Below are 55,503 nucleotides of genomic sequence, written 5' to 3' on the forward strand. Positions count from 1 at the left end.
GTTGTGGGAAGGCGGCAAGAAAGTGAATCCCGATGAGCATACATAAGTATGTGATTCGGGTGAGCGCACGCAGCCAACGCATCCACAGCGCGAAATAGGAAGGAAAAAAAAAGCCAGCACCCGGCTGGCTAAGTAATACTGGAAGCAATGTGAGCAATGTCGTGCATTCATGGGGACCCGTTTGACCTTGGTGTGAGGCCATCCCCGGAACGCATGGCAATAATAATCATTATCATTCGCACTTGTAAAGCATTTTTTTTCACCAAACATTCGATTGACAGTTTTCCTATTCCTGATAAATGTAGAGGATATTCAAACAGTAACCATAAAAAGAGGAGTGTCGCCATGAGCGAAATAGTCATACGTCACGCTGAAGCCGCAGATGCAGAGGCGCTTCAGCACCTATACGCTCAGGTTCCTGTTTACAGCGACACTCTCCAGCTCCCTTATCCGCCCGCCTCGCTATGGGAAGACCGTCTGGCAAACTCTGCGCCGGGAAGATTCGCGCTGGTGGCCTGCATTGACGGCAAACTCGTCGGTAATCTCACGCTGATGGTCGAGCAACCGTGGCGGCGACGTCATGTGGCGACCTTCGGGATTGGCGTGGATACCGGCTTTCAGGGGCGTGGTGTGGGCAGCAAGTTGCTTGAAGCGGCGCTGGAACTCTGCGACAAATGGTTGCAGGTGAAACGCGTCGAACTGACGGTGTATGCCGATAACGAGGCAGCCATCGGGCTGTACAAGAAGTATGGTTTTAGCATTGAAGGCCGCAGCCCGTACTACGCCCTGCGCGACGGCGAACTGGTGGATACGCTGCATATGGGGCGCATCCGCGGCGTTTAATCTGTCCTGACAGAGGCGCTGGTTTCGCGCGGTAAACGCCGCAGAACCAGCGCCATTGCAATAAACACCAGCAACGCAGAACCGAGGTAAATCGAATCAATTCCGGCCTGCGCCATCAGCATTCCCGCCAGCGGGCCGGTAATTCCCAGTGACAAATCAAGAAACGCAGAATAGGTCGCCAGCGCGCTGCCCTGATTGTCCTGCGGCAATTTCTTAACCGCCACCACGCCGAGCGCCGGAAAGACCAGCGAGAAGCCTGCGCCCGTCAGGAATGCGCCCCCCATGGCGACCAGCGCCGTCGGTGCGAAAAAGACCAGGATCAGCCCCATGATTTCAACAACGAAGCACGCCAGTGCAACGCGTAAGCCGCCAAAGCGGTTGATACAATTCGGGAACAGCAACCGCATGCCGACAAACGCTGCACTGAAAAATGTCAGCGAGAACGCTGCGCCGGACCAGTTTTTAGCATCGTAAAACAAGGTGATAAACGTGGCGATCACCCCAAAGCCGGTGGAAGCCAGCGCGAGCATCATGCCGTAGGGCAAAATTTTCCCCAGCACCTGGCTGAACGGAATTTGCGTGACGGGTTTCCCCGCGACCGGCGGTTTACGCCACGCCACCAGTAACGCCGTCAGCGCTACCAGAATAATGCACACCGACAACAGCGTCAGGCCGCCTAGGCTGAAAATCCCCACACCGAGCGGCGCGCCAATTGCCATCGCGCCATACGTCACCACCCCGCTCCACGAAATCACCTTGCCGATATGCAGCGAGCCGACCACGCCGATGCCCCAGAGCGTCGAACCGGTTCCGGCAAAACTTTGTCCCGCGCCCAGCAGTAAACGCCCGACGCACAACAGCGTCAGGCTGGCCGCCGGTGACGCGTCCATCCATAACGCCAGCAAATAGAACACGCCGCTAAGCAGGCAGCCGCTGAGCCCGAGCATCACCACGCGCTTTGGCCCGACTTTATCGGCGTAACGCCCGGCGTGCGGACGGCTCAGCAGCGTCGCGAAGTATTGCAAGCTGATCACCAGCCCCGCCCAGAACGCGCTGTAACCGAGATGATCGTGGACATACCCAGGCAGAATCGCCAGCGGCAGGCCGATCGTCAGGTAGTTAGCAAAGTTGAAAACCAGAATGGAGAGGATCCGTAATGTGGTTTTTGAAGACGAACTTTCGGGCAAAGCGGGAGCAGGCATGGAAATCGACGTCTCACGAAGAAGGTTCTGGCATGTTGCAAAGCCGTAAATGAGTCTTGGACTTTATTAGCAATAGGTTGTTTTAGCAACAAATTGAAACACCGATTTAAGAGCCCCGGAACCGCTACCTTTCTGGATAATGGAGAACCCGGCCATTTAGGTTCTGAAGTGTGCACGAATTTCTTAAAACTTAGCGGAAACTATTCTATTCCTTTGTCTGCGTGGAAAGCGTCAGCGGACTTCGATAATGACGAAGAACGTCCGGCTCCCGATCTATTTACCTTGTTATCCGCAATCAGGTTGCGCTTTTTGGCACCGACAGTTTTGAGGAAGACCCGACCTCTGTGACGCTGGGCATGGATTACACGCCGGTGCCTTTGGTGACGATCGGTGCGGGATATAAACAAGGTAATTCTGACCAGAATGAAGTCACGGCGAATATCAGTTTTGATTACCCCATCGGTACGCCGCTTTCGAAACAGCGGGATGCCTCTGCGGTTGCCGATATGTGCACGCTGGCGGGCAGCCGGATGGATTTTGTCGACCGAAACAACGATATCGTGCTGGAATACCGGCACTATCACCGTCATCGAACATCAATGCCGGTAACAATAACCAGCCAGACACCGATTAATTATCTAAGGATAATTTAGAAGGCGTCGCCTGTCTGGAAAATTAAACAACACCGTTGCATGTATTAATATTCCCGAGGGAATTTTTTGAGGATCGCAATAAGCTTGCCGTTCTCAATATTAATATATTCACCCTGCCGTAAATCGGACAAAATTTTCATCACACCGCTACGGGCCAGGTGAGTATGCTCATGAATATAATTAAAAACGCTGGTGCGTAACCGTTGCTCAGGCGGCATCAATTCCAGTTCAAACAGGAAAGCGCAGACGATCTGATACGTTGATTTGCTGATCAGCAAATTGGTCCGGTAGGCCTGAAAGTCACTGAGGTACGTCTGGAAATGCAGGACTTCTTTGAACAACTGATGTTCGCTGACAAGTTCCATCGCGCGGGAAAAAGGTAACGTTTCGAGTACCGCCCCTTTTTCACTTCTGAACTGATAAAGGTTATAGCGGAACGGTGAACCCTGCATGCCAAATAGATTTGGCGCAGCGGCTCTGACAAAACGTAAGTTATCGGCAGTACGGTAAATATTCAGCGCGCCGTCTAATACTAAAACTACTTTTGCCTGTTCCTTTACCGGGTTCAGTTCAATAACAGACTCTTTTCCCTTTATCTCAAGAGGGGCGGACGCCGTGCGGAAAGCCGCAATGAGTTTATTAATGGCTTTAGTCGGTTTTGACATAGGGAGCAATAAATCAGGAACAGGTTTTTTGTCCATTTCGAATTCCCTCCCCTGAGTTGTTGATTTTACCTACACACTATAGTCCGGCGCGGGCACTATACGGAAATAATTCAGCGCCGGAAAGGTTCGTTATTCTGTCATTTTACTGACACATCACTGTCACACCGGCTGACTATGGTCAGATGACTTCAACCGGAGGACATCCTATGTTCAGCATGGATACCCTGTTTCAGGATCTCGACCCGCAGCACAAGACCCCTTCCTGGCAACGCCGTCTCCTAAAAGCCCTGTTCCGCGAAAAAGAATTCCACCGCTTTGCCGAACAACATCAGCATCTGAAAGGCATTGATATGGCCGAACAGGTGCTGGAGCATTTTAATATTCGCTGTGAACTGACGGAACGCGACCGGGAACAAATCCCAAGCTACGGGCCGGTAGTTATCGTCGCCAACCATCCGATCGGAACGCTCGACGGGCTGGCATTATTGCACGCAGTGGCGTCTGTACGCCCTGACGTCAAAGTGGTCGCGAACCAGATACTGTCGCTGGTGACGTCGCTCGGCAGCCTGATGATCCCGGTTGATAATATGGGCAATCGCACCCGACGCAATCAGGTCACGCTGATGCAGGAGCATCTGGTGAATCAGGGCGTGCTGATTGTGTTTCCGGCCGGTGAAGTGTCACGCATGAGTTCGAAAGGCGTGCGCGACGGCAAATGGCATACCGGTTTTATCCGCCTTGCTGCCAAAGCCCGTGCGCCGGTAGTTCCGGTGCATATCGGCGGCAGCAACAGCGCGCTGTTTTATCTCAGCTCAATGATTTACCGCCCGCTCAGCACGTTATTGCTGGTTCATGAAATGTTCGGGCAACGCGGTAACAGCCTGACGCTGAAAATCGGCGCGCGCATTCCTTATTCCAGCTGGCACGACGGACAAATGACGGCGGGCGATCTGGCCGCGCGTTTCCGAAAACACGTGTATCGCCTTGGCAGCGGAAAGCCTGAGCTGTTTCATACCGAAACGTCGATTGCCCGCGCAGAAGACCGCGCCGTGCTGAAACATGCGCTGGAAGCCAGTGAAGTGCTGGGCAAAACACCCGACGGCAAAATGATTTATCTCTATCGCCGCCACGGCGAAGATTACGTGCCGATACTGCGCGAATTGGGGCGGTTGCGCGAAATTGCGTTCCGCGCCGTAGGCGAAGGCAGCGGCCGTCGTCGCGATCTCGACGGTTACGATGACGATTATTATCACCTGGTGTTGTGGGATCCGCAGGCGCTGGAAATCGTCGGCGCTTACCGGTTTATCCCGACCGCCGAACAGGTCGCCAGCAAAGGCCTGAACGGCATTTACAGCCAGAGCCTGTTCCAGTACGGCCATCAGATGGACCCGATTCTCGCGCAGGGCATTGAACTCGGACGCAGCTTTATTCAGCCAGCGTACTGGGGCAAACGCGGGCTGGATTATTTGTGGCTCGGCATCGGCGCGTATCTGGCGAAATATCCGCAAACGCGTTACCTGTTTGGCCCGGTGTCGATTTCCGGCGGCTTACCGCTGGCCGCACGCGATTTACTGGTCACCTTTTATCGCCTGTATTTCGCGCCCGCGCTGCCGCTGGCGACGTCACGCCGCCCTTATCCGGCATCTTTGCCCGACGTGCTCGCACAGTTTTGCGGTGATGACTATCAGGAAGATTTGCAGCGTCTGAAACGTCTGCTGGCAAACCTCGGTTGCAGTATTCCGGCGCTGTATAAGCAGTATTCAGAACTTTGCGAAACCGGCGGCGTGCAGTTTATTGATTTCGGCAGCGACCCGGAATTCAACCACTGCATCGACGGGCTGGTTCTGGTGGATCTCAGTCAGCTGAAACCGTCTAAGTTTGAACGCTATATTGCGGTGCACCAGGGCTAATGCCTTGTTCTGAAAAAATTCTGACACAAAAAAGGGCGCCCTCTGTATAAACAAGGGCGCCCTTTCTTATTCATCCGGATTACTGTGCTTTATTTACGTCCACCACGGTAATGGTGTAGATCACCACTACGTCCGGCCGATTTGCGTCACTGGCGTTTTCAACGGCAACAGGCGGAATGACCACCTGAATCTCACCGCCTTTGCGAATCAGTTTTACGCTGTCGCGCAGAACCGGCGGCATATTCGCCACGCGGAAGACTTGATTGGCATTCTCAACCTGCGGGCCGTCTACAATGGTGCCGTCCACCAGTTTGCCCTGATAGCCAACTTCAACCGTATCGGTATCTTTGAGTACGTTGCCCTCGCCTTTGTTTTTAACCAAGTACAGCAAACCTTGTTTGGTCTTTTTCACGCCATCTTGTTTGGCGAAATCAGTGAGGAAGGCTTTATCCGCGGCACTCTTTTTATCCATTTCCGCTTTCGTCAGGACTTTGACCTGTTCATCAAACGCCGTCAGCGTCGTGTGAATATCCTGATCGCTCATTTTCACCTGATTATTAAAGGTGTCTGCGATCCCGGCCAGCATGATGTCTTTGCTCATGGTGATGTGCAGCGCTTTCTGCTGCTCAATCTGTTCTTCGATATAACGCGCCATCGCGACACCGCTGGCGTAAGCCCGTTTCTGCTCTTCGCTGTCGAGGCTGAACACAGGTTTTACCGGCGCTTTCGATTCTTCTTTCGCCGCAGGAACGGTGGCTGCCGATGTCGGTAAAACGGTCAGCGGAGCCGGAATTTCGGTAACAGCGGGGGCGGATTTTTCAGATGCTACCGGAACAGGTTCAGTGGCAATAACAGGTGCCGGTTTTTCAGGCGCTGCCGGAGCAGGTTCAGTGGCAACAAACGGTGCCGGTTTCTCAGGCGCTGCCGGAGCAGCTTCGGCGGCAGCAACAGCAGCCGGTTTTTCAGGTGCCGACGTCACGGCAGGTTCCGTAGTGACAACCGGTGCGGGATCAGCGGCAACGGCTGCGCCGGACAACATCAGTAAGCCGGCAAGGCATGCGTTTTTTTTACGAGTCAGGGAGAACATAACAGTCCTTTGCGAAAAGAGAGTCCCCGCAGGGCGTGATAATTTTCAGGCAGGTTATATTATTTTCGGAAAAGAAATATCTGATTCGGCGCAAGACTGTCGGAAAGAAACTATAAAACTGTTATGAAACAATCCCCCCTTCTGAATTCTAATGTGTAAAAATTTTTATTTACATAAATCAGTCAGATTATTCAGCACGCGCACATTCACGAAAACAATATCAATGGCATTACCCGCGATAATCATCGGCCATCGCCATTCTCAGCAAAAGATCATGACCAATATAATTGCTCCAGTTAAAGGTGTTTTGTAATACCACCACGGCATTCTGATGTTTTTTATCAAAACCAATATAACTGGAATAACCGCCGATATAGCCGACCTGATACGTAATCGTCTGATGGCTGATGTGATCCGTCACCCACGCGATATTGGCCGCCTCGATAGCTCGCTGGAAATATACTTTTTCCGTGTCGCTGATCGCCATGTTGAGATCACCATTTTTTGAGCCATCTATGTGAGCACGCAGGTACTTAAGCAGGTCGTCCACATTGCTGTACAGGCTGGCGGCGGCCACCATGTTATTGGAGAAATGCCAGTCAGGCACCACTTCGCCGCGCGGGATAAATTTCGGCTGATCGCCCGCATGCCCGATGGCGCGGTAAGGATAGTCTTTCAGGCGCGTCGCATAAAAACTGGTGTTATCCATCTTCAGCGAGCGGAAAATAAAATCATAAGACAGTTGCTGGATGTCTTCGCCGGTTTTCAGTTTGAGAATATACCCCAACAGCGCGTAGCCTAAATTGGAATACTGCGGCTCGCGCTTCTCCGGCTTTGTAAACCCTGACAGATCGTTGACGACGGAATCGCTGTCCAGCTCGTGATAGAAATTGTCGCCGGTGTAGAGATAGCGGAGAAAACTCTCCAGCATGTCTTTATTCATGTTTTGTCGCGGCAGACCGGACGTGTGTGTCGCCAGCTGCAACAGCGTGATGTTTTTCGCATCCTCGCTCAGCGGGATATTTTTCGGCAGCAAATCGGAAAGTTTATCGTCCCAGCGCAACTGGCCTTTATTGACCAGCCCGGCCACCACTTCGCCGGTCACGCCTTTACTCACAGAACCCAGCGCGAACAGGGTTTCCCCGTCGATTCTGTAGCTGTGGGTGGAATTAGTGTAGCCGTAGCCCCAGGTTCTGGCCTCGCCGTTGTTTCTGATAATGCCTATCGCAAGGCCAGCCGCTTTCTCTTTTTTCTGATACTGGCGGACAACGCCATTAACCATCTCATCGAGATCGCCCGAACAGGCCAGCGCCCGCACGGCATCGGGATGCTCTTTCACCTGCATGTCAGATAACGTCCCGCAGGATGTCAGAAACAGGGGGGACAAAATGAAGAAACGGTGAAATCCCCCTGTCATGTGGCTATTTCGCGCCCTTCGGTCGGGAAATCAGGTCCTGCGCGCACGCCCAGGCGGAGCTCCACGCCCACTGGAAATTGTATCCGCCCAGCCAGCCGGTCACATCCACGACTTCGCCGATAAAATACAGACCCGGCACTTTTGCCGCGGCCATGGTTTTGGAGGAAAGTTCGCGCGTATCGACGCCGCCTAGCGTAACTTCCGCCGTGCGGTAACCTTCGGTGCCGTTCGGCTGAACCTGCCAGTTTTGCAATTGCTCAACCAGTTCGGCCTGTTGCGGCACGTTCAGCTGTTTCAGCGTGACGTCCGGCAGTTGCCCGAGCGTTTGCAGACATTCCACCAGACGTTTAGGCAGTTGCATCGCCAGCGTATTTTTCAGGCTCTGGTTCGGGTGTTCCTGCCGCTGTGCATTGAGAAACGCCGCCAGATCGACATCAGGCAGTAAGTTAACGCTCACAAACTCGCCAGGCTGCCAGAAGCTGGAAAGTTGCAGAACCGCCGGGCCGGACATCCCGCGATGCGTAAACAGAATGCTTTCGCGGAACACTGTGCCATCCTCCGCGGTCAGCACAGCGGGCACGGAGACGCCGGAAAGCGTCTGTAAATGCTCGAGCAGCGGCTTGTGCAGCGTAAACGGCACCAGACCGGCGCGGGTCGGTAACACTTTCAGGCCAAACTGTTCGGCCAGACGATAACCGAAAGGCGACGCGCCCAGCCCCAGCATGGAAAGTCCGCCGCTGGCAACCACAAGTGAGTGAGTACTTACAGTTGAGCCATTCACTTTGATAATAAAGCCATCTTCGGTTTTCTGAACGTCTGAAATCTCGCTGCGCAGACGCACATCGACATTCCCCCGTTCACATTCTTTATCCAGCAACGCCACAATTTGTGTCGCTGAATCATCGCAAAAAAGCTGGCCGAGCGTTTTCTCGTGCCAGGCGATGTTGTAGCGGTTGACCAGATCGATGAAATCCCACTGGGTGTAACGCGCCAGCGCGGATTTACAGAAATGCGGGTTTTCTGAAAGATAGGCAGCCGGTTCGGCATACAGATTGGTGAAGTTGCAGCGACCGCCGCCCGACATCAGAATTTTTCGTCCGGTTTTTTTGCCATTATCCAGCAGCAGAACCCGGCAGCCACCCTGTCCGGCCTGCGCTGCACAGAACATGCCTGCCGCACCCGCACCAATGACTACCACATCAACCTGTTCCACTTTTGGCCTCTCTTACCGGAAATTTCAGCTACGTTTTAGACAGGGCTTCCCCCTGTGCCAATGGGCTTTAGCCGCATTGCGACGCGGATTGTAAGGGACAGACGCCCCTTAAACCAGCCGGAGAGGTGGTTTTCTGAACGTCGTAAGTAAATGTTTCAGCGCCTAAACGAGGAATAAGATTTTGATATATAAAAAATAAATTGAAACAAAGCCAAATATTGAACTGTTTTTAGTCAAAAAAATGTCATATTTTCCTTTTCCCGTCCCCCTGTTCTCGCAGATAATGCGCGGCGTTCATGACCACTAACTGGCGTAACAATTATGCTGCATCTATTTGCCGGGTTGGATATTCATACCGGTTCGTTATTGATTCTCGCGTTACTGTTTGTTCTGTTCTATGAAGCCATTAACGGTTTCCATGATACGGCCAACGCAGTAGCAACCGTCATATACACCCGGGCAATGCGTTCGCAATTAGCGGTCGTGATGGCAGGGGTATTTAACTTCTTTGGCGTCCTGCTCGGTGGTTTGAGCGTGGCCTATGCCATCGTCCATTTACTTCCAACCGATTTGTTGCTGAATGTAGGTTCCGCGCATGGCCTTGCCATGGTGTTCTCTATGTTACTGGCGGCGATCATCTGGAACCTCGGCACCTGGTATTTTGGTCTGCCGGCGTCCAGCTCCCATACCCTCATTGGCGCTATTATCGGCGTGGGTTTGACTAACGCGCTGATGACCCACACGTCAGTGGTTGATGCGTTAAACATCCCGAAAATGATTGGCATTTTCGCCTCACTGATCGTCTCACCGCTGGTCGGGATGATTATGGCGGGAACCATGATTTTCCTGCTGCGTCGCTACTGGAGCGGGAATAAAAAACACGCCCGTATCCACCTGACGCCAGCAGAACGTGAAAAGAAAGACGGCAAGAAGAAGCCGCCATTCTGGACCCGTATTGGCCTTATTCTGTCCGCAATCGGCGTGAGTTTCTCTCACGGTGCGAACGATGGTCAGAAAGGTATCGGCCTGATCATGCTGGTGTTGATTGGCGTGGCTCCGGCAGGTTTCGTGGTGAACATGAGCGCGACCGGTTACGACATTGCCCGTACCCGCGACGCCGTGACGCACCTCGGCCAGTATTATTCGCAGCATGTTGATGCGGTGCCACACGTTGTGGCGCAGACGCCTCTGGTGCCTGCACCGGACGTCAATATCGCACCAGCCGATGAGACAAAAGTGTTCCATTGCGACAGCAGCCACGCACTTGATGCGATTGGCCGTGCGCAGACACTGCTGACTAATCTTCAGTCTTACAGCGATCTGGCACCGGAAGAACGCAGCCACATGCGCCGCCTGCTAATGTGTGTTTCTGATACTGCCGATAAAGTCGCTAAACTGCCGGAAACTTCCGCGGCGGATAAACGCTTCCTCGGCGAGCTGAAAACCGACATTCTGCAAACTGTCGAATATGCCCCGATTTGGATCATCATCGCGGTCGCGCTGGCGCTGGCGCTGGGTACCATGATTGGCTGGAAGCGCGTTGCGACCACCATCGGTGAGAAGATTGGTAAGAAAGGCATGACCTACGCTCAGGGCCTGTCTGCGCAGATGACGGCAGCGGTGTCTATCGGTGTGGCCAGTTACACCGGTATGCCGGTTTCCACCACGCACGTGTTGTCCTCTGCGGTTGCAGGTACCATGATTGTGGATGGCGGCGGTGTTCAGTCTAAAACCGTGAAAAACATCGCTATGGCGTGGATTTTAACCCTGCCCGTGTCGATTGTTCTTTCCGGCGTGTTGTACTGGATTGCGCTGAAGCTTATCTGATAAACCTGCGTGCTCAGGCACGGATGTAAAAAAGGCGGCCTTGTTCTCAGAACCGGTCGCCTTTTTTTATTCCCTTTTTCACACTTTCCTCGCAACGATTTTAGACGTGTCAGTACCAGATCAACATGGCCATCATACTGATAAGAATCAGTCCAACCAGACATGTCGTCAGGACAAACTGGCCGCGTACTCTTTCACACCGGCGGATAAACTCAGGGTCGTGATGTTCAACATAGCGCTGAGCATAAATATAGCGAACCAGTCTTATCTGCTTGCCGGGCTGGCCGTGGGAAGTAAAGAATCCCCCGCCGTCCACGTACTGATACAGCAACGGATCACAGCCCCGCAGCACCACCAGCAACGCGCGCAAAGACGAGTAATAACGCAGCATATTCACCACACACACAAAACATAAAGCCCAAAACAGCGCAACGGGACTGATCATGATTCCCCCTCAAGGCGAACTGACACCGCGCAATGCCGCTCAAAATCTGCCGCACACCCGACGTTTCGCCCTGCCTTTCCGCGATTTCACACCCCCGGGCAACGTTCGCCCGCCCTCTTTTCTTATCACAGAAGAATGCTAAAGCAGGAGAAGCCTGCATTATTGAGTGTAGGAAACGAATCTGTAAGTGTTCATATTATTTGTATCTATAGATTGTCAGATTAGGAAATGGGATCTGTATGCTTGATTTGTCTCACCATTTTGGCGCTATACTGACGTCATGACATTCGCATGATGCTGATATAGCTTTTAACTGACTTATGGAAGGAGTTTTCTTATGGCTTACAAACACATATTGATTGCTGTTGACCTCTCACCTGAGAGCAAAGTTTTAGTCGAGAAAGCGGTTTCCATGGCGCGTCCGTATAACGCCAAGGTGTCCCTGATCCACGTTGATGTGAACTATTCAGACCTCTACACCGGCCTGATTGACGTGAACCTGGGCGACATGCAGAAACGTATTTCCGAAGAAACGCACCACGCGCTGAACGAGCTTTCGCAAAACGCCGGTTACCCGATTTCAGAAACCCTGAGCGGCAGCGGTGATTTAGCCCAGGTGCTGGTCGATGCCATCAACAAATACGGCGTGGATTTAGTGCTGTGCGGCCACCACCAGGATTTCTGGAGCAAGCTGATGTCCTCCGCACGCCAGCTGATCAACACCGTCCATATCGACATGCTGATCGTGCCATTGCGTGACGAGGAAGAAGAAGCGTAAGACGCGACGTCTGCGCGTTGATGAGAAAGAGGTGCCAGTGGCACCTCTTTTTTTATGGGAATTTACAGCGGCGTATAAATATCAAACCGGTGGCTTTTCGTGACAACCGCAGCCTGCGCGGCGATGTCCGCCATCGGTGGCGCATAGTCAGGGCGTTTCACTACAATCCTTTTGGTCGCTAACCTGCGCGCAGGTTCCAGCAGGCCATCGGCATCTTCGTCCGGGCCAACCAGCCCCTGAAACACGCGCATCTCTTTCTTCACCAGCGCACTTTTCTGTTTGTGCGGATACATCGGGTCGAGATACACCACTTCCGGTTTTGGCGAAAGCTCAGAGAGCGCAGTCAGGCTTGAAGCATGCAGCAACGTCATGCGTTCACGCAGCCACGGGCCGATTTCCGCATCACGATAGCCACGCGCCAGCCCGTCGTCGAGCAAAGCCGCCACCACCGGATTGCGTTCCAGCATCCGCACTTTGCAGCCCAGAGAGGCCAGCACAAACGCGTCGCGGCCCAGACCTGCGGTGGCATCGACGACATCCGGCAGATAACTGCCTTTGATGCCGACCGCTTTTGCCACCGCCTCACCGCGTCCGCCGCCAAATTTACGACGATGCGCCATCGTGCCGCCGGCGAAATCGACAAAAATGGCACCGAGTTTTGGCTCGTCGCGTTTGCGTAATTCCAGACGCTCAGGCGTCAGCACCAGCGCCATCACGGCATCCGGGTCGGACGTCAGATTCCAGCGCTGCGCCAGAACAGATAAGGCGCCTTCATCGGCGCCTTCTTCACAGAGTAAACACACACTCACAGGCAGAAATTATCCTTTGATACCGTAATGGCGCAGCATAGCATCCAGTTGCGGCTCACGCCCGCGGAAGCGTTTGAACAACTCCATCGGCTCTTCGGAACCGCCGCGCGACAGAATATTATCCAGGAACGACTGCCCGGTTTCGCGGTTGAAAATCCCTTCTTCTTCGAAGCGGGAATAGGCATCAGCAGACAGCACTTCTGCCCACAGATAGCTGTAGTAACCCGCCGCATAACCGCCTGCAAAGATATGGCTGAAGGCGTGCGGGAAGCGTCCCCAGCTTGGTGACGGCACAACCGCAACCTGCTTCTTGATTTCTGCCAGGGTTTGCAGGATTTGCGCGCCTTTTGCCGGGTCATATTCCGCGTGCATGCGGAAATCGAACAGACCGAATTCCAGCTGACGCAGAATAAACAGCGCCGCCTGATAGTTTTTCGCGGCCAGCATTTTATCCAGCATCTCTTTCGGCAGCGGTTCGCCGGTTTCGAAATGCCCGGAGATGAACGCCAGCGCGTCCGGCTCCCAGCACCAGTTTTCCATAAACTGGCTTGGCAGTTCGACGGCATCCCACGGCACACCGGCAATCCCGGCAACGCCTGGCGTGTCGATGCGGGTCAGCATATGATGCAAACCGTGGCCGAATTCGTGGAACAGCGTGGTAACTTCGTTGTGCGTAAACAGCGCCGGTTTATTGCCGACCGGGCCGTTGAAGTTACAGGTCAGATACGCGACCGGCTTTTGCAGTTTGCCGTCGGCTTTACGCATACTGCCGACGTAATCGTTCATCCAGGCTCCGCCACGCTTGTGTTCGCGGGCATACAGGTCGAGATAGAAACTGCCGCGCAGATTGCCGGATTCATCGAACAAATCGAAGAAGCGCACGTCTTTGTGCCAGGTTTCCACGTCTTTGCGTTCTTTGGCGGTGATGCCGTAAATGCGTTTCACCACTTCGAACAGCCCTTCCAGCGCGCGTTGTTCAGGGAAATACGGACGCAGTTGCTCGTCATTGATGGAGAACAGATGCTGTTTCTGTTTTTCGCCGTAGAACGGCAAATCCCAGGCTTCCATTTCGTCCACGCCAAAATGTTCTTTCGCAAAAGCACGAAGCTGCGCCAGTTCACGTTCGCCTTGCGGGCGGGCACGCGTCGCCAGACCGCTCAGGAAATCAATCACCTGTTTCGGGCTTTCGGCCATTTTGGTGGCCAGCGACATATCCGCGAAGGAATCAAAACCTAACAGCTGAGCCAGCTCGTGACGCAGCGACAAAATCTCTGCCATCACTTCGCTGTTGTCCCATTTACCGGCATTCGGGCCCTGATCGGACGCACGGGTGCCGAACGCGCGGTACATTTCTTCACGCAGCGCACGGTTTTCGCCATAGGTAATCACCGGCAGATAGCTCGGGATATCCAGCGTCAGCAGCCAGCCTTCCTGTTCTTTCGATTCGGCCAGCGCTTTCGCCGCCGCCAGTGCGCTTTCCGGCAGGCCTTTCAGTTCGGCCTCATCGGTAATCAGCTTGCTCCAGCCCATCGTGGCATCGAGCACGTTGTTGCTGTACGTCGAACCCAGCTCAGACAGACGCGCCGAAATTTCGCCGTAGCGTTTCTGTTTTTCGACCGGCAAACCAATGCCGGATAACTCGAAATCACGCAGCGCGTTATCAATCGCTTTTTTCTGCGCAACGGACAGCGTAGTGAAATGCTCGCTGTCTTTTAAATCGCGATAAGCCTGATACAAACCGGCGTGCTGCCCGGTCCAGGTGCTGAATTCAGATAAAATTGGCAGACATTGCTCGTACGCTTCACGCAGTTCCGGGCTGTTTTTGACTGCGTTCAGATGCCCGACCGGCGACCAGATACGGCTCAGACGGTCGTCGCTTTCCGCCAGCGGCTGGCACAGATTTTCCCAGGTATAAGGCGCGCCCTGAGCGACCACGCGTTCAATCGTCTGGCGGCTTTCTTCGATCGCAGATTGCATCACAGGGACGATATGTTCGGGTTTGATCGCAGAGAAAGGCGGCAGGGAGAACGGTGTTAAGAGCGGATTGTTCGACGCGTTTTGCTGTTCAGTCATAGGGCCAGTCCTTCGTTAATTCGGGTGGGTTTGATGCGCCTGAGGCGCACCACGCCGTGAATTCGGGTCGTCTTAAAGATGACGTAACTTCTAACATGCGGTCAAGTTGCGGCGAAATCAATGGGCCGGGCAAATTCGTCGGCTCAGAAGAAGTTATTAACCGCATCAATAACTCACATCTCAAACATCACTCTCAATTTGGATCCGCCTCGCATTTTTCATCATGAGTTCTGCCCGTCAGATAAACCTTATTTACAGCAGGGTTAATCGTGTTATTTTTCATCTGGCATATGCCAGTTAAGCTCTCTCGAAAAATCACATCATGGACAGAAACGAAAATGAAAAAACTCAAGATTGTCACGCTGGGCGGCGGATCGAGTTACACGCCGGAACTGATTGAAGGTTTTATCCGCCGGTACGATGAATTACCGGTCACCGATTACTATCTGGTGGATATCGACGCGGGCGCGGAGAAGCTGAAAATTGTCGGGGAACTGGCAAAGCGCATGGTGAAGAAATCAGGATTACCGATGACGGTTCACCTCACTACCAACCGCAACGAAGCATTGTTTGACGCGGATTTCGTCACCACACAGTTACGCGTCGGCCAGCAGGAAGCACGCATTCACGATGAAGCCATTCCACTGAAATACGGCGTTCTCGGGCAGGAGACCACCGGCGCGGGCGGCTTTATGAAAGCGCAGCGCACCATTCCGGTCCTGCTGGATTTATGCCGTGATATGGAAAGGCTTTGCCCGGAGGCGTGGCTGATCAACTTCACCAATCCCGCCGGAATTGTCACGGAAGCCATCGAAAAATATTCCCCAATAAAAACGCTGGGTATCTGCAGCGGCGCAAACAACATGATGATGGAGGTTGCAGGCGTTTACGGCGTTGAGCGCCGCGACGTTTACGCCAGAGTAATGGGGCTGAACCACCTGATTTTTGCCGATCAGATTGCGGTAAAAGGTCAGGACGTCACCGCCGGATTTATTGAAATGCTGGCGAAAAGCGCGGGCGGCAGCTCGTTAAAAAATGTCCCGGACATTGGCTTACCGCCTGATTTTATCCGTGCGCTCGGCTTGTTTCCGCTCTCGTACCTGAAATACTTTTATCTCAGCCGGGAAATGGTCGAACACAGCCTTCAGGACTGTAAAGCGCACGGTACACGCGGCGAGCAAACCCGAGAAATAGAACGAAAACTCTTTGAAATTTATAAAAATCCTCAGCTTGAGTCCAAACCGAAAGAGCTGGAAAGCCGCGGCGGCGCGTATTACTCGGAAACGGCCTGTTCCATCATCAGCTCAATTTATAACGATAAAAAAGAAATCCACGTCGTGAATACGCCAAACCGGGGCGCAACGCGCGATCTGGACGATGAAAGCGTGGTGGAAACCAACGCCATGATTGACCGTCAGGGCGCGCATCCGCTGGCTTATGGCCGCCTGCCGGTGAAAGTTCGCGGGCTGATCCAGAGCGTTAAAGCGTTTGAAGAACTCACCGTTGAAGCCGCTGTCACCGGCGATTACTCCACCGCATTAATGGCGCTGTCGGTGCATCCGCTGATCCCGTCCGTGGATATTGCCGGGAAAATTCTCGATGAATATCTGGCCGTAAACCGGCCTTTCCTGCCTCAGTACAAATTCGGCAAGGGGGGGAAAATATCATGATGAAGTTTTTAGAATCCCGCGTGGTGCCCTGTCTGGTGAAAGTCGGGGAAAACGTGATTCTGGTCGCCGTCAGAAACGGCATCACGCTGACATTGCCGTTTATTATTTCCGGTAGCGTGTTTTTAATTATCGCCAACCTGCCTATTCCCGGCTGGACGGAATATCTCGGCACTTTTGGTACGGCGCTGAATGTACCGGTTATCGTCACATTTGGCATTATTGGTTTGATCTCCGCAATCGGCATCAGTTACAACCTGGCAAAACATTACAAACTCGACGGGCTGACGTGCAGCGGTATTACCGTCGCCGTTTTTCTGATGGCGCAGCTCGATGATAATTACCTGCTGAACGTCGATAACCTCGGCGCGTCGGGGTTATTTTCCGCCATTATTTTGTCGGTACTGACGGTATATATCATCCGCTTTTTCATTGAGCATAAAATCTATATCCGGCTACCGGAAAGTGTGCCGCCTGCGGTGTTGCAGTCTTTCGTCAGCGTGATCCCGGCGTTTGTCTGCCTGGCACTGGTCTGGTTCGTCAGGGTGATTTTGCACTTTGATATCAACGCGTTCTTCACGATGATCCTCAGCCCGCTGGTGATTGGCCTGGGGACATTGCCGGGGATGTTAATTCTGGTGTTTCTGATTTCACTGCTTTGGTGTTGCGGAATACACGGCACCAACGTGTTATCGGGTATTACCGCGCCAATCTTCCTGAAATTCATTGTCGAAAATACGCAGGCATATCTGAGCCATCAGCCGATCCCGCATATCTTTGCCGAAGGATTTTATAACTTCTTCATTTGTACCGGCGGCTCCGGCGCGACCATGGGTTTGGTGCTGGCGATGATGATGTCGAAAAGTCGTTATTATAAATCGCTGGGCCGCATGTCTTTTGCGCCGTCCCTGTTTTGTATTAATGAGCCGGTGATATTCGGCGTGCCGATGGTTTTCAATCCGCTGATGATGTTGCCGTTAATTGTCACGCCGATGCTGCTGTGTACGATGTCTTATTTCCTGATGGAATTTAATATTATTGGCCGCCCGGTATTACAGATCCCCTGGACCATGCCGCCGTTTCTGAATGCCTATTTCGCCACTGGCGGAAATATTCCCGCGGCAATCTGGTCAGGCGTCATGATTATTATTTCGACAATCATTTATTATCCCTTCTTCCGTTTGCTGGAAAAGAAACAACTGGCGGCTGAAACAGCCGAAATCCCGGCAAAAGTGGCACAGGTCAGTGCATAAACCTTCATACAGGGAGTCTATTATCATGACGATAAACAGTGCATTTATAGGATTCGGCAAAAGCGCTACGCGTTATCACTTGCCCTACGTTTTTCAGCGCCGCGACACGTTTCGCGTAAAAACGATTTTCGATGTGACCCGCCGCCCGGCGCTGGAAGCCGAAAGCGAATATCAGGGCATTCATTTCACCGACAGCCTGAACGACATTCTGCTCGATGAAAGCATCCGGCTGGTGACGCTGTGTACGCCGCCGGAAACGCACTACAATTTCGCCCGTCAGTGTCTGGAGCACGGGAAAAACGTCATCGTCGAAAAACCGTTTACCCGCACGCTGGCTGAAGCGCAGGCGTTGTTTGCCCTGGCCGCAGAAAAGGGTCTCACAGTCACGCCATTCCAGAATCGCCGTTTTGACAGCTGTTTTTTAGCCGCTAAAAAAGTGATCGACAGCGGCGTGCTTGGGAAAATTGTCGAGTTCGAAAGCCACTTCGACTATTTCCGTCCCGATGCGCCTGACGCACCCGGTGATTTCACCGATGGCGCATTTTACGGGTTGGGCGTGCATCTTATCGATCAGGTCGTCAGCCTGTTCGGCCGACCGGAATTCGTGCATTACGATATCCGCTCTGTCAGGAATAAAAATAACCCTGACGATACGTTTGAATTGCAACTTTATTACGGCGATATCAAAGCGATCGTGAAATGCAGCCATCTGGTCATGCAGCCTTATCCGAAATTCATTGTTAACGGTGAAAACGGGTCATTTATCAAACTGAATATCGACCAGCAGGAAACCTGTCTTAAAGCCGGAATAATGCCGGGCAGCCCTCATTTCGGGCAGGAGTCAGAATTCGGCTTGCTGAAATATCAGAATCAGCGCGGTGAAATTATCACTGAAAAAGTCAATGCCGGTACCGGCGATTATGGCCGCGTTTACGACGCGGTTTACGCCACGCTGGTGCATAGAAAACCGCCTTATATTTCGCAGCAGGACGTCATGACCACCATGGAAATTCTGCATCGCGCCTTTGAGCAACCGGCTCCGGCGCTGATAAAACTCCGTTAGCCCCTCAGCGCGCCGCGCATTTTTCACGGCGGCGCGCCCGGATGACACCTCTGCGTGTTCTGTTTATACTGCCCGAAAATAAACCGCTGCAAGAAGGCGTTACGCCATGGCCGCCCGTTACATTGATATTAAAAACAGCCTGAAACAGGCGATCCTCAATAAAGAATATCGTGTCGGGGACAAAATCCCTTCTGAGCGGGAATTAGCGGCGCACTACGACGTCACGCGCGTCACCCTGCAAAAAGCGATGCATATGCTTGAACAGGAAGGCTTCATCGAGCGCATCCACGGCAAAGGCATGTACGTCACCAAAGTGATTGAAGATAACGTTTATTTGCTCAATAACGGCACCAGCGATTCTATTCTGGGTTTTTCGCGTGAATTTAAAAATCAGGTTAAAGTCTCCAGCAAGCTGATTACGTTGAACAAAATCGCTGCGGGAGAATATATCGCCGCTCAGCTGGATATTCATCCGGATGAAGACGTTCATTATATCCGCCGTATCCGGCTGGTTGATAATATCCCGGTGCTGATTGAAGACTCGTATATTCCCTGCGCTGTCATAACGTCAATTCCAGAAGCCGTTTTACAAGAAGCGTCTTTATATGAATATATTGAAAACAAAACGGGCCGGAAAATTAAATTCTATAATTCGGTGATCGAGGCCGCGCTGTTCGACGAAACGCTCTGCGCATTGCTGAACATTGAAACCGGTAGCCCGATGCTGAAAGTCTCCGGCGTCACCAAGCTGGAGGACGGCAAAGCCTTCAATTACTCCATCAGTTTTAACCGCGCAGACATGTTCAAAATTAAGAACAGCTGGGTCGGGAAGTAAGATGGCGGCGTTTTACGGGCAACTTGAAGGCCGAATGTTTATACTGTCCGCAATACGCCACTCCGGAATGATAAAGTTATGTTGAGTTACCGCCACAGTTTTCACGCCGGCAACCATGCCGACGTCCTTAAACACACCGTTCAGAGCCTGATCATTGAATCTCTGAAAGAAAAAGAAAAACCCTTCCTTTATCTCGACACCCACGCGGGTGCCGGGCGCTATCAGCTGAGTGGCGAACACGCCGAACGTACCGGCGAATATCTGGAAGGTATCGCGCGCATCTGGCAACGTGATGATATTCCTGAAGAACTGGCGGCGTATATGTCTGTCGTCAATCACTTCAACCGCAATGAAAACCTGCGTTATTACCCGGGTTCGCCGCTGATTGCCCGTCAGCTATTGCGTGAAGACGACAAACTGCACCTGACCGAACTGCACCCGAGCGATTTCCCGCTGCTGCGCAGTGAATTCCAGAAAGATGACCGTACCCGCGTTGCGCGTGCCGACGGTTATCAGCAGCTGAAAGCTCAGTTACCGCCGCCGTCACGCCGCGGGCTGATCCTGATGGACCCGCCGTACGAAATGAAAACCGATTATCAGGACGTGGTAAAAGGCATTCAGGAAGGCTACAAGCGTTTTGCCACCGGCACTTACGCGCTGTGGTATCCGGTCGTGATGCGCCAGCAAATCAAAAAAATGCTGCGTGACCTCGAAGCAACGGGTATCCGCCGTATCCTGCAAATCGAACTGGGCGTGCGTCCGGACAGCGATCAGCGCGGCATGACGGCTTCCGGCATGATCGTGATTAATCCGCCGTGGAAACTCGAGCAGCAGATGAATAACGTGCTGCCGTGGCTGCTGAAAGTGCTGGTGCCTTCCGGCACCGGTCACACCACGGTTAACTGGGTTGTCCCTGAGTAAGTAAAGATTTCCCCCTCGCTGAGACCTTTTTCTAAGGTCTCAGCTATCAAACCTATTGCAGCCATCGATCCAAACTTTGCGACAAAACGCATTCACGCGCTAAACTCACAAGCAATTTTTAAGATTAGCGACGCCGGTATGGCGTTCTTCATTTTTGACAACTCATGGAAAATCCGATGACCAAACATTATGACTATCTGGCAATTGGCGGCGGCAGCGGCGGTATCGCATCAATCAACCGTGCAGCCATGTATGGGAAAAAATGTGCGCTGATCGAAGCTAAAGAGCTGGGCGGCACGTGCGTCAACGTGGGTTGTGTCCCGAAAAAAGTGATGTGGCACGCCGCGCAAATCGCTGAAGCGATCCGCAACTACGGCCCGGACTATGGCTTTGATACCACCGTAAACAGTTTCAACTGGAAAACGCTGGTCGCCAACCGTACCGCTTACATTGACCGCATTCATACCTCGTACGACAACGTACTGGGTAAAAATAAAGTGGACGTGATCAAGGGCTTCGCACGCTTTGTTGACGATCACACCGTTGAAGTGAACGGTGAGAAGATCACTGCGGATCACATCCTGATCGCCACCGGCGGACGTCCCAGCCATCCGGATATTCCGGGTGCAGAATTCGGCATCGATTCCGATGGTTTCTTTGATCTGACCGAAATGCCAAAACGCGTTGCCGTGGTTGGCGCAGGTTACATCGCGGTAGAAATCGCCGGTGTGATGAACGCGCTGGGTGCTGAAACGCACCTGTTCGTGCGTAAACACGCGCCGCTGCGTACTTTCGATCCGCTGATTGTCGAAACGCTGGTGGAAGTGATGGAAACCGAAGGCCCGGCGCTGCATAAAGAATCCATTCCGAAAGAAGTGGTAAAAAATGCCGACGGCAGCCTGACGCTGAAACTGGAAAACGGTCAAGAATTTGAAGTCGACAGCCTGGTCTGGGCGATTGGCCGCGAACCGGAAACCGACAATTTCAACCTGAAAGCGACCGGCGTGAAAACCAACGAAAAAGGGTATATCGTCGTCGATAAGTTCCAGAATACCAGCGTAAAAGGTATTTATGCGGTGGGCGATAACACCGGTGCGGTTGAACTGACACCCGTGGCTGTCGCAGCAGGCCGTCGTCTTTCCGAGCGCCTGTTCAACAACAAACCGGAAGAACATCTGGATTACAGCAACATCGCCACCGTCGTGTTCAGCCACCCGCCAATCGGCACGGTCGGCCTGACTGAACCGCAGGCGAAAGAGCAGTTCGGCGAAGACAACGTAAAAGTGTACAAATCTGCATTTACCGCGATGTACACCGCTGTCACGCAGCACCGTCAGCCGTGCCGCATGAAACTGGTATGCGTCGGTAAGGAAGAGAAAATCGTCGGCATTCACGGTATCGGCTACGGCATGGACGAAATGTTGCAGGGCTTCGCGGTCGCACTCAAAATGGGCGCAACCAAGAAAGACTTCGACAACACCGTCGCTATCCACCCGACCGGTGCGGAAGAGTTTGTGACTATGCGTTAATTCGCGGGCATTGCGCAGTGACGCAATGCACTGAAAGGCTGCCGGTTGGCAGCCTTTTTTATTGCAGTCAGTCCAGCAAAATCACTTTCGAACTGTCCGTCTCGAATAGCGGCCTGCAGAGGATTTTATAACTGTCGCGGTCAAAGTGCGGAACGGCAATATCAAAGGCTTTCGCGGCCTCCAGCGTTTTTACCGTGCCCAGATAAAACCAGTGGTTGATGACGTGATAATCCGTCTGGCCGCTGGCTTCTTCGACGATAGCGATCCGACCAGGATATGGCCAGCTGCGGATTTTCAGGGCACTGAGCGCATTTCTGAGACGTTCCTGATGCGCCTCCGGCGTTTCTTTACCACAACAAACGCCCGCGCATTTGCCCAGTGAAAAGCGGAAACAAGCGCGGTTTTTCGTCAGTTTTTCCAGCCCCAGCGCGCCGTAACACAGCTTTTCCTGATCGGCGATATCGCGGATTTTCTCGATTGCCGACATTTTCGTTTTAAACAGGCCAAACAGATCTTCGCTGTGAGAAAAATCCACGTCATCACTAAAGACAATTTGCGCACTTAATCCCTGAAGCCGGATGGAACACAGCTTGCGGGCGGTGCGCAGGCGTTTGTTAAACAACGGACGCCGGGTTTTGATCAGGTCAGATTCCAGCAACAATGCTCCGATCTCACCGGTTGTTTCGATGTGTTCGATATCGCGGGTCATATGCAGAAGTTTGGCTTCGGCAGGATTGCGAAAGTGCGACATCACGCGGCTGCGGATATTCACGCTTTTACCGATATACAGCGGAAAGGCGTTATCGTCGCCGTAAAAAATATAGACACCGCTGCTGCCGGGTAAATTTTCTAAGGTATGACGAAGATGTTCAGGATACTGATAGAGCTCGGTAAAAAGCGCTTTTTCGGGATTCCACAAATTGGCTGACCTGTTTTCTCTGCTAACTTTAACAATAAAAATGCCGTATAAAAAACAGGCGAATCATACTGGTAATGCATACAGTCATCAACCTCTGGTTAACTATTTGTTGCGTTATAACTGTAAACAATACGAAATGGAGCAGCCATTGCTACCGGAAATGATTGTCCGGCGTTCAACCATTATTGGGTGGGAAAATAAATGCGATTAAGCCTTGAAGCGCTGCTGATCCTTGACGCGTTAGACCGTCACGGCACCTTTGCCGCAGCGGCTGCCAGACTGTTTAAAACGGCTTCCGCACTGAGTTACACCGTGCAGAAAATGGAAAGCGATCTGAATATCAAACTGCTGGATCGCTCAGGCCATCGCGCCACCTTCACCCCCACCGGTCGTCTGATGCTGGATAAAGGCCGCGTGCTGCTGCGTGCCGTCAGCGAGCTGGAACAGCAGGCGCAATATGTTGAAAGCGGCTGGGAGAGCAAACTGACTATCAGCCTTGATGCTTCCGTGCCCTTCGCGCTGCTTACGCCGCTGATCGAGCGGTTTTACGCTGAGCATCAGCATACTCAGCTGTTATTCCGCCACGACGTGCTCGCCGGTTGCTGGGAAGCGCTCAGTTATGGCGAAGCCGATATCCTGTTCGGTGCAGTTCAGGAGCCACTCACGCGCAGCGGCATTGAATATCGCCCTATCGGCTGGCTGGAATATGTGTTTGCCGTTGCCCCGCATCACCCGCTCGCCTCGATGCCGGAGCCGCTGGTGCGCGAGCAAATCCGCCAGTACCGCGCGGTAGTGGTTCACGATACGTCCCGCCACAGCACAGGCGCTGATCTGCGCGTACTTGATGAGCAGAAGATGATCAGCGTTCATGACTTTAACGCCAAAGTTCATGCACAAATTGCCGGGCTGGGTTGCGGCTATCTGCCGCGTTATCTGGCTGCACCTCACCTTGAAAGCGGAACGCTGGTGGAGCGCCGTCTTGATACACAGACGCGCCGCGATCAGGCTTTTATGGCCTGGAACGAAAACGCCACCGGCAACGCTGCAATGTGGTGGCGGGAGAATTTACAGGATTTCGAGGGGATAAATACCGTTTATAGCCCGGAATAACCGGGCTGTAATTTCGGCTATCATGCCTTACGCTGTGGGGCTTTATGCACCATGGTGTAGGCATAATCGACGCCCATGCCGTATGCACCGCTATGTTCACGCACCAGATCCATCACCGCGTCGTAAGTCTCTTTACGTGACCAGTCGCGCTGATATTCCAGTAATACTTGCTGCCAGGTCACCGGCACGGCGCCAGCCTGCACCATACGGTCGATAGAACGTTCGTGCGCATCTACGCTGGTGCCGCCGGAGGTGTCGGTCACCACATACACTTCATAGCCCTCTTTCAGCGCCATCAGCGCCGGGAACGTCAGACACACTTCGGTCCACAGTGCAGAGATAATCAGTTTTTTGCGTCCTGTTGCTTCCACTGCTTTCACGAAGGCTGCATCTTCCCATGAGTTCATCGAGGTACGTTCTATCGGTTTTACATCAGGATGTACCGCCAGTAACTCCGGCCAGATATAACCGCTGAAACTTTCCGTTTCGACCGAGGTGTAAATCACCGGCACGTTAAAAACTTTGCCCGCTTTTGCGAGAGCGACAGTATTATTTTTAAGCTGCTGGCGATCGATATTTGCAACGTCGAATGACATCTGTGGCTGATGGTCGATGAAAATCAGAGTGGAGTTCTGTGGGTCGAGCAGATCGAATTTAGACATTTTCATTTCCTCGCAGAGTGCATTGTTGGGTGCGTGCTTGTATTTAACGTTTTGCTGTTGTGCTGCTGGAATTAACAATAAGGCAGGAGATGAAAAGCAGATAGCGGAAAGAATTTGGCAACTTGTTCAGATTTTTTTGACAGGAAAGACGCAAAAGAAAAAGGCATTCCCGCCAGGGAATGCCTTTTTCTTTTGCGCTTTTTTGAAAACTTCTATTAAAAATCAGGCCGTCACGCCACCGGCAGTTTATCCAGAATAGCCTGCGCGGTATTCACGTCGGTGACCAGCGAATTAATCATACCCGAACGTACTGCACCGATAATCCCGGCGGCTTTTTCCGGCGTGGCAGCCACGCCAATGGTCAGCGGCGTTTTTCGCAGTTGTTCGACCGAAGCCGCAATCATTCGCTCCTCGCCTTCCCAGTGCAATAACTCGCCGGACTCAGTGAAGTAATGGCGCAGCACATCGCCCGCCGCGTCGCTGAGCGCCTGTTCGCCCGGCGTGGCGGTGGTGGATTCGCTCGGTTTTGGTGTATGCGTCAGTCCCACGCCGACAATCGCTGCATCGAGGCGGTCCCACAGCGAAATAATTTCTTTCACGCTCGGGTCGGCGAGAAATGCATCACGCAATTCTGCCGAAGAAATATAAGGCGCATGCAGAAAATACGGCGTGCCTTCCATCTGTTCTGCCGCGCGACGCACGAACTCGGTGATCTGAAAATGCGGCGCAGACTGCTGCATTCCGCCATTGAGCGCCACGGTCATAATGCCCGGCAGACGCGGCATACCGGCCAGCGTCACCTCGCGCACCGCCCTGCCCCAGCCGATACCCAACACCGATCCCGCACCCAAACCGGCTTCCTGTAAAAGAGAAGCCAGCGGCGTCGCCAGCGCGCCGAGCACATTACCCGGCGGCGCATCCACAACATAGGCGTGTTTCAGTCCGAGACGTTTTATCAGGTCTGAAGTCATGTCTTCAGGAGAAGATAATCCCACCACTTCAATGCGCACAATCCCCGCCGCACGGGCTTTATTCAGCAGCCGGGAGATGGTTGCCGTCGACACATCCAGCTTGCGTGCAATCTCCACCTGAGACATATCAGACTCGTAATGCAGCTTGGCCACCAGGTGCATCATGGCACGCGTTGCTGCAATATCTTGCAAAATTGGCTCTTTCAGCTTGAAATTCCTTTCAGTAATGAATTACACTCAAATCGTCGATTGAGGGATTATTGCGCAACACCTGTAAAAATGCAATGTGCCGGATCGGGCTTCAACCCTTGTAAAACGGCGTGTTACGCGATTTTCCGCCCCTTTTCGTCGGGGGGAAAAGACAGAACGTCCAGTGTAATCGAGATTTTTTCATCTGTAATAAATTTCACGCAAAGGAGAGTTCCATGTCAAAAATGTCTACTTCAGAATTACGCAGCTATCAGCAGATTTGTGGCAAAAATGGCGCAATGCTGGTGATCGCCTGTGACCAGCGCGGTGCCATGCGCAGCCTGCTCGCCAGCGATCCGCAACAACAATCTGCCATTTCAGAACACGAGCTCGGGCTGATTAAAGCCGATATCACCCAATATCTCGCCAGTAAAGCGTCCTGTGTTCTCGTCGATCCGGTCTGCGCCGTGCCGCAGCTGGTGGACAACGGTATTATTGCCCGCGACACCGCCCTGCTGATTGGCCTTGATGCATCAGGCTGGGATAATTCACCGGAAGGCTACCGCCAGTCACGGCTGGTGGCGAACGTTGATGCGCGGCGCGTGCGTGAACTGGGTGCGACCGGCGGCAAAATCATGGTGTATCTGCGTTCGGATCAGGAAGCGGCGAACCGTCACAACATCGATATTTTGCGTCAGTGCATTGACGATTTCGCCCGCGAAGACCTGCTGCTGGTGGTGGAGTTCCTCACCTATAAACTCGACAATGAAACCGAGGAAGAATATAAAGAAAAAGTCCCGTCACTGATTTATGGCGGCACGAAGATTTGCCTGGAATGCGGCGCGAAGGTGCTGAAACTGCCTTATCCGGGTTCAAAGCAGGCCTGCGCAAACATCACAAAACTGGCCGGCGACGTGCCGTGGGCGGTACTTTCCGCGGGCGTAGACCATTCCACCTTCCTCAAACAAGTGGCGGATGCCATGAGCGAAGGTGCATCAGGCGTGATTGCCGGGCGTTCTCTGTGGAAAGACTGTATCTCGCTGGATCGCAGCGCGACAAAATCCCGGCTCGAATCGCTGGCGGTTCCGCGGCTGAACGAACTTCAGGCTGTTATTCAGCAATATTTCCATGCCCCGACCCGCAACCAAACTGAACAGGTGGAACATGTCTGAAAACAGAAGCGCCTCACGAAATGGCTTTACCGGCAAACGCGTCATCCTGGTAAACGGGATCCCGGCGTCAGGTAAAAGCCGGCTCGCCGTTGAGCTTTCTGAATACAGCGGCTGGCTGCAACTGTCGCTTGATGGCATCAAAAACCCGTTTCTTCAGCGGCTGCAAAATGTCGATCGCCCTTTTAACCGCGTGCTCGGGCTGGCAAGTTATCAGGTTATCTGGGATATCATCGGCGGCGCATCGCAGGGCAGCACCTTTATTGCCGATGCGTGGTTTGGTTTCCAGCCAAAAGAGGTGTTGCAGGATTATCTGCAACGGGCGGGCGTCACGCAAGTTCTCGAAATCTGGTGTCAGATTGATGCAGAACTCGCTGCGGAACGTTTTGCTTCACGACTCGGGGAACGTTTACCCGGACACGTCGGGGCAGAATATATTCCCGAATTAAAAATTCTCGCCGGAAATGCACGACCAATGACGTTAGGGCCAGTTTATTGTGTTGACCAGAATGTTATTGGACAAAATAAGCCTGTTAATATTGTTGGTATTCACGAATGGATAATGAATTCCTTCAATACACAGATTCAATAAATACGTCCATGAGGAAATATTCATTTACTGAAAAGTAAGCTAATTCTGATATCAGGACCTTGTTAATACACTACTATCATTGATTCCTTCACGTCGCCTGAAATTAATATCTTTCATTGATGACTAACAGGACTGGATAGATCACAGTTTTTATTTTAATTAAATATCATACTGAGAAAAGACCCTATTCATATGAAGAGGTATTATGTTAAGCGACTGGATTAATGAAAGTAACACCACCATTATTACCAAAATTGATGACTGGAAAAGTGCCGTGGCATTAGCTGTGCAGCCTTTAATTGATTCCGGCGCCGCCGAAAGTCGCTATCTTCAGGCGATATATGATATGCACCGCGAAATCGGTCCTTATTATGTGCTGGGAGAAGGTATTGCCATGCCTCACGCCAGGCCGGAAGAAGGTGTGGTAAGAACGGCACTCTCTCTGGTGATTGTTTCAGAAGGCGTTGAATTTGGCAGCGAAGATAATGATCCGGTTTATGTTATTTTCGCGCTGGCCGCCGTGGACAGCCATTCGCACATTGAAATGATCGCCAGCCTCTCTCATCTTTTCTGCGATGATGAAGCGGCTAAAAAATTAAAACTGAGTAAAAACAAGCAGGAAGCTTTAGACATTATCCGGCAGTTTTAGACGTGAAGTGTAGAGAGACGAACATAACCCTTAATGAACACCTACAAAGAACCTAAGGAAACGTGATGAAAAAGTTATCTATTCTTGCGGTATGCGGTGCGGGTTTAGGCAGCAGTTTTGCCTGTGAAATGAGTATTGAAGCCGCGCTGAAAGATTTAGGCGTGGAGGCGGATTTATCGCACTGCGATATTTCCAGCGCTACCTCATCCAGAGCCGACATTATTATGACCGGCGAAAACTTCAGATCACAGTTCCAGCATTACACCATCAGCGCCAATATTATTTACCTCAAACGCCTGGTGGATAAAAATGAAATAAAAACCAAGCTGACGCCTGTCCTTCAGGAAATGGGTCACCTGGCAATCTGATAATAATAACGTTTTGACTCACAGAACGTATAAATCTACAGAACAATTACCGTGAACTCTACAGGGGACACTTATGTCTTTCCTTCACTTTATTGTCAATGATGTATTAGGCCAGGCATCAATATTAATTTCGCTGATTGCCATGATTGGCCTGATTGCATTAAAGAAAAGTCCGGGGCAAGTTATTACCGGCACATTAAAAACGCTGCTCGGATTTCTGGTTTTACTTTCCGGCGCCAGTATTATTGTCAATGCGCTGACCTTCCTGGGCGAAATATTCCAGAAAGGTTTTCATATGCGCGGCGTGGTCACCGACGTCGGTTCAATCGCCGGTATCGCACAACAAACGCTCGGGCGGGAAACCGCATTAATTATGGTTCTGGCGTTTATCGTTAATATCCTGATTGCCCGTCTGACCCGCTTTAAATATATCTTCCTCACCGGTCAGGCGTCATTGTGGATGGCGACCGTCTGTTCCGTTATCGGCTATATGGGCGGCCTGCGCGGTGCGGAGCTGATCATTACCGGCGGCGTGATTGCCGGTGTGATGGCGGTCGGTATGCCGGTGCTGGCACAACCGATTGTGCGCAAAATTACCGGCTCTGATGACTTTGCGCTCGGCCATTTCTGTACTATCGGTTACATCGTGCAGGCTGGCGTGGCGAAAATCACCGGTAACGTCAACAAAAGCACCGAAGATCTCGAATTGCCGCAGGCACTCTCCTTCCTGCAAGACACCTATCTGTCGATGATGGTGGTGATGATCCCGATTTACCTGATCCCCGCCATCGCCGCCGGGCCGGAAGTCGTCGCGCCTTTCGCCAACAACGTTAACTATCTGGTCTACTCGTTCCTGCAATCCATTCAGTTTGTGGTCGGCGTTTACGTGCTGCTCTCCGGTGTACGCCTGCTGCTGGCGGAAATCGTGCCAGCATTCCGCGGCATCGCCCTGCGCATCGTGCCCAACGCCATTCCGGCGCTCGATTGCCCGGTGCTTTTCCCCTACGCACCGAACGCCGTCATCATCGGTTTTATTTCCACCACCATCGGTTCTGTCATCGGCATGTTCCTGTTTCCGAGTCTCGGGCTGGCGATGATTTTACCGGGCATGCTGACCAACTTCTTCGCGGGCGGCACGGCGGGTATTTTCGGTAATGCGGTGGGCGGACGGCGCGGCGCGATTATCGGCGGCATCTTCCACGGCCTGTTTATCACCCTGCTGCCTGCTCTTTTACTGCCGCTGCTCGGCAAGTTCGGTTTCTCGAACGTGACCTTCAGTGATTCGGACGTCATCAGCGTCGGGCTGGTATTCGGCCACATTCTCAACTTCTTCCACTAAGTGATCCGGAGGTTAAGGTTATGGACACACGCATTGAACAAATTTTAGCGCAGCAACTGCCGCCTCAGGATTCGGCGAAAGCGCTGAACGAACTGGGAAAACAGTTTCAGGAACAACAGGATCTGGACGCGGCCATTGCCTGCTGGGAACAAAGTATGGCCTGTTATGGCAAGCCGGGATTTGCACAGGCGCAATTGATGAAAGCTTATAACGTGCGGCGACGCCAGTGTTCGGAAGCCGGTGACGGTCAGGGGCTGGAGGTATATTCGGAGAAAATCGATGCGCTGATGCAAAAAAGTAAGGATGCCATCCGCTACGGTTTCTGAGGCAGAAAAAAGCCAGAACGAAGGTTCTGGCTTCTGCCATTTACTGATTCAGCGATTTCGTCCGTTGCGCAAAGCTCTTACGCAACTTTTGCAGTTTCGGTGGGATCACCGCCATGCAGTAGCGGTTCTGCTGCCCGGCACCTTCCCAGTAATTTTGGTGATAACCTTCCGCCACAAACACTTCGCCCAGCGGTTCGATGCTGGTGACAACCGGATCATTATGGTCCTGCTGTGCGCGCAAAATTGCGGCTTCCGCTTCGTTTTTTTGCTGTTCACCGGCGGGGAATATCACCGAGCGATATTGCGTGCCGACATCATTTCCCTGACGGTTCAGCTGGGTTGGATCATGCGTGACGAAGTGAATATCCAGCAAATCGCCGTAACTGAGTTTCGCCGGGTCAAAACCGACCCGAATGGCTTCTGCGTGACCGGTTACGCCCGTGCAGACCTGCTCATACGTCGGGTTCGGGCGCGTGCCGCCCGTGTAAACACTTTCCACCGACTCCACGCCGATGACGTCTTTGAACACCGCTTCCGTACACCAGAAACAGCCGCCACCGAAGATAGCGTATTCGATTGTCATACAGACTCCTTGATTTAGGGGACAGAGAAATAATGGGGGCGGAACACGCAGAGATAAAGAGAAGATAATAAAAAATGCCGTATGAAATTCTTCATTGCTGAAATTTATAATATTTTAGGCAAACTGATTTACCTTATAAAGAGTAGTGATTTTCCGTCTGATTGATCTGCATTTTTTTTCATGGCAGTATCGTTGCGATTGAAATACAGGAAATTCCCCCTATGAAAGACGTAATTGAAGGCTTCCTCAGATTCCAGAAAGAAGCGTTTCCGCAACGCTCTAAGTTATTCAAAGAACTCGCATTAAACCAAAATCCTAAGACTCTGTTTATATCCTGCTCTGACAGCCGGTTAGTGCCGGAATTAGTCACGCAGCGTGAACCGGGCGAACTGTTTGTTATCCGTAATGCCGGTAACATTGTGCCGCCATTCGGGCCGGAACCGGGCGGCGTTTCTGCCACCGTCGAGTACGCCGTAAAGGCGCTGGGCGTAAAAGATATCGTGATCTGCGGGCATTCCAACTGCGGCGCGATGGGCGCGATCGCTAACTGTACCTGCCTGGATCACATGCCAGCGGTAGCTCACTGGCTGCGTTATTCCGATGCGGCAAAAGCCATCAACGAAGCCACTGAACACGCCACACCGGAAGCGCGCGTCAACGGCATGGTGCATCAGAATGTGGTCGCACAGCTGAGCAACCTGCGCACGCATCCTTGCGTGGCGGTGGCATTAGCGAAAGGCGAAGTGACCCTGCACGGCTGGGTTTACGATATTGAATCAGGCTGTATCGAAGCCTTTGATGCGAAGAGCGCCAGCTTTATTTCGCTGTCAGATAATCCGGAAGTCAGAGCCAGTTAATTAATTTTTCGCATACCGGAAAATTAATTATCATCCGGAATATTGTGGGTAATATTCCGGATGATAAATCAAAGCATCACCCCGTTCGTTATTTGAAATAATCCTTTCCAGAGCACTAAATCAGCGCCCGCTAAATCAACACTCATTATAATCTGAACGCGACACCACCTTTTCACCAGAGTGAGAAAACTGATGCCCCTTACGCCGTTAAACCGTCTGGCCGATTTGCCTGCCGCGCAGTGGGATGCTCTGGTGCCAGCGCAACAACCCTTCCTCAGCCATGCGTTTTTATCCACGCTCGAAGACAGTGGCAGCCTGGGGCCAAATTCCGGCTGGCGTGCGGAACATCTTCTGTGGGAGGAAAACGGCAAAATTCTGGCGGCCATTCCCGGCTATCGAAAACGCCATTCTTACGGAGAATACGTGTTTGATCAGGGCTGGGCGGATGCCTGCCAGCGCTCGGGCATTGCGTATTACCCCAAATGGCTGGGCGCCGTGCCGTTCAGCCCGGTGACCGGCGCACGGCTGCTGGGCGATGAGTCTGCTGCGGTCAGCCTGTTACAGGCATTACCGGATTATCTGCAAGAAAACGGCCTGACCGGCGCGCACATCAATTTTACTGACGTGCGCGCTAACCGGTTAATCGGGGCTGAACCCGTCTGGCAACACCGGCAGGGATTGCAATATCACTGGCATAACCGCGGTTATCGCGATTTTCAGGATTACCTCGATGCGCTCACGTCGCGCAAGCGTAAACAGTTTCGCAAAGAACGCGAACAGGTGGCATCACAGGGTATCGAATTTATCTGGAGGGAAGGCGCACAGGTTACTGAAGCGCAGTGGGATTTCGTCTACGCCTGCTACAGCAATACCTATCATATCCGTGGCCAGTCGCCCTACCTGACCCGCGCCTTTTTCAGCCTGCTGGCAGAAAGAATGCCGGAGGCGATCCGCGTGGTGATGGCGCAGCAAAATGGCCGCGACGTGGCGATGGCGTTCAGCTTAATCAGTGGCGATACGTTTTATGGCCGCTACTGGGGCTGTCTGGCGGAGTTCGACCGGCTGCACTTCGAAACCTGTTTCTATCAGGGGATGGAATATGCGATTGCACACGGACTGGCGCGGTTCGATGCGGGCGCGCAGGGCGAACACAAACTGCTGCGCGGGTTTGAGCCGGTGATCACCGACTCATGGCACTATTTACGGCATCCGGGTCTGCGCGACGCCGTCGAAGATTTTCTGGTGGAAGAGCGTGCCGGCGTGCAGCGCTGGGCCGATGAAGCCCGTGAAGTGCTGCCCTACCGGCACGCTCCGTCTTAAAGAAAGATTAATCCATCCCGACAAATCCACCGGTCTGATGCTGCCACAAACGGGCATACAGACCGCCGTGCGCCAGCAGCTCGGCGTGGCTTCCCGTCTCAACAATCTGCCCTTTTTCCAGCACCACCAGACGATCCATTTTGGCAATGGTCGATAACCGGTGCGCAATCGCAATCACCGTTTTACCGTCCATCAGCGTTTCCAGGCTTTCCTGAATCGCCGCTTCCACTTCTGAATCCAGTGCAGAAGTGGCTTCATCCATAATCAGGATCGGCGCATTTTTCAGTAACACGCGGGCAATGGCGATACGCTGACGCTGCCCGCCGGAAAGTTTCACGCCGCGCTCCCCGACGTGCGCATCCAACCCGGTTCGCCCCAGTGAATCATAAAGCTGCGGAATGAATTCATCGGCACGCGCCTGACGTATCGCCAGCTGCAATTCTTCATCCGTCGCGCCCGGTCTGCCGTACAGCAGATTGTCGCGAATCGAACGGTGCAGCAGCGAGGTATCCTGCGTGATCATACCGATTTGCGCGCGCAGACTGCCCTGCGTGACGTCGGCAATATTCTGCTCATCAATTAAAATCCGCCCGCCATCGATGTCGTAAAGCCGGAGCAAGAGGTTCACCAGCGTGGATTTCCCCGCGCCGGAAGGCCCGATCAGGCCGATCTTCTCACCGGGGCGGATCGCCAGATCCAGATCCCGGATCACCGGGCTGCCTTTTCCATAGTTGAAGTTCACGTGATCAAAACGGATCGCACCCCGATCAACTTTCAGCGCCGGAGCCTGCGGCTTATCCGTGACGGTCAGCGGCTGCGCGATGGTGTGCAGGCCATCCTGCACCGTACCGATATTCTCGAAAATGCCGTTCACCACCCACATAATCCAGCCGGACATATTCACGATACGAATCACCAGCCCCGTCGCCAGGGCAATAGCCCCGACGGTGATCAGCGATTGTGTCCACAGCCACAGCGCCAGCCCGGTGCTGGAAACAATCAGCAGACCGTTAAGCGTGGTAATCGCAAATGCCATGCCGGTTAACAGGCGACCAGCCAGCTGGGTTTTAATGGTTTGTTCCGTGATGGCTTCGCGTGCGTACTGCTGCTCCAGATCGGTATGCGCGAACAGTTTGAGCGTCGAAATATTGGTATAGCCGTCCACAATGCAGCCCATCAGTTTCGAACGGGCTTCGGACGATTCAACCGAACGCTGCTTCACGCGCGGAACGAAATACCACAGGCAGATTGCGTAACAGAAAATCCAGATAATCAGCGGGATCATCAGACGCCAGTCGGCTTGCGCAAACAGAAACAATGCGCTGGCAGCGTAAATCACCACGTGCCAGATGGCATCAACCATTTGTACCGCAGAATCGCGCAGCGAACTGCCGGTCTGCATGATGCGCTGGGCAATACGCCCGGCAAAATCGCTCTGGAAAAAGTTGAGGCTCTGTCTGAGGACGTATTTGTGATTCTGCCAGCGGATCATGCTGGTCATGCCGGGCGTCAGCGTCTGATGAACCAGCAAATCATTCAGCCCGAAAAACACCGGCCGCATGATCATCGCCACCGCTGCCATCCACAGCAGTTCGCCCATATGGTCAGAGAAAAAACTGCCCGGCGGTGTGTCTTTGGTGAGATCAATAATCTGGCTGAGATAGCTGAACAGCGACACTTCAATCAGTGACGCCACCAGCCCGACGACCAGCAATACCGCAAAACTCGGCCAGACCTGACGCAGATAATAAAGATAAAAAGGCCAGACTTTACCCGGCGGCTCAGCCCCCGGTGCCTCCCGAAAAATGTCGATCATTCGCTCGAAACGGCGAAAAAGCATAGCATTCCCCCTCTGGAATTTCCCTGGCGACGTCGATCTTTCCCATGCCATTTCAACGCCGTAAAGGGGAAAGCTTAGTGCATTTCACCAATAACGTAGCGGCCTATTTCTTCAGCACCGCATCTTTTTGCAGCAGAGAAAGAATGAACGTCAGCACCATTACGCAGGCGGCAATCAGGTACACCGAGTGCAGCGCCGAGCCGAAAGCCTGCAAATAATCATCGCGGATGGCAGCCGGGAGTTCCTGCACCGCCTGTGCGCCCATCGAACGCGGAAGGACAGTGCCTTCCGGGATCCGCGCTATCAGCTGGTCACGCAGGACGTGGGTGAAAATCGCGCCAAACATCGCCACTCCGATGGAGCCGCCGATTGAACGGAACAGCGTGACGCCGGACGTCGCCACGCCCATCTGCTTCATCGATACCGAGTTTTGTACCGCCAGCACCAGCACCTGCATCACCATCCCAAGACCAAAACCGAGCACGCCGATGTAGAGATACAACATATGCACCGGCGTGCTGACTTTAAGACGGGCCAGTAACAACATGCCGGCGAAACTCAGCAGGGTACCGATAATCGGGAAGATGCGATAACGGCCGATGCGGCTGATCAGTCGTCCGCTGACAATCGAACTGACCAGCAACGCGCCCATCAGCGGCAACAGTTGCATGCCCGCTTCTGACGGTGACGAGCCTTTTACTACCTGCAAATACAGAGGCAGGAAGGTCATCGACCCCATCAGCGACATCCCGATAATAAAGCTGATGGCGCAGCTCAGCAGGAACGTGCGGTCGCGGAATAACCCGAGCGGAATAATCGGTTCTGCGGCCAGCGTTTCTTCATAGATGAATCCACCGAGCGTAACGAGTCCGAACGCCAGAATGCACCACAGCTGCGGATCCGACCACTGATAGACCGTGCCACCTTCGCTGGTGAACAAAATAATGCAGGTCAGCGCCGCCGCCAGATAACCCGCGCCGAGGAAGTCAATTTCATGGCGAATACGCGCGGTCTGCGATTTCAGCGCCACGCCGATGACCAGCAGCGCGAAAATACCCAGCGGCAGGTTGATGTAGAAAATCCAGCGCCACGAAATATGCTCCACCAGAAAACCACCGATCAGCGGTCCGATGACTGTCGCCAGCCCGAATACGCCGCCGAAAAGGCCCTGATATTTCCCGCGTTCTGAAGGCGGGATCACATCGCCGACCGCGGCCATACTGACCACCATCAGCCCGCCGCCGCCCAGTCCCTGCAGCGCGCGCATCAGGATCAGCTGCGTCATGTTCTGCGCCAGTCCGCACAAAACCGACCCGAGCAGGAACACAATAATCGCGGTTTGCAGGACGATTTTGCGGCCAAGCAGATCGCCGAATTTACCGTACAGCGGTACGACAATGGTTGACGCCAGCAGGTAAGACGTCACCACCCACGAAAGCTGATCCAACCCGCCCAGCTCGCTCACAATCGTCGGCAGCGCGGTGGAGACAATCGTCTGGTCGAGCGCGGCCAGCAGCATTACCAGCATCAGTGCGGAGAACAGCAGCTTTATCGACGGCTTCTGTTCTGCGACATCACTCTGCGCTGAATGTATAGTGGTCATGAATAGCTTCCTGACTTGTAATTAATTAACTGTATAATTAATATTGAAGCATCCACCCTATCCGGTCAATGGATCAAACCGCTTATGACAGACAGAAAAATCTCAGAAACGACAGGAACCGCACAAAAGGATCAAACGCCAGCACGCCGTCCGGGCCGCCCGCGCAGCGCCAAAAAAGGTGCGGACAAGCGGGAATTGCTGCTGGATGCCGCTCTGAAACTGTTTGCCCAATACGGTATCGCCGAAACGCCGCTGAGCCAGATTGCCAAAGAAGCAGGCGTGACTACCGCCATGCTGCATTACTATTTTAATACCCGCGAGCAGCTGCTGGACGTCATGATCGACGAACGTTTTCAGCCGGTGCGCGCCGGGTTTACCGATATTTTTGAAACCCACGCCGACGATCCGCTGATGGCGATTACGCACATGGCGCAATGCATGATTGATGCCGCGGAAAAATACCCGTGGGTGGCGCCACTGTGGGTACGTGAAGTGATCAGCGAAAGTGGCATGCTGAAAAAGCGTATGGAAGAACGTAATGGCGACAAAAACCGCAAAGTCGTTCATGAATCGATAACACGCTGGCAGGCAGAAGGACGTCTGAACCCCGACCTGAATCCGGCGCTGCTGTTTATTTCATTGTTCGGCCTGACGCTGTTCCCGATGGCTTCCATGAAAATGAGAAAAGAAGGCGGCTCGCTGATTTCTCCCGACATGCTGCGCCAGCACGTCTCCCTGCTGCTCTTTAACGGGCTGGGGCCGCAGAAGCGCTGAGCGAAATTCTGACCGCGCGGGTGACTCCCGCGCAACTCTCTTTAATCCCTTCTTTTTGTACTGAAAAATATTGTGCAGACTCGACTATCATGTAGCGAAAATGTTGCCGTTACTCAGGGAATGCCGTTAAACATGAAGGGAATGCCGCCGCTGATCCTCGCTCTGCTTGCCAGTTCGTTAGTACTCACTATCGGACGCGGCGTCACGCTGCCTTTTATCACTATTTATCTGACTGAGCACTATCATCTGTTGCCGAAGAGCGTCGGGATTATTCTCGGGGCCAGTCTGGCGATCGGTATTCTCAGCAGTCTCTATGGCGGCTATCTGGTGGATAAATTCAATCACCGGACGCTCATCACCGTTTCCGTCAGCCTGTTTGGTTTGAGCTTTCTGCTGCTGCCGTTTCTGCCCAATGTGACCGGCGTTCTGCTGGTTCTGGCGTTGCTCAATGCCTCTTACGCCCTGCTCAGTATTACGCTCAAAGCCTGTATCGCCAGCTGGTTGCCGGTGGAAAAACGGGTTAAAGCCTTTTCGATGAACTACACGCTGGTGAACGTCGGCTGGGCGGTGGGATCTTCGCTGGGTGTCTGGCTGGCGGGTTTCAGCCCGATGCTGCCGTTCGTGATTTCCGGCATGCTGGCGCTGGGCACCGTGATTTCCCTGACCTGGGGACTGCGCAATATTCCGCACAAACCACCGCAGACCACGCCTGAACAAAAACCGCTGCCCAAACCCAATCTGCGCCAGACACTGAGCATTCTCGCCCACGACCGTCGCCTGATTTACTTCACGCTGGGCAGCACGCTGGGGTCGATAGTGTTCGGGCAGTTCGCCGGTTATCTGTCGCAGTATCTGATTCTGGTTTCCAATCCGGCGTTTGCCTACAAAATTATCGGCGCCGTGATGATCACCAACGCCGTCATCGTGATCGCCTTCCAGTACGTTTTAAGCAGCCGGATGAAACAAAAAAGCCTGCTGAAATGGCTGCTGCTCGGCACTATTTTCTTCATCATCGGCCTGATTGGCTTCATGACGGCCGGGCAATCCGTGCTGTTCTGGATCATCGCGATGGCGATTTTCAGCTTTGGCGAGCTGATCGTTATTCCGGTCGAATACATGTTTATCGACTATATCGCGCCGGAAAACATGAAAGGCAGCTACTACGGCATGCAAAACCTGAGCAATCTTGGCGGCGCCATCAACCCAGTGATGTGCGGATTCCTGCTCAGTTACGCCGCGCCGCCGGTGATGTTTATTGCGCTGATTGCCGCTTCGGCGGGCGGGCTGGTGTTCTTTTGGATGGGCCACCGGCTGGCGTCGCGGATAGCATAAAAAAGCCCTGAACGTTTACACGGTCAGGGCTTTAAGGATCCCGAAACTTACTCTTCCAGCCCGCGGTTTTTCAGCATCGGCTCAATCGACGGTGCTTTGCCACGCCAGGTTTCATAGAGCTTTTCGAGGTCTTCGCTGTTACCGCGCGAGAGGATCTGGTCGCGGAATTTTTGACCATTTTCACGCGTCAGCCCGCCCTGCTCCGTAATGCCCGCAAAGGCATCATCGGCCAGCATTTCTGTCCACAGGTAGGCATAATATCCGGCGGCATAACCATTCCCCCAGATGTGCTGGAAATAGCTGGAACGGTAGCGCGGCGGCACATACGCCAGATTCACTTTGTCTTTCGCCAGCGATTCGGCTTCGAACTTATCCACATCCTGCTGCGGTTCCGTAGCGCTCAGGCTGTGCCAGTGCATGTCCAGAAGTGCAGCGGCCAGCAGCTCGGTCATGTCATAACCTTTATTAAACTTGCTGGCTTTCTCGATTTTGTCCTGCAAAGCCTGCGGCATGACTTCGCCGGTCTGATAATGCTTCGCGAAGTGAGTAAACACTTTCGGGTCACTCGCCCAGTGCTCGTTAAACTGGGACGGGAATTCGACGAAATCGCGCGGCGTTGCGGTGCCTGAAAGGCTCGGATATTGCTGGTCGGCAAACAGCCCGTGCAGCGTATGACCGAACTCGTGGAACATCGTGATCACGTCATCCCACGACAACAACGCCGGTTGCCCCGCCGCCGGTTTCTGGAAGTTAGCGACGTTATAAATCACCGGTTTGGTGCCGAGCAGTTTGGACTGATCGACGAAATTACTCATCCACGCGCCGCCTCCTTTGTTATCACGCTGATAATAATCGGCGTAAAACAGCGCCATCGATTTACCGTCTTTATCGAAGACTTCAAAAACGCGCACATCGGGGTTCCAGACCGGCAGGTCTTTGCGCTCTTTAAACGTGATGCCGTACAGCAGATTCGCGGCATAAAACACGCCGTTTTCCAGCACATTATTTAGCTCGAAATACGGTTTGATCTGCGCGTCATCAAGATCGTATTTCTCTTTGCGTACCTGCTGGGCGTAATGCTGCCAGTCCCAGGCCGCAACGCTGAATCCGCCCTTCTGTTTATCGATTTCTGACTGAATATCTTTCGCCTCACGCTCAGCGCGGGCGGTCGCGGCTGGCACAATTTTGTGCATAAAATCCAGCGCAGCTTGCGGCGTTTTCGCCATCTGGTCTTCCAGCTTCCACGCTGCATAACTCGGGTAGCCCAGCACCTGAGCCTGCTCCGCTCGCACTTTTGCCAGCTTCGCTATCAGTTCGCGGGTGTCGTTGGCATCGCCCTTTTCGGCGCGATTAATGGAAGCTTCATAGAGCGCCTTGCGGGTATCGCGGTTTTCCAGCGACTGCAACAAAGGCTGTTGCGTGGTGTTTTGCAACACCAGCAACCACGCATTATCCAGCTTGCGGTCTTTGGCCGCCTGCGCCGCCGCAGAAAGCTCGGCCTCGCTCAGCCCGGAAAGCTGCGCTTTGTCTTTCACCGTCAGTCCGCCCGCTTTGGTCGCCGCCAGTAATTTATTGGTAAATTGCGTACTGAGCGTCGCCGCCTGCTGGTTCAGCGCTTTGAGTTTGTCTTTACCGGCATCCGAAAGATTCGCACCTGCCAGCTCGAAATCTTTATACGTGACGTCAATCAGACGCTGCGATTCCGCATCCAGTTTCAGCGTATTGCGCTGGTCATACACCGTTTTCAGGCGGGCAAACAATTTGCTGTTGAGGTGAATGCTGTCGTCCATTGCCGCCAGTTTTGGCGACGTATCTTCATCAATTTTTTGCAGCGTATCGTTGGTATTCGCGCCAGTCATCGCGCCGAAAACGCTCTGAACACGCTGCAACGTGCCGCCGGATTTTTCCAGCGCAACATAGGTATTTTCGAATGTCGGCGGTGAAGAGTCGTTGGCAATTTTATCGACTTCAGCCAGTTTCTGGCGGATTCCTTCGAGGATGGCCGGCTCATAATCGCTGTCTTTATAGAGATTAAATTGTGGTGCCTGATATTCCAGCGGGCTGGGTTTCAGAAATGGATTATCTTTACTGATGGCATGATTCATGACGGGCTCCTGCGTGGCGGGCTGCACGCTCTGCGCAGCGCCTGCAAACTGGCTCATGGCCAGACTGGTTGCCAAAAAGAGGTAGGACAAACGCATTTCAGTCTTCCTTATCTGATTAAGAGAAATTGCTCCGTTAAGCCATTGAGAATAGACCCCGGTCGCCGATCCGGCAAAAGAAGTGCGTAAGGAAATCGTGTGATGACAAGGGGTTTCAATATTTTCAGGGGAATTTTTCTGTCAGGATATTGCCCTTCGCAGCACGTAAAAAGGCAGGAAAACATCATGATTAAAGACCAGACTTTCACCGGCCAGCGTTTTGGTGTGAAACAATTCACCGGCGAAGCGCTGGAAAACTGCCGCTTTTACTGCTGCCTTTTCGACAGCTGCGATTTATCAGAAACCGCTTTTACTGACTGTCTGTTTTACGATGACGACGAACAAACCGGCTGTTCGTTCCAGCACGCAAAATTACAGGACGCCAGTTTTAAACACTGCGATCTGACAATGGCTGATTTCAAAAATATTCAGGCACTCGGCCTGGAGATCCGCGAAAGCAAAGCCACAGGCGCAGATTTCAGCGGTGCCAGCTTTATGAATATGATCACCTCACGCACCTGGTTTTGCAGCGCGTTCATGACCAAAAATAACTTCAGCTACGCCAACTTCAGCAAAGTCATTCTGGAGAAATGCGAGCTGTGGGAAAACCGCTGGACCGGCGCAAATGTGCAGGGCGCAAACTTCAGCGGCTCCGACCTTTCCGGCGGCGAATTCACCGAGTTCGACTGGAATAATGTGAACATCACCCACTGCGACCTGACAAACTCTGATCTGGGCGAATTAAACCTCCGTAAAGTTGACGTCGACGGCGTGAAAATCGATGACTGGCAGCAAAGTCATTTGCTGGAGAAATTAGGCGTGATTGTGATTCATTCGACGTGAGAGTATTCCAAGTGACAGGGATTGAAATACGCATTATGGAAACCGAAAAGTGCGCTTCTCGCCCGTGCGTCATCAGGATTTCACCGCAATATGCTATAACAGGCATTCGCATTAGCCACTAAATTAACCTCATGAAAGATAATAGTATTTACTCTCCTCAGGCGTCTGTGCCGGAAAAGTCACGGGTTCTGGGCTGGTCCGATTTATTCTCACTGTGGTTCTCGCTTGGTATGGGTCTGATGGTATTGCAGGCCGGTGCGATTCTGGCACCCGGCCTCGGGCTGGCAGGATCGCTGGCAGCGATTGTGCTGGGTTCTGCCGTTGGCGTCGCGCTGCTGGCGCTGGTCGGGGTGACTGGCGGTCAGACGGGCATGTCATCTATGGCGTCGCTGAAACTGAGCCTTGGCAAACGCGGCGTTGCGTTGCCGGTGCTGTTCAATCTGATCCAGCTGATCGGCTGGGGCGCGTTCGAAATCGTCGTCATGCGCGATGCGGCCACTCTTCTGGCAAAACGGGCGTGGGGCGATGGCGGTTTGTGGGCCAATCCGACACTCTGGACATTTATCTTTGGCGCAATCGCCACGCTGCTGGCGGCAAGCGGGCCTCTTGCATTTATCCGCGTGGTGCTGCGCCGCTGGGGTATCTGGTTGTTACTGGCGAGCTGCGCGTGGCTGACCGGTTATCTGTTCCTGCATGCGGATTTATCATTGTTGTGGCATAAGGCAGGGGATGGTTCAATGCCGTTCGCGCTGGCATGCGATATCGTGGTGTCGATGGCGTTTTCATGGCTGCCGCTGGTGTCGGATTACACCCGTTTCGGGAAATCTGCACGACAGAATTTCTGGGGAACCGCCTGTGGATATTTTCTCGGCAGCGTCTGGATGATGTCGCTCGGCGTCGCGTATACGCTGGCGTTTGTCAGCACATCGACCGATGCCAATGCGCTGCTGCTGGCACTTTCTGGCGTTGCGCTGGGTATTCCCCTGCTGCTCATTCTGGTGGATGAGCATGAAAATGCCTTTGCCGATATTCACTCGGCGGCGGTTTCTGCGGGTACTTCCGTACCCGTCGGAATCGGTAAGCTGACGCTTGGCATCGGCCTGTTGTGTACGCTGATTGCCTGGTCGGTGCCGCTGACGCAATACGAAAACTTCCTGCTGCTGATCGGTTCGGTCTTTGCGCCGTTGTTCGGCGTGGTGCTGACACATCATTTTGTTCTGCGCCGTCAGACCAAAGAAAACCTGAACCTGCGTTCTGTCGCGGCCTGGTTTACGGGTATCGCGGTCTATCATCTGATGGCCAATCTGCTGCCTGACGTGGGGGCGACTATTCCGTCGCTGCTGGTGGCAGGGCTGGTGTGCTGGGGATTGGGGCGTAAAAGCTGAACTAAGAAAACCGCCCCTGAGGGCGGTTTTTTTGTGCCTGAAATTCAGCCCTTACTCACTCATTTCCTCTGCCCGAAAAAATCGTTGTACAGCATATAAAGATGCGCTGCGCTCCATGAGAAGTTGGGTGCACCCTGCTGCTGGCCGTTAAGCGGATTGTAGTTTTCGCGGATCGGGCCGTCAGTCATCAGCCCGTCGGCGTGATCGAAAAAGGCCTGCGCCATGGTAATGGCGTCATTGCGATAGCCGTATTGCTCCATGCCTTTCAGACCGAAATACAGCTGGTCAACCCAGACGCGGCCGCGCCAGTAAATATCAGCGCCGAACGCAGGATTAGTCAGTGCGGCGGTGCCGAGCGGCACATAGGTGTTAAATTCGCGCACATCTTTCATCACTTTCACCACGGCGTCGGCGTGTGCCTGCGTCGCCGCGCCGTTAAACAACGGTGACCAGCCTTCAGGCCCTTTACCGCGTTCGGCGATGGGTTTGCCGGCACAGCCGTTGGACAGCGGCTTGTCTTCAATCCGGATGTCGTAAAAGAAGCCGCTGCGGTCATCGAACATGCAGGTATTTATGTAATCCGCCAGTTTGCTGGCTTTTGTGCGGAAGTCTTGAGCGTCGGTTTTCTTACCCAGGATGTCAGCCATTTCAGCCAGGTACTTGTTGTCGCTGAACATGTAGCTGGCTTCATCGACCGACTCTTGCAGCAGGGAATATCCCAGCAACGTTCCGTCATCAGAACGATTTTCGGCGAATTTGACCTGCCAGTCCTGCTTTTTACCGCCATTTTTAATGTATTTCGCCAGCTGATCCGCATCGATAAAACCGAAAGCCGCCGCATCGTCACGGCCTGACTCCCAGGAAGCGGCAACCTGCGCGGGGATTTCGATACTGTCGTATGTGCCGGATTTCACCACGCGGTCGTAGTTTTCCAGGCCGGATTCGGTCTGCTCTTTCTGCCCTTCCCTGACGGTAAACAGCATTTTCCCGTCAGCGGTATTGTGCGCTTTATCGCGCGTTGCGCCGTATTCCGGCACGCCGTTGTGGTTGTGATCGCGGTTGCGCAGCCACCAGTCGTGATAAGCGACCAGTTTCGGGTACATTTCTGCCAGCCACTGTTTATCGCCGGTCGTTTTATAGACCTCCATCACCGACCATGCCGCCAGACTCGGCTTGGTGTTGCGCTCATTCCAGTTGGTACCGTCGCCGCCACGTTCGGGGCCCGGGTTGTAGGCAATCAGGTCAGGCACAAAACCGGCATCCCACGGACGAACCGGGTCGCCGGGCTGGATCTGAAAGGCAAACACCGCACGAATATTGTTTTTCGCCACCTCAGGATTGAAATGCGCCATCGCATACGCCTGTTTCCAGGTATCCCACGGCCAGGTCTGATTACCGGAGAACCAGCGCCCCGTGACCGAAGGCGTCACGGAATCAAATTTCATCGCACCCGCCGCACCGCGCCAGTTGCCGTTCAGGGTTTCGATCGCTTTCACCGCCACGCGCTCCTGCGCCGCCGTCGCGTGAGGATTGGTCAGCCCTTTATTGAGATAACCTTCCCAGCGCTTCTCCGAGGCAGCAAGATAGGTTTGCGGATGTGCCAGAATGTCGGCGATTTTCGGCTGTTCCCGCTGTACTTCGGCGGCAGTCAGCAAATGCGAATAGGTGGTGTAAATCGTGGTGGAACCGGCGATTTTGGCCTTCGCGGTAAACTGATGGCCTTGCGCGATAGTCTGCGCCGGCAGCGATTTATGGATCTGATATTCCGACTCACCGGACGTCATCAGGCTGGAAGCCGCACGCACCTTGCCGAACGTCACTTTCAGGCCATCGGCGGTCGGGATGATTTTTCGGGTATACCCCGGGTACTCCTGTTCGATGGTTTTATCCGACTGCGGTTTTCCTTCCTGAGCATGAAGTTTTTCCAGCAGCTCGCCATCCCAGACCAGCTCCAGCGGCGTTTCGGTGGTGATTTTGGTTTCCAGCAGCGAGGTGCGGTTAGTGACAAACCGCAGCGTCAGAACGACATGGATTCCGGGCGCGGTCAGCGTCTGAATTAATGCGCCGGGAATGCTGTAAGCGGTCATGCTCAGCGCGACTTTTTTGCCGTCTTTTAAGAGTGTCAGGCGGTCAAAATTATCCGCCATAAAGTTGATGTACTCTTCCGTCAGCAGCGCCGGACCGGGGAATCCGCCAGCCGCTTCCGCGCTGGCCGGTAATAAATGCCCGTGCCACGCACCGTCATCAAATAAAGGATTAAAACGCTGATGCTCGTCGAAATCATAATCGAGCATATATTGCGGCGCACCGGTGCGGTTAATCACATTTTTATATTCACCGGCGCGCAGGGTATTCGCGTTTTCGGCCAAAACGTTGCCGGAAATAAATAATGTTGCGGCAATAAATAAAGCAACAGGTTTAAGCTTGCTGACGGTTTTCATTATGATTTTCCCCAATAGAAATATTGCATCAGAAATATGGAATTGCTGGCACCGGTATTGTCGTTGCTCATATAGAATTTACTGTCCAGCGCCGTGGCGAACCGGCCACCGTAATATTCGTACCAGATACCGGCTTGTGCATAGGATGTCGTGGTGTCCGATGCGTTATCTAAATGGTGTTCGGCGTAACTGTAGGCGGTGGAGAAATAGAGGCCGGATACCGCTTCAACCATGGCGCTGACCATCGCGCCCGATTCGCTCCCCGGATGATTGCCGTCGCCTTTTCCGGTGTGATGCCAGACGCGCCCGGCCAGGTTTTTGCCCTGCAATCCGGCGAGGAATAATTGCCCGGTGCCGTCGGTAAGTTCGAGGCCGTTGAGCAGCGTCAGCCCTTCCGTCAGGTCATATTGCGTATAGCCATTGACCATCGCGCGGTATGTGTATTTATCTGAATAGCGGTCATATTTTCCGAAATGCAGCAACGCGGTACTTTCATTAACGCGGCTTTCCGGGGCGGCAGTCACGCTGTAGCGGAATTTTCCGGTGAGATTCTGGATTTTTGCCGCCTGCGTCAAATCGCGCGTATTGGGGATCACGTAACCGTATTCCGGCGTGAAATCGCCCCACCATTGCAGGTCGTCCAGCGAAGAATCGTTGCGCATACTGAGGATCATTTCGGTGCCGTTATCCGTGCGGTAACCGCCATAAAAACGGTTCAGACCGCCTTCAAATCCGCCCCAGCTTTGGTCCGGCACCCAGGCGTTTCCGTGATGATCGGCCTGCACCGTCCAGCCTTCGCCATAAATAAGCCCGAACCAGTTGCCGTGTTTTATTTCCAGACCGCCTTCGATATAGGTGCCGTCGCTGTATTTATGCTGGTCTTTACCGTTCAAATATACGCTGCCACCGCCGCCCATTTCGCCATAAAATCGGTAGGCAGTGTTATTGGCGCTTTGTGGCGTTATTTCCGGTGGCGATAAAACATTATGTTCAGCGGGCACGACAGATTCCTGCGCCCATGAACTCATTGGCGAGGCGAATAATAAAATCATGAACATTTTGTGGAATGATATTTTCTTCATGGTATGCGCTTCACTTAAGGTGAGTATTTAGAATTCAGAGGAACTGAGCTAAAAAGTAAAAACGCAGTCTAGTAAATATTTTACTAAATTATACTTAAATATCGGTAAAGCGTTAACCCTGTCACATTGAGATTTTGGGGGCTTACGCATCCGGGGCTGGTGTACATAAGCCGCTGATCACATTAAGCTACGGCTTTGGTTTACCTGATTATGAGACGCTGATGGCTACTTTGAAGGAAATCGCTGAGGCCGCGAACGTATCCGTTGCGACGGTTTCACGTGTGCTAAATGACGACCCGAGCCTGAGCGTGAAAGCGCAAACCCGGCAGAAGATTTTAGAAGCGGCAGAACGCCTGGAATATAAACTGTCGCCGTCCAAACGTAACGCCACGCACCGGATGACCTTCGCCGCGCTTTTCACCTACCGGCAGGGGCTGGAAATCGACGATCCTTACTACCTTTCCATGCGCTATGGCATTGAAACACAGTGCGAAAAACTCGGCATCACCCTGATTTCCGGCTATGACTTCACCGGCGATAAACCACTGCCTGCCGCCGACGGTTTTCTGGTTATCGGCCAGCCGCAAACGGCGCTGCACACCCAGCTCAGTCAGCAATCCAGCCCGGTGGTTTTCATTGATGGCGTGATGGAAGACGCACAGTTTGACTGCGTGAACGTCGATCTCTTTAAGATCAGCCAGAAAGTGATCGACTTCTTTATTGACCAGGGCTATTCACGGATCGGTTTTATCGGCGGGCGCGATCTCCCGGAATTTGCCGACCAGCGGGAACAGGCTTTTGTAGAATATGGCCGCCTGAAAAACGTCGTGCAGCCGCAGGATATTTACTACGGCGATTTCACCAGCCAGTCCGGCTACCAGTGCGCGAAGAAAATGTTGCAGGAGAATACGCCGTTTCCTCCGGCGCTGCTGATCGCCACAGACACCATAGCGTTGGGCGTTACCCGCGCGCTGCTGGAACACGGCGTGAAAATCCCGCAGCAAATCGCGCTGATCAGCGTCAACGACATCCCGACCGCGCGTTTTGTTTTTCCTTCTTTATCAACGGTTCGTATTCATTCCGAAACTATGGGCGCGCAGGCCGTTAACCTGCTGACCGAACGTCTGCGTGATGAACGCAACGTCCCGCTTGCCGTGTTTGTGCCCAGCTCTCTCCAGCTGCGCGACACCACCCGTCGCTAGAGTCCCCGGCCTTAAAAAGGATCATCAGTCGCAGTGAAAATTAACTGCATGATCCTTCTGCGTATTTTTTAATTTTTGTGATCCTCTGAACAATTGGTAAATGTTTTTAGTTATTTTTACTAAATATTTACTATCTTATTTCCCATAGAAACACGTCTCAGGAGAGTTCACGTGAATAATTGGGAAAACATCGACAAGCAGTCGGAAAACCGTTTACCGCCGCGTGCCAGCTTTTTCAGCTATGAAAATGCGCAGCAGGCACTGAGCTTTGACCGCGCGGCCAGTCAGCATTTTCAGTTGCTCAGCGGCCGCTGGCAGTTTCGTTATTTTGAGCACCCGGCTTTAGTCCCGGACGAATTTTATAATCAACCGATGGCAGAATGGGGCGATATCACCGTCCCCGGCATGTGGCAGATGGAAGGCCACGGCCAGTTGCAATACACCGATGAGGGTTTCCCCTTCCCAATCAACATTCCTTTTGTTCCAACCAATAACCCGACCGGCGCATACCAGCGGAAATTTCATCTCGATGCTGCGTGGGAAAATGCGCAAACCCTCATAAAATTCGACGGCGTCGAAACCTACTTTGAAGTGTATGTGAACGGCCATTACGTTGGGTTCAGCAAAGGCAGCCGCCTGTGCGCGGAGTTTGATATCAGCGCTTTTGTGCAGGGGGGCGAAAACCTGTTGTCGGTGCGCGTGTTGCAGTGGGCGGATTCGACCTATATCGAAGATCAGGATATGTGGTGGATGGCCGGGATTTTCCGCGATGTGTATCTGACTGGCCGGGATCCTGTTCATCTCAACGATTTCACCGTGGTGACAGCGTTTGACGAGAACTACTGCGACGCCGTGCTTAACATTGATGCCGTTCTGTGTAATTTGCACGAGCCAGTCAGGGGCTATCGTCTGCACGCGCAGTTATTCGACGATGGCATCTGTGTGGCACAATTGTCAGCAGATAACCTGACTATTGGCGATCAAACGCGCTGTCGCCTGGACATTCCTGTCAGCCAGCCACGCCAGTGGAGCGCCGAACATCCTGCGTTATATCAGCTGCTTTTGACGCTGTACGACGAGGCGGGTCAGGTGATTTCCGTGGTGCCGCAGCGCGTGGGTTTTCGGGATATCTGCGTGCGTGACGGGCTGTTTTACGTCAACGGGCGCTACCTCAAACTGCACGGCGTAAACCGTCACGATCACGATCATCGCAAAGGCCGCGCGGTCGATATGGCGCGGGTTGAGCGCGATATCATCCTGATGAAACAACACAACATTAATTCGGTACGCACCGCGCATTACCCGAACGACCCGCGCTTTTATGAACTGTGCGACATCTACGGTTTATTCGTGATGGCCGAAACCGATCTGGAAAGCCACGGTTTCGCAAACGTCGGCGATCTGAGCCGCATTACCGACGATTCGCGCTGGGAACACGCCTATGTGGAACGTATCGGGCGTCACGTGATGGCGCAGAAAAATCACCCGTCCATCATTATATGGTCGCTCGGCAACGAATCCGGCTATGGCTGTAACATCCGCGCGATGGCTGCGCGCTGCAAAGCCCTTGATCCGACCCGTCTGGTTCACTACGAAGAAGACCGTGACGCAGAAGTGACCGACGTCATCAGCACCATGTATTCCCGTGTGCAAATGATGAATGCATTCGGCGAATACCCGCACGCCAAACCGCGCATCCTCTGTGAATACGCCCACGCAATGGGCAACGGCCCCGGCGGATTAGCGGAATATCAGGCCGTCATGAACCGCCATGCCAGCCTTCAGGGGCATTACATCTGGGAATGGTGCGATCATGGCCTGCTGGAAACCGGTGAAAACGGTCAGTCGCGTTACGCCTACGGCGGCGATTACGGCGATTATCCGAACAACTACAACTTCTGCATGGACGGCCTGATTTATCCGGATCAGACTCCCGGCCCCGGCCTGCGCGAATACAAACAGGTGTTGTGCCCGGTGGAAATCAGCCACGCCGGCAATACGCTGCGGATCAAAAACCGTTACTGGTTCAGTTCACTGGAAGACATCACGCTGACGCTCACCGTGCAGGTAGCAGGTCGCTGTCTGGAAGACCATCAAATCGCCCTGCCGCATCTGCAATCCGGCGAAAGCGAAACGGTTCCGCTGCCGGAATTCACCGACAACGGGCAGGAAACCTTCCTGAATATCCGCATCAGCAAAAACAGCCCGACCGCTTACAGCGAAGCGAATCATCCGCTCGGCCATTACCAGGTGCTGTTGCAGGCAGCTCAGCCGCTGGAAACTTTGCCTGACCTTAAAGCCACCGGAGCGCTGGTCTGCGACGAGCAAAAACATCAGTTGATCGTTCGCGGCGAAAACTTCCGTCTCGAATTTTCCCGTCTCGACGGCGAACTGAAATCCTGGCAGGCGGACGGCGTTGAGATCACCGGCCGCGCGCCGAAACTCAATTTCTTCAAGCCGGTTATCGACAACCATAAACAGGAGTTCGAGGGCCTGTGGCAGCCCAACCATCTGCAAATCATGCAGCAACATTTCCGCTCACTGAGCTGGAAAAATCAAAATAGCGACGTAGTAATTGAAGTTCACAGCATCATTGCACCGCCGGTCTTTGATTTCGGGATGCGCTGCGTTTACCGCTGGCAGATAACGCCTCAGGGCGCGGTGAGCCTCGATTTATCCGGCACACCCTACGGTCATTTCGATGCAATTATCCCGAAGATCGGCCTCGATTTTGGCGTCAGCCGCCGCTTCACGCAGGTGGAATATTACGGGCGCGGACCGGGTGAAAACTATCCGGACAGCCGCCAGGCCAACCTGATCGGCCATTATCAGCAGCCGGTCAGCCGCTTATTTGAAAATTATCCGATGCCGCAGGACAACGGTAACCGGCAGGACATCCGCTGGCTGAGCCTTCGCGATGACGCGGGAAAAGGGATTTTCATTCAGCCACGCCAGCCGCTCAATTTCAGCCTGTGGCCGTACAGTTCGCAGATGCTGCAACAGGCGCAGCACATCGACGAACTCACGCAGGACAGCTGCCTGACGCTCAATCTCGATCACCAGATTATGGGGCTCGGCTCGAACTCGTGGGGCTCGGAAGTGCTCGATTCCTACCGCGTGTATTTCACGGCATTTCGCTACGGCTTCACGATGCTGCCATTCCGCCAGCAGGACAACGACAGCCTGAGTCTCGCGCAATTCAGCATCCAGCCGCAGGAGGCAAACTGATGATTATTCTCGGGTCTTTGGCTGAATTTCAGCAGCTTTATCATACAGGGAAAAAATGGCAGCGCTGCATGGAAGCCATTAATAATATTGAAAAAATCCACTCCGGCGTCTTTCACTCCATCGGGGATTCGCTGGTGTACCGGTTAGCGTCCGGCGCAGAGTTTCAGCGTGAAGAATTCGAAGGTCACCGCCGGTATTTCGACGTGCATTACTACCTCGAAGGCGCAGAAGAAATCGAGTTTGCTGCCAAATCTGCCCTGCATTGCATTTCGCCTTATGACGATGAAACGGATCGCGAATTTTTTAGCGGTCAGGGTGAAACGGTAAAGGTGAATAAAGGCCGCGTGGTCATTTTTGAAAACCACGAAGCCTGCCGGTTCAGGCCGGAAAAAGACGTCAAAAAAGTCATATTAAAAGTGACCGTCGAAGAGAGTTATTTCGTTAATAAATAATAAAAAAACAAGAACCACTTACCCTACAAACATCGCAGTTGGAGAGTATTTATGGCCGGGTCCAGTCGAAATACCATAGGCAAATTTGGATTATTATCCATGACATTTGCCGCCGTGTTTAGCTTCAATAACGTCATCAACAATAACATCCAGTTAGGCATCGCCTCCGCTCCGGTATTTCTGGTGGCGACGATCATTTACTTTATTCCGTTCTGTCTGATCATCGCCGAGTTTGTCTCGCTGAATAAAAACTCGGAAGCTGGAGTTTACGCCTGGGTAAAAAGCGCACTCGGCGGACGCTGGGCATTTATGACCGCGTACACATACTGGTTCGTGAATTTGTTCTTCTTCACGGCATTACTTCCGCGCGTCATTGCCTATGCGTCGTACGCTTTTTTAGGGCACGACTATATTTTCACGCCAATCACTACGGCGATTATCAGCATCTGTCTGTTCGCCTTCTCGACTTTAATTTCCAACAGCGGCGCGAAATTACTCGGTCCGATGACGTCGGTAACATCCACATTAATGTTGCTGCTGACGTTCTCTTATATTGTGCTGGCAGGCGCGGCATTAATGGGCGGCGTGGAACCGGCGAATCCGATTAACGTGGAGGCCATGACGCCGCACTTTAACTGGGCATTCTTAGGCATTATCGCGTGGATATTCCAGGCGGCAGGCGGAGCAGAATCCGTGGCGGTTTATGTGAATGACGTCAAAGGCGGCAGCCGGTCGTTTGTGAAAGTCATTATCATTTCCGGGCTGGTGATTGGCGTGCTTTATTCCATCGCGTCATTGTTGATTAACGTTTTTGTGGCACAGTCCGCACTGCATTTCACCGGCGGTACGGTACAGGTTTTTGAAGGATTATCGGCGCACTTTGGTTTACCGGCCGTCCTGATGAACCGTTTTGTCGGCGTGGTTTCTTTCACCGCCATGTTTGGATCACTGCTGATGTGGACGGCCGCGCCGGTGAAAATCTTCTTTACTGAAATTCCTAAGGGGATTTTTGGCGAGAAAACCATTCGTCTGAATAAACATGGCGTTCCGACACGTGCGGCGTGGATCCAGTTCCTTATTGTTATCCCGCTGATGTTAATTCCAACATTAGGTTCCGACAGCGTGCAGGATTTAATGAATACGCTGATTAACATGACCGCCGCCGCGTCAATGCTGCCACCGCTGTTTATTATGCTGGCATACCTGAACCTGCGCCTGAAATACGACAGCGTTGAGCGCGATTTTAAGATGGGTTCCAGAATGCAGGGGATCACTATTGTCAGTACGCTGATTGTGATTTTCACCGTCGGGTTTATCGCCTCAACCTTCCCGACCGGCGCCAGCATTATCACCATTGTATTTTATAACGTCGGCGGACTGGTGCTGTTCCTTGGCTACGCGTGGTGGAAATATAATAAATATTCTAAAGGACTGGACGATAAAACCCGATATCACGAAGACACGCCGCTGGCGAGAATAGTGCTGGAATCACAGAACGAAACGGCGCGTGTGAAAGCAGCAAATATCGCAAAACCATTGTCCGGCATGTAGATCGGAATTATGGGCATAAAAAAAACCGCCTGTGAAAAAGGCGGTTTTTGTTTTTCTGAAATCCGAACTTACAGTGCGATATCCGCAGGCTTTTTCGGTTCTTCTTTGGCTTCGGCTTCAAGCGGGCGCAACTGAATCACTTCGGCAACCGGCGTCGTTTTCATTGACGGGGTTTCCAGTTCGAGAATGCGGCTGGCTTCCAGCAGCTCTTTCTCGGTCGCTTCCACGTTACCATTCAGTTTTGTGCCGTAGGATGGAATGATTTCGCGGAATTTCGCCTGCCATTCAGCACTGGCGGCCCGCTCTTTGAAGACCGTTTCCAGCAATTTCATCATGATAGGCGCTGCCGTGGACGCGCCCGGAGAGGCTCCCAGCAATGCCGCAATACTGCCGTCTTTCGCACTGACCACTTCCGTGCCCAGACGCAAAACGCCGCCGTGCTTGCCATCTTTTTTGATGACCTGCACACGTTGTCCGGCGACCCAGCGTTTCCAGTCTTTCTGCTCGGCCTGCGGGAAGAATTCCTTCAGTGCGGCATGACGGTCTTCATCACTGAGCATCACCTGCCCGACCAGATATTTTACCAGGTCGAAGTTGCCCATGCCCACGTGAGTCATCGGCAACAGGTTGGAACTGTTCACACTGCCGAACAGATCCCACAGGGAGCCGTTTTTCAGGAACTTGCTGGAGAAGGTAGCAAACGGCCCGAACAGCAGAACCTGTTTGCCATCGATAATGCGGGTGTCGAGATGCGGAACGGACATCGGCGGCGCGCCCACGGCGGCTTTGCCGTAAACCTTAGCCAGATGACGTTTCACAACGTCCTGATTTTCAGTCACCAGGAATTCACCGCCGACCGGGAAACCGCCGTATTCACGCGCTTCCGGGATGCCGGATTTTTGCAGCAATGTCAGCGATGCACCACCCGCGCCGATGAAAACGAATTTCGCATTCACGACGTGGTGTTTGTGACTGTGCTTCAGATCGGTAATGGTGACGCGCCAGGTCTTGTCACGGTTGCGCTGGATATCGCGCACTTCCTGACCGTTTGCCAGCGTGAAGTTGGATTTTTTCTGTAACGCGTCCACCAGCTGACGGGTCACTTCACCGAAGTTAACGTCCGTGCCTGCCGTGGTGCGTGTCGCAGCGACTTTCTGATTCGGGTCACGGCCATCCATTACGGCCGGGATCCACTGTTTGATTTGTTCCGGGTCTTCCGAATATTCCATCCCGCGGAACAGGGTGCTTTGCTGAAGCGCAGCGAAGCGTTTGCGCAGGAAATCGATGTTTTCATCGCCCCAGACAAAGCTCATGTGCGGCACGCTGTTGATGAATGAGCGCGGGTTATTCAGCACGCCTTTCTGAACCTGATACGCCATGAACTGACGGGAAACCTGGAAGGCTTCGTTGATCGCCACGGCTTTCGTGATATCGACAGAGCCGTCGGGCATCACCGGGGTGTAATTCATTTCTGCCAGCGCCGCATGACCGGTGCCCGCATTGTTCCAGCCGTTGGAGCTTTCCTGTGCCACGCTATCCATGCGTTCGATCATGTGGATCGACCAGTCCGGCTCGAGTTCCTGGAGATACGTCCCCAGCGTTGCACTCATAATTCCGCCGCCGACCAGCAATACATCAACGGATTTTTCGTCTTCTGCGGCCGCAGGCTCGCTGGCACCCAGTGAGTCACGGTTGAGAAGCATACCAAGTATCTTTCTCATGACGTCTGTTTCTCTAAATGTTCAGTTCTGTTTTGTTAAGACTATCGAACAAGAAATTAGCAAAAAAACACGCGGGATCGTTACTGAAACTTCATTTTTTCAAATGATGGCTACGAATATAACATTATCACTACAAAATTTAAAAAAGGATTTAACGTTTCAAAAAAACGGTAGCTGATGATGTGATCTCCCTCACAGCCCGCAGCCTGACGGGGTTTTTTAGGCGTTTGAAAGAGTTTTAAGGCGGATGTGAGCCGTACAAAGAATGCGCTATTCGTGCTAAATCGGGTTTTTGAGGGAGGGCAGACAGAGGGGGAATAAAAAAAGCAGTCTTTCAACTGCCTCCGGCATTTGTCTTATCAGTGAAGGCAGTGATGCGCTCGGGTTCTGACTCAGGTGGAACGGATGAAGGATTCGTACCGGGTAAATCGACGTCAAAACGTTTAAGCCATTGTGCCGTGGAATTCCGGTCGAAACGGATTTCACCGGCGATTGAGCCGTATCCCAGACTACCAATTTCGGGGGCTCTTACAGGTTTGAGTGCGTTATTCACTTTGACATAAAGCTCAGGGTACGGATTATCTTTCACCCAGCCCAGTTCTGG

48 protein-coding genes are annotated in these 55,503 nt (G+C 53.0%); 29 read left to right on the forward strand and 19 right to left on the reverse strand.

All coding sequences use genetic code 11. The features are described from left to right. The first annotated feature begins 345 nt into the window (after positions 1-345). Complete coding sequence (locus tag J8X26_RS02290; RefSeq protein WP_152327576.1) at positions 346-843, forward strand: GNAT family N-acetyltransferase; 498 nt, start codon at positions 346-348, stop codon at positions 841-843. On the opposite strand, the gene J8X26_RS02295 is transcribed toward J8X26_RS02290, so the two are convergent. After that, a complete protein-coding gene (locus J8X26_RS02295; protein ID WP_208950045.1) occupies positions 840-2,045 on the reverse strand; it encodes an MFS transporter in 1,206 nt (401 codons plus the stop codon). The genes J8X26_RS02290 and J8X26_RS02295 overlap by 4 nt on opposite strands. A gap of 168 nt (positions 2,046-2,213) precedes the next feature. Between J8X26_RS02295 and J8X26_RS28035 the strand changes: the two genes are divergently transcribed. Together J8X26_RS28035 and J8X26_RS02305 are read left to right on the forward strand one after the other, a co-directional pair. Further along, entirely contained in the window at positions 2,214-2,393 is a 180-nt protein-coding gene (locus J8X26_RS28035; protein ID WP_193333200.1) for an inverse autotransporter beta domain-containing protein, read from the forward strand. Beyond that, positions 2,333-2,698, forward strand: coding sequence for an inverse autotransporter beta domain-containing protein (locus J8X26_RS02305; protein ID WP_307803239.1), 366 nt, complete (start codon positions 2,333-2,335; stop codon positions 2,696-2,698). Before J8X26_RS28035 ends, J8X26_RS02305 begins: the two co-directional genes overlap by 61 nt. A 44-nt stretch (positions 2,699-2,742) precedes the next feature. Here the strand turns inward: J8X26_RS02305 and J8X26_RS02310 are convergent, their stop codons facing one another. Beyond that, positions 2,743-3,399, reverse strand: a complete 657-nt coding sequence (locus J8X26_RS02310) for a helix-turn-helix domain-containing protein (RefSeq protein ID WP_152327579.1) — start codon at positions 3,397-3,399, stop codon at positions 2,743-2,745. Between the two features lie 170 nt (positions 3,400-3,569). Here J8X26_RS02310 and J8X26_RS02315 point away from each other — a divergent pair, with 170 nt between their 5' ends. After that, positions 3,570-5,273, forward strand: coding sequence for a lysophospholipid acyltransferase family protein (locus J8X26_RS02315; protein ID WP_165060924.1), 1,704 nt, complete (start codon positions 3,570-3,572; stop codon positions 5,271-5,273). Positions 5,274-5,352: 79 nt separating this feature from the next. Here the strand turns inward: J8X26_RS02315 and J8X26_RS02320 are convergent, their stop codons facing one another. From J8X26_RS02320 to J8X26_RS02330, 3 genes are all read right to left on the reverse strand, one after another. Beyond that, the gene (locus J8X26_RS02320; RefSeq protein WP_208950047.1) at positions 5,353-6,360 is read right to left on the reverse strand and encodes an FKBP-type peptidyl-prolyl cis-trans isomerase N-terminal domain-containing protein; all 1,008 of its coding nucleotides are present in this window, start codon (positions 6,358-6,360) and stop codon (positions 5,353-5,355) included. 229 nt (positions 6,361-6,589) lie between these two features. Further along, positions 6,590-7,777 carry a serine hydrolase gene (locus J8X26_RS02325; protein ID WP_208950048.1) on the reverse strand — a complete coding sequence of 396 codons (1,188 nt, stop codon included), beginning with the start codon at positions 7,775-7,777 and terminating at the stop codon, positions 6,590-6,592. A 4-nt stretch (positions 7,778-7,781) separates the two neighbouring features. Next, complete coding sequence (locus J8X26_RS02330) at positions 7,782-8,990, reverse strand: NAD(P)/FAD-dependent oxidoreductase (protein WP_208950049.1); 1,209 nt, start codon at positions 8,988-8,990, stop codon at positions 7,782-7,784. A 321-nt stretch (positions 8,991-9,311) separates the two neighbouring features. On the opposite strand from J8X26_RS02330, the gene pitA reads away from it, so the two are divergent. Continuing rightward, positions 9,312-10,817 carry an inorganic phosphate transporter PitA gene (gene pitA, locus J8X26_RS02335; protein ID WP_152327584.1) on the forward strand — a complete coding sequence of 502 codons (1,506 nt, stop codon included), beginning with the start codon at positions 9,312-9,314 and terminating at the stop codon, positions 10,815-10,817. A gap of 109 nt (positions 10,818-10,926) precedes the next feature. Here the strand turns inward: pitA and uspB are convergent, their stop codons facing one another. Continuing rightward, entirely contained in the window at positions 10,927-11,262 is a 336-nt protein-coding gene (gene uspB, locus J8X26_RS02340) for a universal stress protein UspB (protein WP_152327585.1), read from the reverse strand. Between the two features lie 337 nt (positions 11,263-11,599). On the opposite strand from uspB, the gene uspA reads away from it, so the two are divergent. Continuing rightward, positions 11,600-12,040: a universal stress protein UspA gene (gene uspA, locus J8X26_RS02345; protein ID WP_014333460.1), complete on the forward strand. Its 441-nt coding sequence runs from the start codon at positions 11,600-11,602 to the stop codon at positions 12,038-12,040. A gap of 62 nt (positions 12,041-12,102) precedes the next feature. On the opposite strand, the gene rsmJ is transcribed toward uspA, so the two are convergent. Together rsmJ and prlC are read right to left on the reverse strand one after the other, a co-directional pair. Continuing rightward, entirely contained in the window at positions 12,103-12,849 is a 747-nt protein-coding gene (gene rsmJ / locus J8X26_RS02350; protein ID WP_152327586.1) for a 16S rRNA (guanine(1516)-N(2))-methyltransferase RsmJ, read from the reverse strand. A gap of 9 nt (positions 12,850-12,858) precedes the next feature. Continuing rightward, positions 12,859-14,922, reverse strand: a complete 2,064-nt coding sequence (gene prlC, locus J8X26_RS02355) for an oligopeptidase A (RefSeq protein WP_208950050.1) — start codon at positions 14,920-14,922, stop codon at positions 12,859-12,861. Between the two features lie 338 nt (positions 14,923-15,260). Here prlC and J8X26_RS02360 point away from each other — a divergent pair, with 338 nt between their 5' ends. The 6 genes from J8X26_RS02360 (at position 15,261) to gorA (ending at position 22,190) form a co-directional block, all read left to right on the forward strand. Continuing rightward, on the forward strand, positions 15,261-16,592 hold the full coding sequence (locus J8X26_RS02360; RefSeq protein ID WP_208950051.1) for a 6-phospho-beta-glucosidase: 1,332 nt from the start codon (positions 15,261-15,263) through the stop codon (positions 16,590-16,592). After that, entirely contained in the window at positions 16,589-17,842 is a 1,254-nt protein-coding gene (locus J8X26_RS02365; protein ID WP_208950052.1) for a PTS sugar transporter subunit IIC, read from the forward strand. The genes J8X26_RS02360 and J8X26_RS02365 overlap by 4 nt, the downstream gene beginning before the upstream one ends. Before the next feature lie 25 nt (positions 17,843-17,867). After that, positions 17,868-18,905 (forward strand): oxidoreductase, encoded by a 1,038-nt coding sequence (locus tag J8X26_RS02370; RefSeq protein ID WP_208950053.1) that lies wholly within the window; start codon positions 17,868-17,870, stop codon positions 18,903-18,905. A gap of 106 nt (positions 18,906-19,011) precedes the next feature. Further along, positions 19,012-19,740, forward strand: coding sequence for a GntR family transcriptional regulator (locus J8X26_RS02375; protein ID WP_208950054.1), 729 nt, complete (start codon positions 19,012-19,014; stop codon positions 19,738-19,740). 78 nt (positions 19,741-19,818) lie between these two features. Then, entirely contained in the window at positions 19,819-20,661 is an 843-nt protein-coding gene (locus J8X26_RS02380) for a 23S rRNA (adenine(2030)-N(6))-methyltransferase RlmJ (RefSeq protein ID WP_013573521.1), read from the forward strand. Between the two features lie 176 nt (positions 20,662-20,837). Further along, positions 20,838-22,190, forward strand: a complete 1,353-nt coding sequence (gene gorA, locus J8X26_RS02385) for a glutathione-disulfide reductase (RefSeq protein WP_208950055.1) — start codon at positions 20,838-20,840, stop codon at positions 22,188-22,190. Between the two features lie 67 nt (positions 22,191-22,257). Here gorA and cho read toward each other — a convergent pair whose 3' ends face one another. Next, positions 22,258-23,109: an excinuclease Cho gene (gene cho / locus J8X26_RS02390; protein ID WP_208950056.1), complete on the reverse strand. Its 852-nt coding sequence runs from the start codon at positions 23,107-23,109 to the stop codon at positions 22,258-22,260. Between the two features lie 201 nt (positions 23,110-23,310). On the opposite strand from cho, the gene J8X26_RS02395 reads away from it, so the two are divergent. Continuing rightward, positions 23,311-24,219, forward strand: a complete 909-nt coding sequence (locus J8X26_RS02395) for a LysR family transcriptional regulator (RefSeq protein WP_208950057.1) — start codon at positions 23,311-23,313, stop codon at positions 24,217-24,219. Between the two features lie 20 nt (positions 24,220-24,239). On the opposite strand, the gene J8X26_RS02400 is transcribed toward J8X26_RS02395, so the two are convergent. Together J8X26_RS02400 and J8X26_RS02405 are read right to left on the reverse strand one after the other, a co-directional pair. Further along, a complete protein-coding gene (locus J8X26_RS02400) occupies positions 24,240-24,881 on the reverse strand; it encodes a hydrolase (RefSeq protein WP_208950058.1) in 642 nt (213 codons plus the stop codon). Between the two features lie 230 nt (positions 24,882-25,111). After that, the gene (locus tag J8X26_RS02405; protein WP_165060899.1) at positions 25,112-26,044 is read right to left on the reverse strand and encodes a sugar-binding transcriptional regulator; all 933 of its coding nucleotides are present in this window, start codon (positions 26,042-26,044) and stop codon (positions 25,112-25,114) included. Between the two features lie 233 nt (positions 26,045-26,277). On the opposite strand from J8X26_RS02405, the gene J8X26_RS02410 reads away from it, so the two are divergent. From J8X26_RS02410 to J8X26_RS02435, 6 genes are all read left to right on the forward strand, one after another. Beyond that, entirely contained in the window at positions 26,278-27,213 is a 936-nt protein-coding gene (locus J8X26_RS02410) for a tagatose-bisphosphate aldolase (protein WP_165060896.1), read from the forward strand. Then, positions 27,206-27,802 carry an AAA family ATPase gene (locus tag J8X26_RS02415; RefSeq protein WP_208950059.1) on the forward strand — a complete coding sequence of 199 codons (597 nt, stop codon included), beginning with the start codon at positions 27,206-27,208 and terminating at the stop codon, positions 27,800-27,802. The genes J8X26_RS02410 and J8X26_RS02415 overlap by 8 nt, the downstream gene beginning before the upstream one ends. Before the next feature lie 205 nt (positions 27,803-28,007). Further along, positions 28,008-28,451 carry a PTS sugar transporter subunit IIA gene (locus tag J8X26_RS02420; protein ID WP_208950060.1) on the forward strand — a complete coding sequence of 148 codons (444 nt, stop codon included), beginning with the start codon at positions 28,008-28,010 and terminating at the stop codon, positions 28,449-28,451. 65 nt (positions 28,452-28,516) lie between these two features. Beyond that, positions 28,517-28,819: a PTS sugar transporter subunit IIB gene (locus J8X26_RS02425; protein ID WP_165060888.1), complete on the forward strand. Its 303-nt coding sequence runs from the start codon at positions 28,517-28,519 to the stop codon at positions 28,817-28,819. 73 nt (positions 28,820-28,892) lie between these two features. Further along, positions 28,893-30,158 (forward strand): PTS sugar transporter subunit IIC, encoded by a 1,266-nt coding sequence (locus J8X26_RS02430; protein WP_152327602.1) that lies wholly within the window; start codon positions 28,893-28,895, stop codon positions 30,156-30,158. Between the two features lie 20 nt (positions 30,159-30,178). Continuing rightward, entirely contained in the window at positions 30,179-30,484 is a 306-nt protein-coding gene (locus J8X26_RS02435) for a hypothetical protein (protein WP_152327603.1), read from the forward strand. 40 nt (positions 30,485-30,524) lie between these two features. Here the strand turns inward: J8X26_RS02435 and msrA are convergent, their stop codons facing one another. Continuing rightward, complete coding sequence (msrA, locus tag J8X26_RS02440; protein WP_152327604.1) at positions 30,525-31,067, reverse strand: peptide-methionine (S)-S-oxide reductase MsrA; 543 nt, start codon at positions 31,065-31,067, stop codon at positions 30,525-30,527. 221 nt (positions 31,068-31,288) lie between these two features. On the opposite strand from msrA, the gene J8X26_RS02445 reads away from it, so the two are divergent. Together J8X26_RS02445 and J8X26_RS02450 are read left to right on the forward strand one after the other, a co-directional pair. Beyond that, positions 31,289-31,924 (forward strand): carbonic anhydrase, encoded by a 636-nt coding sequence (locus tag J8X26_RS02445; RefSeq protein WP_152327605.1) that lies wholly within the window; start codon positions 31,289-31,291, stop codon positions 31,922-31,924. Between the two features lie 192 nt (positions 31,925-32,116). After that, complete coding sequence (locus J8X26_RS02450) at positions 32,117-33,244, forward strand: GNAT family N-acetyltransferase (RefSeq protein WP_208950061.1); 1,128 nt, start codon at positions 32,117-32,119, stop codon at positions 33,242-33,244. Between the two features lie 7 nt (positions 33,245-33,251). On the opposite strand, the gene J8X26_RS02455 is transcribed toward J8X26_RS02450, so the two are convergent. Both J8X26_RS02455 and J8X26_RS02460 read right to left on the reverse strand, forming a co-directional pair. Beyond that, positions 33,252-35,084 carry an ABC transporter ATP-binding protein gene (locus tag J8X26_RS02455; RefSeq protein WP_208950062.1) on the reverse strand — a complete coding sequence of 611 codons (1,833 nt, stop codon included), beginning with the start codon at positions 35,082-35,084 and terminating at the stop codon, positions 33,252-33,254. Between the two features lie 103 nt (positions 35,085-35,187). Beyond that, positions 35,188-36,687, reverse strand: a complete 1,500-nt coding sequence (locus tag J8X26_RS02460) for an MDR family MFS transporter (RefSeq protein WP_208950063.1) — start codon at positions 36,685-36,687, stop codon at positions 35,188-35,190. Positions 36,688-36,771: 84 nt separating this feature from the next. Between J8X26_RS02460 and J8X26_RS02465 the strand changes: the two genes are divergently transcribed. Beyond that, on the forward strand, positions 36,772-37,461 hold the full coding sequence (locus J8X26_RS02465; RefSeq protein ID WP_152327609.1) for a TetR/AcrR family transcriptional regulator: 690 nt from the start codon (positions 36,772-36,774) through the stop codon (positions 37,459-37,461). A gap of 132 nt (positions 37,462-37,593) precedes the next feature. Continuing rightward, complete coding sequence (locus tag J8X26_RS02470; RefSeq protein ID WP_208950064.1) at positions 37,594-38,793, forward strand: MFS transporter; 1,200 nt, start codon at positions 37,594-37,596, stop codon at positions 38,791-38,793. A 47-nt stretch (positions 38,794-38,840) separates the two neighbouring features. Here J8X26_RS02470 and dcp read toward each other — a convergent pair whose 3' ends face one another. Next, positions 38,841-40,994, reverse strand: a complete 2,154-nt coding sequence (gene dcp, locus J8X26_RS02475) for a peptidyl-dipeptidase Dcp (protein WP_208950065.1) — start codon at positions 40,992-40,994, stop codon at positions 38,841-38,843. Between the two features lie 186 nt (positions 40,995-41,180). Here dcp and J8X26_RS02480 point away from each other — a divergent pair, with 186 nt between their 5' ends. Next, entirely contained in the window at positions 41,181-41,837 is a 657-nt protein-coding gene (locus J8X26_RS02480; protein WP_208950066.1) for a Qnr family pentapeptide repeat protein, read from the forward strand. 131 nt (positions 41,838-41,968) lie between these two features. After that, the gene (cytX, locus tag J8X26_RS02485) at positions 41,969-43,222 is read left to right on the forward strand and encodes a putative hydroxymethylpyrimidine transporter CytX (protein ID WP_208950067.1); all 1,254 of its coding nucleotides are present in this window, start codon (positions 41,969-41,971) and stop codon (positions 43,220-43,222) included. A 59-nt stretch (positions 43,223-43,281) separates the two neighbouring features. Here cytX and ygjK read toward each other — a convergent pair whose 3' ends face one another. Both ygjK and ygjJ read right to left on the reverse strand, forming a co-directional pair. Next, positions 43,282-45,663: an alpha-glucosidase gene (gene ygjK, locus J8X26_RS02490; protein ID WP_208950068.1), complete on the reverse strand. Its 2,382-nt coding sequence runs from the start codon at positions 45,661-45,663 to the stop codon at positions 43,282-43,284. Beyond that, positions 45,663-46,745, reverse strand: coding sequence for a protein YgjJ (gene ygjJ, locus J8X26_RS02495; protein WP_208950069.1), 1,083 nt, complete (start codon positions 46,743-46,745; stop codon positions 45,663-45,665). Before ygjJ ends, ygjK begins: the two co-directional genes overlap by 1 nt. 221 nt (positions 46,746-46,966) lie before the next feature. Here ygjJ and ebgR point away from each other — a divergent pair, with 221 nt between their 5' ends. From ebgR to J8X26_RS02515, 4 genes are all read left to right on the forward strand, one after another. Further along, positions 46,967-47,947 carry a transcriptional regulator EbgR gene (gene ebgR, locus J8X26_RS02500; protein WP_208950070.1) on the forward strand — a complete coding sequence of 327 codons (981 nt, stop codon included), beginning with the start codon at positions 46,967-46,969 and terminating at the stop codon, positions 47,945-47,947. Positions 47,948-48,118: 171 nt separating this feature from the next. After that, the gene (gene ebgA, locus J8X26_RS02505; RefSeq protein WP_208950071.1) at positions 48,119-51,175 is read left to right on the forward strand and encodes a beta-galactosidase subunit alpha; all 3,057 of its coding nucleotides are present in this window, start codon (positions 48,119-48,121) and stop codon (positions 51,173-51,175) included. Next, the gene (locus tag J8X26_RS02510) at positions 51,175-51,627 is read left to right on the forward strand and encodes a beta-galactosidase subunit beta (RefSeq protein ID WP_208950072.1); all 453 of its coding nucleotides are present in this window, start codon (positions 51,175-51,177) and stop codon (positions 51,625-51,627) included. The genes ebgA and J8X26_RS02510 overlap by 1 nt, the downstream gene beginning before the upstream one ends. Before the next feature lie 51 nt (positions 51,628-51,678). Further along, a complete protein-coding gene (locus tag J8X26_RS02515) occupies positions 51,679-53,178 on the forward strand; it encodes an amino acid permease (RefSeq protein ID WP_208950073.1) in 1,500 nt (499 codons plus the stop codon). A 68-nt stretch (positions 53,179-53,246) separates the two neighbouring features. Here J8X26_RS02515 and mqo read toward each other — a convergent pair whose 3' ends face one another. Then, positions 53,247-54,899, reverse strand: coding sequence for a malate dehydrogenase (quinone) (mqo, locus tag J8X26_RS02520; protein ID WP_208950074.1), 1,653 nt, complete (start codon positions 54,897-54,899; stop codon positions 53,247-53,249). Between the two features lie 334 nt (positions 54,900-55,233). Further along, positions 55,234-55,503, reverse strand: a 270-nt coding sequence (locus J8X26_RS02525) for a type VI immunity family protein (RefSeq protein ID WP_208950075.1), incomplete at its 5' end; no start/stop codon positions are given.

It is taken from the genome of Rahnella sp. ChDrAdgB13 (genome assembly GCF_017655185.1).
Classification (GTDB): domain Bacteria; phylum Pseudomonadota; class Gammaproteobacteria; order Enterobacterales; family Enterobacteriaceae; genus Rahnella; species Rahnella contaminans.

Excerpts from the sequence above, each read along its gene's own strand:
- dcp (WP_208950065.1), bottom strand. The coding sequence starts at position 40,994 with ATGCGTTTGTCCTACCTCTTTTTGGCAACCAGTCTGGCCATGAGCCAG.
- uspA (WP_014333460.1), top strand. The coding sequence starts at position 11,600 with ATGGCTTACAAACACATATTGATTGCTGTTGACCTCTCACCTGAGAGC.
- J8X26_RS02290 (WP_152327576.1), top strand. The coding sequence starts at position 346 with ATGAGCGAAATAGTCATACGTCACGCTGAAGCCGCAGATGCAGAGGCG.
- J8X26_RS02515 (WP_208950073.1), top strand. The coding sequence starts at position 51,679 with ATGGCCGGGTCCAGTCGAAATACCATAGGCAAATTTGGATTATTATCC.
- ebgR (WP_208950070.1), top strand. The coding sequence starts at position 46,967 with ATGGCTACTTTGAAGGAAATCGCTGAGGCCGCGAACGTATCCGTTGCG.
- J8X26_RS02310 (WP_152327579.1), bottom strand. The coding sequence starts at position 3,399 with ATGGACAAAAAACCTGTTCCTGATTTATTGCTCCCTATGTCAAAACCG.
- J8X26_RS02375 (WP_208950054.1), top strand. The coding sequence starts at position 19,012 with ATGGCCGCCCGTTACATTGATATTAAAAACAGCCTGAAACAGGCGATC.
- J8X26_RS02320 (WP_208950047.1), bottom strand. The coding sequence starts at position 6,360 with ATGTTCTCCCTGACTCGTAAAAAAAACGCATGCCTTGCCGGCTTACTG.
- J8X26_RS02400 (WP_208950058.1), bottom strand. The coding sequence starts at position 24,881 with ATGTCTAAATTCGATCTGCTCGACCCACAGAACTCCACTCTGATTTTC.
- cytX (WP_208950067.1), top strand. The coding sequence starts at position 41,969 with ATGAAAGATAATAGTATTTACTCTCCTCAGGCGTCTGTGCCGGAAAAG.
- J8X26_RS02370 (WP_208950053.1), top strand. The coding sequence starts at position 17,868 with ATGACGATAAACAGTGCATTTATAGGATTCGGCAAAAGCGCTACGCGT.
- msrA (WP_152327604.1), bottom strand. The coding sequence starts at position 31,067 with ATGACAATCGAATACGCTATCTTCGGTGGCGGCTGTTTCTGGTGTACG.
- uspB (WP_152327585.1), bottom strand. The coding sequence starts at position 11,262 with ATGATCAGTCCCGTTGCGCTGTTTTGGGCTTTATGTTTTGTGTGTGTG.
- J8X26_RS02365 (WP_208950052.1), top strand. The coding sequence starts at position 16,589 with ATGATGAAGTTTTTAGAATCCCGCGTGGTGCCCTGTCTGGTGAAAGTC.
- J8X26_RS02435 (WP_152327603.1), top strand. The coding sequence starts at position 30,179 with ATGGACACACGCATTGAACAAATTTTAGCGCAGCAACTGCCGCCTCAG.
- J8X26_RS02380 (WP_013573521.1), top strand. The coding sequence starts at position 19,819 with ATGTTGAGTTACCGCCACAGTTTTCACGCCGGCAACCATGCCGACGTC.
- J8X26_RS02395 (WP_208950057.1), top strand. The coding sequence starts at position 23,311 with ATGCGATTAAGCCTTGAAGCGCTGCTGATCCTTGACGCGTTAGACCGT.
- J8X26_RS02460 (WP_208950063.1), bottom strand. The coding sequence starts at position 36,687 with ATGACCACTATACATTCAGCGCAGAGTGATGTCGCAGAACAGAAGCCG.
- J8X26_RS02360 (WP_208950051.1), top strand. The coding sequence starts at position 15,261 with ATGAAAAAACTCAAGATTGTCACGCTGGGCGGCGGATCGAGTTACACG.
- mqo (WP_208950074.1), bottom strand. The coding sequence starts at position 54,899 with ATGAGAAAGATACTTGGTATGCTTCTCAACCGTGACTCACTGGGTGCC.
- J8X26_RS02445 (WP_152327605.1), top strand. The coding sequence starts at position 31,289 with ATGAAAGACGTAATTGAAGGCTTCCTCAGATTCCAGAAAGAAGCGTTT.
- J8X26_RS02455 (WP_208950062.1), bottom strand. The coding sequence starts at position 35,084 with ATGCTTTTTCGCCGTTTCGAGCGAATGATCGACATTTTTCGGGAGGCA.
- J8X26_RS02295 (WP_208950045.1), bottom strand. The coding sequence starts at position 2,045 with ATGCCTGCTCCCGCTTTGCCCGAAAGTTCGTCTTCAAAAACCACATTA.
- J8X26_RS02430 (WP_152327602.1), top strand. The coding sequence starts at position 28,893 with ATGTCTTTCCTTCACTTTATTGTCAATGATGTATTAGGCCAGGCATCA.
- ygjK (WP_208950068.1), bottom strand. The coding sequence starts at position 45,663 with ATGAAAACCGTCAGCAAGCTTAAACCTGTTGCTTTATTTATTGCCGCA.
- J8X26_RS02465 (WP_152327609.1), top strand. The coding sequence starts at position 36,772 with ATGACAGACAGAAAAATCTCAGAAACGACAGGAACCGCACAAAAGGAT.
- J8X26_RS02315 (WP_165060924.1), top strand. The coding sequence starts at position 3,570 with ATGTTCAGCATGGATACCCTGTTTCAGGATCTCGACCCGCAGCACAAG.
- gorA (WP_208950055.1), top strand. The coding sequence starts at position 20,838 with ATGACCAAACATTATGACTATCTGGCAATTGGCGGCGGCAGCGGCGGT.
- J8X26_RS02415 (WP_208950059.1), top strand. The coding sequence starts at position 27,206 with ATGTCTGAAAACAGAAGCGCCTCACGAAATGGCTTTACCGGCAAACGC.
- J8X26_RS02470 (WP_208950064.1), top strand. The coding sequence starts at position 37,594 with ATGAAGGGAATGCCGCCGCTGATCCTCGCTCTGCTTGCCAGTTCGTTA.
- J8X26_RS02410 (WP_165060896.1), top strand. The coding sequence starts at position 26,278 with ATGTCAAAAATGTCTACTTCAGAATTACGCAGCTATCAGCAGATTTGT.
- J8X26_RS02325 (WP_208950048.1), bottom strand. The coding sequence starts at position 7,777 with ATGACAGGGGGATTTCACCGTTTCTTCATTTTGTCCCCCCTGTTTCTG.
- J8X26_RS02450 (WP_208950061.1), top strand. The coding sequence starts at position 32,117 with ATGCCCCTTACGCCGTTAAACCGTCTGGCCGATTTGCCTGCCGCGCAG.
- J8X26_RS02425 (WP_165060888.1), top strand. The coding sequence starts at position 28,517 with ATGAAAAAGTTATCTATTCTTGCGGTATGCGGTGCGGGTTTAGGCAGC.
- J8X26_RS02420 (WP_208950060.1), top strand. The coding sequence starts at position 28,008 with ATGTTAAGCGACTGGATTAATGAAAGTAACACCACCATTATTACCAAA.
- prlC (WP_208950050.1), bottom strand. The coding sequence starts at position 14,922 with ATGACTGAACAGCAAAACGCGTCGAACAATCCGCTCTTAACACCGTTC.
- pitA (WP_152327584.1), top strand. The coding sequence starts at position 9,312 with ATGCTGCATCTATTTGCCGGGTTGGATATTCATACCGGTTCGTTATTG.
- J8X26_RS02480 (WP_208950066.1), top strand. The coding sequence starts at position 41,181 with ATGATTAAAGACCAGACTTTCACCGGCCAGCGTTTTGGTGTGAAACAA.
- J8X26_RS02510 (WP_208950072.1), top strand. The coding sequence starts at position 51,175 with ATGATTATTCTCGGGTCTTTGGCTGAATTTCAGCAGCTTTATCATACA.
- ygjJ (WP_208950069.1), bottom strand. The coding sequence starts at position 46,745 with ATGAAGAAAATATCATTCCACAAAATGTTCATGATTTTATTATTCGCC.